At 49.6% G+C, this 57,671-nt stretch carries 41 protein-coding genes (2 of these 41 cut by a window edge); 17 read left to right on the top strand and 24 right to left on the bottom strand.

Going from position 1 to position 57,671, the window contains the following annotated elements; all coding sequences use genetic code 11:
• On the bottom strand, positions 1–1,271 hold the start of the coding sequence (locus GWG06_RS00925) for a hypothetical protein (RefSeq protein WP_160710848.1). It extends 2,101 nt beyond the left edge of the window; only the first 1,271 of its 3,372 coding nucleotides appear in the window; it begins with the start codon at positions 1,269–1,271; its stop codon lies off the left edge, out of view.
• Positions 1,272–2,072: 801 nt separating this feature from the next.
• Here GWG06_RS00925 and GWG06_RS00930 point away from each other — a divergent pair.
• Entirely contained in the window at positions 2,073–6,524 is a 4,452-nt protein-coding gene (locus tag GWG06_RS00930) for a DUF6443 domain-containing protein (RefSeq protein WP_202182917.1), read from the top strand.
• Positions 6,525–6,750: 226 nt separating this feature from the next.
• A complete protein-coding gene (locus tag GWG06_RS00935) occupies positions 6,751–7,146 on the top strand; it encodes a hypothetical protein (RefSeq protein ID WP_160710849.1) in 396 nt (131 codons plus the stop codon).
• A 44-nt stretch (positions 7,147–7,190) separates the two neighbouring features.
• On the opposite strand, the gene GWG06_RS00940 is transcribed toward GWG06_RS00935, so the two are convergent.
• Entirely contained in the window at positions 7,191–7,826 is a 636-nt protein-coding gene (locus tag GWG06_RS00940) for a hypothetical protein (protein ID WP_160710850.1), read from the bottom strand.
• Positions 7,827–8,006: 180 nt separating this feature from the next.
• On the opposite strand from GWG06_RS00940, the gene GWG06_RS00945 reads away from it, so the two are divergent.
• A complete protein-coding gene (locus GWG06_RS00945; RefSeq protein WP_160710851.1) occupies positions 8,007–8,549 on the top strand; it encodes a prolyl-tRNA synthetase associated domain-containing protein in 543 nt (180 codons plus the stop codon).
• 62 nt (positions 8,550–8,611) lie between these two features.
• Here the strand turns inward: GWG06_RS00945 and pafA are convergent, their stop codons facing one another.
• The 6 genes from pafA to GWG06_RS00975 all read right to left on the bottom strand — a co-directional run bounded on the left by pafA (position 8,612) and on the right by GWG06_RS00975 (position 18,010).
• Positions 8,612–10,228, bottom strand: coding sequence for an alkaline phosphatase PafA (gene pafA, locus GWG06_RS00950; RefSeq protein ID WP_160710852.1), 1,617 nt, complete (start codon positions 10,226–10,228; stop codon positions 8,612–8,614).
• The gene (locus tag GWG06_RS00955) at positions 10,225–11,529 is read right to left on the bottom strand and encodes a purple acid phosphatase family protein (RefSeq protein WP_160710853.1); all 1,305 of its coding nucleotides are present in this window, start codon (positions 11,527–11,529) and stop codon (positions 10,225–10,227) included. The genes pafA and GWG06_RS00955 overlap by 4 nt, the downstream gene beginning before the upstream one ends.
• Before the next feature lie 12 nt (positions 11,530–11,541).
• Complete coding sequence (locus tag GWG06_RS00960; protein ID WP_160710854.1) at positions 11,542–13,011, bottom strand: SusD/RagB family nutrient-binding outer membrane lipoprotein; 1,470 nt, start codon at positions 13,009–13,011, stop codon at positions 11,542–11,544.
• 12 nt (positions 13,012–13,023) lie between these two features.
• The gene (locus GWG06_RS00965; protein WP_235938071.1) at positions 13,024–16,263 is read right to left on the bottom strand and encodes a SusC/RagA family TonB-linked outer membrane protein; all 3,240 of its coding nucleotides are present in this window, start codon (positions 16,261–16,263) and stop codon (positions 13,024–13,026) included.
• A 112-nt stretch (positions 16,264–16,375) separates the two neighbouring features.
• Positions 16,376–17,353 carry a FecR family protein gene (locus GWG06_RS00970; protein WP_160710855.1) on the bottom strand — a complete coding sequence of 326 codons (978 nt, stop codon included), beginning with the start codon at positions 17,351–17,353 and terminating at the stop codon, positions 16,376–16,378.
• A 63-nt stretch (positions 17,354–17,416) separates the two neighbouring features.
• Positions 17,417–18,010, bottom strand: coding sequence for an RNA polymerase sigma-70 factor (locus GWG06_RS00975; RefSeq protein WP_160710856.1), 594 nt, complete (start codon positions 18,008–18,010; stop codon positions 17,417–17,419).
• Between the two features lie 188 nt (positions 18,011–18,198).
• Between GWG06_RS00975 and GWG06_RS00980 the strand changes: the two genes are divergently transcribed.
• On the top strand, positions 18,199–18,561 hold the full coding sequence (locus GWG06_RS00980; protein ID WP_160710857.1) for a VOC family protein: 363 nt from the start codon (positions 18,199–18,201) through the stop codon (positions 18,559–18,561).
• 137 nt (positions 18,562–18,698) lie between these two features.
• Here GWG06_RS00980 and GWG06_RS00985 read toward each other — a convergent pair whose 3' ends face one another.
• The 7 genes from GWG06_RS00985 to GWG06_RS01015 all read right to left on the bottom strand — a co-directional run bounded on the left by GWG06_RS00985 (position 18,699) and on the right by GWG06_RS01015 (position 25,561).
• Entirely contained in the window at positions 18,699–19,358 is a 660-nt protein-coding gene (locus tag GWG06_RS00985; RefSeq protein ID WP_160710858.1) for a hypothetical protein, read from the bottom strand.
• A gap of 160 nt (positions 19,359–19,518) precedes the next feature.
• Positions 19,519–21,879, bottom strand: a complete 2,361-nt coding sequence (locus tag GWG06_RS00990; RefSeq protein ID WP_160710859.1) for a prefoldin subunit — start codon at positions 21,877–21,879, stop codon at positions 19,519–19,521.
• A 10-nt stretch (positions 21,880–21,889) separates the two neighbouring features.
• A complete protein-coding gene (locus GWG06_RS00995; RefSeq protein ID WP_160710860.1) occupies positions 21,890–22,396 on the bottom strand; it encodes a hypothetical protein in 507 nt (168 codons plus the stop codon).
• A gap of 4 nt (positions 22,397–22,400) precedes the next feature.
• A complete protein-coding gene (locus tag GWG06_RS01000; RefSeq protein WP_160710861.1) occupies positions 22,401–22,967 on the bottom strand; it encodes a papain-like cysteine protease family protein in 567 nt (188 codons plus the stop codon).
• A 33-nt stretch (positions 22,968–23,000) separates the two neighbouring features.
• On the bottom strand, positions 23,001–23,471 hold the full coding sequence (locus GWG06_RS01005; protein WP_160710862.1) for a hypothetical protein: 471 nt from the start codon (positions 23,469–23,471) through the stop codon (positions 23,001–23,003).
• Positions 23,472–23,618: 147 nt separating this feature from the next.
• The gene (locus GWG06_RS01010; protein ID WP_160710863.1) at positions 23,619–24,479 is read right to left on the bottom strand and encodes a PhzF family phenazine biosynthesis protein; all 861 of its coding nucleotides are present in this window, start codon (positions 24,477–24,479) and stop codon (positions 23,619–23,621) included.
• 5 nt (positions 24,480–24,484) lie between these two features.
• Entirely contained in the window at positions 24,485–25,561 is a 1,077-nt protein-coding gene (locus GWG06_RS01015; protein ID WP_160710864.1) for a hypothetical protein, read from the bottom strand.
• Between the two features lie 114 nt (positions 25,562–25,675).
• Between GWG06_RS01015 and GWG06_RS30660 the strand changes: the two genes are divergently transcribed.
• From GWG06_RS30660 to GWG06_RS01030, 4 genes are all read left to right on the top strand, one after another.
• Complete coding sequence (locus GWG06_RS30660; RefSeq protein ID WP_262888645.1) at positions 25,676–25,798, top strand: hypothetical protein; 123 nt, start codon at positions 25,676–25,678, stop codon at positions 25,796–25,798.
• Positions 25,799–26,226: 428 nt separating this feature from the next.
• A complete protein-coding gene (locus GWG06_RS01020) occupies positions 26,227–27,705 on the top strand; it encodes a hypothetical protein (protein ID WP_160710865.1) in 1,479 nt (492 codons plus the stop codon).
• A gap of 52 nt (positions 27,706–27,757) precedes the next feature.
• A complete protein-coding gene (locus GWG06_RS01025; RefSeq protein ID WP_160710866.1) occupies positions 27,758–31,759 on the top strand; it encodes a DUF5977 domain-containing protein in 4,002 nt (1,333 codons plus the stop codon).
• Positions 31,760–31,828: 69 nt separating this feature from the next.
• Positions 31,829–36,385, top strand: coding sequence for a DUF6443 domain-containing protein (locus tag GWG06_RS01030; RefSeq protein ID WP_160710867.1), 4,557 nt, complete (start codon positions 31,829–31,831; stop codon positions 36,383–36,385).
• A gap of 116 nt (positions 36,386–36,501) precedes the next feature.
• Here GWG06_RS01030 and GWG06_RS01035 read toward each other — a convergent pair whose 3' ends face one another.
• The 3 genes from GWG06_RS01035 to pdxR all read right to left on the bottom strand — a co-directional run bounded on the left by GWG06_RS01035 (position 36,502) and on the right by pdxR (position 40,488).
• The gene (locus GWG06_RS01035) at positions 36,502–37,815 is read right to left on the bottom strand and encodes an SMI1/KNR4 family protein (protein WP_160710868.1); all 1,314 of its coding nucleotides are present in this window, start codon (positions 37,813–37,815) and stop codon (positions 36,502–36,504) included.
• A gap of 243 nt (positions 37,816–38,058) precedes the next feature.
• Positions 38,059–38,952 (bottom strand): haloalkane dehalogenase, encoded by an 894-nt coding sequence (locus tag GWG06_RS01040; protein ID WP_127042182.1) that lies wholly within the window; start codon positions 38,950–38,952, stop codon positions 38,059–38,061.
• A gap of 81 nt (positions 38,953–39,033) precedes the next feature.
• Positions 39,034–40,488 (bottom strand): MocR-like pyridoxine biosynthesis transcription factor PdxR, encoded by a 1,455-nt coding sequence (gene pdxR, locus GWG06_RS01045; RefSeq protein WP_160710869.1) that lies wholly within the window; start codon positions 40,486–40,488, stop codon positions 39,034–39,036.
• A gap of 271 nt (positions 40,489–40,759) precedes the next feature.
• Between pdxR and GWG06_RS01050 the strand changes: the two genes are divergently transcribed.
• From GWG06_RS01050 to GWG06_RS01065, 4 genes are all read left to right on the top strand, one after another.
• Entirely contained in the window at positions 40,760–41,797 is a 1,038-nt protein-coding gene (locus GWG06_RS01050; RefSeq protein WP_235938073.1) for a sensor histidine kinase, read from the top strand.
• A 45-nt stretch (positions 41,798–41,842) separates the two neighbouring features.
• Positions 41,843–42,544: a LytR/AlgR family response regulator transcription factor gene (locus tag GWG06_RS01055; RefSeq protein WP_160710871.1), complete on the top strand. Its 702-nt coding sequence runs from the start codon at positions 41,843–41,845 to the stop codon at positions 42,542–42,544.
• Between the two features lie 88 nt (positions 42,545–42,632).
• Positions 42,633–43,346 carry a dioxygenase family protein gene (locus GWG06_RS01060; RefSeq protein WP_160710872.1) on the top strand — a complete coding sequence of 238 codons (714 nt, stop codon included), beginning with the start codon at positions 42,633–42,635 and terminating at the stop codon, positions 43,344–43,346.
• Positions 43,347–43,394: 48 nt separating this feature from the next.
• Positions 43,395–43,943: a hypothetical protein gene (locus tag GWG06_RS01065; protein WP_127042192.1), complete on the top strand. Its 549-nt coding sequence runs from the start codon at positions 43,395–43,397 to the stop codon at positions 43,941–43,943.
• Positions 43,944–44,027: 84 nt separating this feature from the next.
• Here the strand turns inward: GWG06_RS01065 and GWG06_RS01070 are convergent, their stop codons facing one another.
• Positions 44,028–45,674, bottom strand: a complete 1,647-nt coding sequence (locus GWG06_RS01070) for a DUF6138 family protein (protein WP_160710873.1) — start codon at positions 45,672–45,674, stop codon at positions 44,028–44,030.
• A 150-nt stretch (positions 45,675–45,824) separates the two neighbouring features.
• On the opposite strand from GWG06_RS01070, the gene GWG06_RS01075 reads away from it, so the two are divergent.
• Positions 45,825–46,784 (top strand): DUF5996 family protein, encoded by a 960-nt coding sequence (locus GWG06_RS01075; RefSeq protein WP_160710874.1) that lies wholly within the window; start codon positions 45,825–45,827, stop codon positions 46,782–46,784.
• Here GWG06_RS01075 and GWG06_RS01080 read toward each other — a convergent pair.
• From GWG06_RS01080 to GWG06_RS01090, 3 genes are all read right to left on the bottom strand, one after another.
• Positions 46,777–48,414 carry an acyl-CoA dehydrogenase family protein gene (locus GWG06_RS01080; RefSeq protein WP_160710875.1) on the bottom strand — a complete coding sequence of 546 codons (1,638 nt, stop codon included), beginning with the start codon at positions 48,412–48,414 and terminating at the stop codon, positions 46,777–46,779. The two genes, GWG06_RS01075 and GWG06_RS01080, sit on opposite strands and share 8 nt — an antisense overlap.
• 257 nt (positions 48,415–48,671) lie before the next feature.
• The gene (locus GWG06_RS01085) at positions 48,672–49,547 is read right to left on the bottom strand and encodes a universal stress protein (RefSeq protein ID WP_160710876.1); all 876 of its coding nucleotides are present in this window, start codon (positions 49,545–49,547) and stop codon (positions 48,672–48,674) included.
• Between the two features lie 12 nt (positions 49,548–49,559).
• Positions 49,560–51,143 (bottom strand): BCCT family transporter, encoded by a 1,584-nt coding sequence (locus GWG06_RS01090; protein WP_127042202.1) that lies wholly within the window; start codon positions 51,141–51,143, stop codon positions 49,560–49,562.
• Between the two features lie 190 nt (positions 51,144–51,333).
• Between GWG06_RS01090 and GWG06_RS01095 the strand changes: the two genes are divergently transcribed.
• Together GWG06_RS01095 and GWG06_RS01100 are read left to right on the top strand one after the other, a co-directional pair.
• Positions 51,334–52,128 carry a helix-turn-helix transcriptional regulator gene (locus tag GWG06_RS01095; protein ID WP_127042204.1) on the top strand — a complete coding sequence of 265 codons (795 nt, stop codon included), beginning with the start codon at positions 51,334–51,336 and terminating at the stop codon, positions 52,126–52,128.
• Positions 52,129–52,183: 55 nt separating this feature from the next.
• The gene (locus tag GWG06_RS01100) at positions 52,184–54,178 is read left to right on the top strand and encodes a M1 family aminopeptidase (protein WP_160710877.1); all 1,995 of its coding nucleotides are present in this window, start codon (positions 52,184–52,186) and stop codon (positions 54,176–54,178) included.
• Positions 54,179–54,236: 58 nt separating this feature from the next.
• Here GWG06_RS01100 and GWG06_RS01105 read toward each other — a convergent pair whose 3' ends face one another.
• Positions 54,237–54,950 carry a LytR/AlgR family response regulator transcription factor gene (locus tag GWG06_RS01105; RefSeq protein ID WP_127042208.1) on the bottom strand — a complete coding sequence of 238 codons (714 nt, stop codon included), beginning with the start codon at positions 54,948–54,950 and terminating at the stop codon, positions 54,237–54,239.
• Entirely contained in the window at positions 54,947–55,966 is a 1,020-nt protein-coding gene (locus GWG06_RS01110; protein WP_160710878.1) for a sensor histidine kinase, read from the bottom strand. The genes GWG06_RS01105 and GWG06_RS01110 overlap by 4 nt, the downstream gene beginning before the upstream one ends.
• Before the next feature lie 253 nt (positions 55,967–56,219).
• Between GWG06_RS01110 and GWG06_RS01115 the strand changes: the two genes are divergently transcribed.
• Both GWG06_RS01115 and GWG06_RS01120 read left to right on the top strand, forming a co-directional pair.
• Positions 56,220–57,035 carry a DUF3108 domain-containing protein gene (locus tag GWG06_RS01115; protein ID WP_160710879.1) on the top strand — a complete coding sequence of 272 codons (816 nt, stop codon included), beginning with the start codon at positions 56,220–56,222 and terminating at the stop codon, positions 57,033–57,035.
• Between the two features lie 260 nt (positions 57,036–57,295).
• Positions 57,296–57,671 carry the 5' portion of a TonB-dependent receptor gene (locus GWG06_RS01120; protein ID WP_160710880.1) on the top strand. 2,015 nt of this gene lie beyond the right edge of the window, so 376 of the gene's 2,391 nt are visible here — the first part of the coding sequence; its start codon is at positions 57,296–57,298; its stop codon lies beyond the right edge, outside the window.

The raw sequence follows: 57,671 nt of genomic DNA on the forward strand, positions 1-57,671 counted from the left end.
AAATCGTACTGAGGTTGCAAATCAGTATTGCCATCTTCCCCGTTATAATATCCCCATAAATCTACGCCTTTGCTATCGATCCGCGGCAGTGTTTTACCCCACTGGTCCTCCTTATAATTGAATTTATACGTCTGATCATTTACCTGCAATGATTTCAGCATTAATCTTCTGCTGAGTACATCTGCAGATACTTTGTTGAAGTAATCGTAGTTAAAAACAGTTCTCTGAACAACTTCGCTTTTGTTTTTTATCACTATACTGTCCAGCTTATTCTTATACTGATCTGTTCTGCTGAAGCTGCTATAGAATATTACTTCTCCCTGTCCGTTCAGTAATATCTTATCCAGTACCGGAATCTCTGACCTGTCTTTGGTGGTTGCTTTAAATTGTAATGTCGGCGGCAGTGTATAGGGCCGGGTCCCTGCACCCAGGTGGAAGGAGAAGTCCCCGATAAATACCTTTGATCCTATAATATCCGGATTTTGTTTAAAAAGATAAGCAGAGTCATACAGCTGCGTATCACGGTAGCGCTTATAGACAAAATCCAGCTGCGTACGTGTGAACGGGTGATACACCTTTGTAAGATACCAGTTGTCATAGGTATTTACAATCGGCATTCCATTCGGAGAAGGCTCTCCCGGTCTGTTTATATGAAACGTGGTTTCCGGCTCTGTAAACGAATAACTGATACCCTTTGTATCAGTAATGATGAAGGCCCTGTTTTTGAATTCAATTTTGAGGTCTGTGTAGGGCACAGGCAGTATGCTGCCATCGTTGGTAAAAATGAACCTGCCGCTTTGGCCCATGAAGTTATAATAGTAAACGTCATACTCTGTATCTCTCAGCCAGGACTTATTGACAGTGGTATATTCTGATTGCAGGGCGGGGGAGGTGTGTTGTAACAGAGAATATTCCGAGCTGCTGAATTCCTGTTTGGCACCGATCTGGCTTGCCCGTACCAACCTGCTTCTCAATAAGGAATCACTGTACACCGTGTTTTGAAAGAAATCTGGGTATCCGCGGGTTACTCGTGTAATAGATCCTCCTGCTGAAAGTGTCCAGCCCAGGCCAGTCCATCCGGCTACTTCCCTTGCCGGAATTCCTCCGGCATGATAGTTTAACTGAATCGGGAGGGTTAAGTCCCTCAGCTTTAATTCATTTATAGGAACGTTGATATCAGGTACGCCGGTATAATAGCTTACAGGAACTTCTGAATACCGGAAAAGTGAATTTACATCGGGTGATTTCGTCTGTGCTCCAATCTGATTCATAAATCCAACCTGGGCGCTCAAATGTAAATGACATGTCAGTCCGCAAATCAGGAGGAACAGGTGTAAAGGGAAAATATTTCTTTTCATGTTTTTCGGGATAATTATAAAGAGCAAGCTCCTTCCTGGAACTTCGGAAATAGCATTAATCATACCTGACAGCTGTCAGCATTGTATTGGTCATGCATGATAAATGGCGGGAGGCATGTATCATATATATACCGGAATAACAGGTGTCGTGACAGGATCAGTGTTACAGTTGCTGATAAATATTTCATGTTGTTAGTCAAGGTATAGCATAATTAATCAGCTGGTTTGCTGGAAACAAAAATATGATGGTGTGAAAAATCGTAACAGATTTGAACAGTAACAGTATTAACAGGTGGAAGTGCCCGGCTAAAGATGTATGCATCAAAAGTTAGTATCGTTTCAGTGATTACTTTTGGGGCTAAAGTACATCCTTAAAATCATATTTTCAAATAGCTTACCGGCATCTGTCCTGATGTGACACCTGAAAGGTTTGCTGTTTTCTGCAAATGAAAAGTTTCGGGCAGAATAAAAAAAATGATACTGGTTTTTTGTTTGTATCTTAACGAAATTTGAAATAACACTGGCTATACCTGGTATGAAACGTTTGTTAGTATGGCAGGTGCTCTGTATAAACGTTGTATTTACAGCCACCGGCATTCATTTCTCCCAGATCAATCCTGTTTTGTGTTGCCTTAATTTATCATGCTGGGAGTAAACCGGGAGTGAGAGATGATTGCATGACAAGTTTGGAAAATATTTTGTAATTACCACAGCATGCATATCCATACCTATATAAAAAAAGGAGTATTATTCACGTGCAGTACTTTTACCGTGTTGTATATTTCAGCACAGATCAAACCAGATGGAAGTACTGTTCCTGCAGCGGCAGCTGCTCCGTTACCGGCAGGCTACAATACCCAGCAGATAAATTATATCCGAACCTATATACCATCTGTACCTGCTGCTGATCCGGCGGTGATTTCCACGACTACAGATGTGAAGGCTGTGAAGCAAACCACACAGTATTTTGATGGACTGGGTCGTCTGATACAGACGGTGAACAAGGGCGCCAGTGGCGGCAGTACACCGCGTGACCTGGTGACACCGGTCGTCTATGATAGCCTGGGGAGGGAACGATATAAATACCTGCCTTATGTTTCTTCTGCTGCAGATGGAAAGTTTAAACAACAGCCTTTTACCGAACTGAATACTTTTGCCGGCAATCTGTATCCCGGAGAGAAAATATTTTACTCAGAAACAGTATTTGAGGCTTCCCCGCTGAACAGGGTGGTGAAAACCATGGCTCCGGGTAACAGCTGGGCCGGCGCAGGACGCGGCGTTTCCAGCGACTATCAGATTAATACAACGACAGATGCAGTGGTCATCTGGTCAGTGCCCGCCAACGGTATTATTCCTGTTAAATCAGGCGTGTATGCAGCAGGACAACTGTTTAAAAATATCACGACAGATGAAACCGGCAACCGGGTAGTTGAGTTCAAGGATAAAGAAGGACAGGTAATACTGAAGAAGGTGGAACTCCTGTCCGGCTCCGCGGATGGGCATAATGGCTGGCTCTGTACCTATTATGTATATGACGATTTAAACCTGCTGCGTTTTGTGATTCCACCTAAAGCCGTGGAGCTGATAAAGACGACCTGGGTTGTTTCCCAGCAGATCGCTGATGAACTGTGTTTTCAGTATCAGTATGACGGTCGCAGGAGAATGATTACCAAAAGCGTTCCCGGCACCCGTTACGCCACAGAGATGGTATACGACCTGCGTGACCGCCTGGTATTTACCCGTGATGCCAATCTGCGGACGCAGCAGCAACCACAATGGCTGGCTACTTTCTATGATAACCTGAACCGGCCGGTAATGACTGCGCTGTATAACTCCGCAGCTACCCGCGATGCGCTGCAGACCAGCATGAACAGCAGCACCGGCACACAGCAGGTGGCATATACTTTTCCCGGTACTGCAGATTTATATCTGAATCAGCATGATGGCAGCCCGGAATACAAGGCCACCAACAGCGTAAATCTGGAAGATGGCTTTGATACCGGTGCTTCCGGAACTACCGATGTGTTTACGGCGCCTGCGGCCAATGCCGGCAGTACTACTATTGCCGCTACCAATGCACTGCCAGGCATTACCCCTTCCCAACTTACGCCGCTGACCTATACTTTTTACGACAAGTATAATTATACGGGGGCCCTTCCTGCGGTGACAGCTGATTTTTCAAAGCTGCAGGCAGGGAATAATCCGTATGCAGAACCGGTAAGCGCGGTGAGCAGCGCCACTACAGGACTGGTTACCGGCAATAAGGTACGTGTGCTGAATACAGACATCTGGCTGACGACCAGTATTTATTACGATGATAAAGGCCGCACTATACAGCTTGTCTCCGACAAAATGAATACTGGTAAGGAAGTTGTTTCCACGCTGTATGATTTTAATGGAAAGGCGCTTAGCACCTATCAGTACGTCAATAACCCGAAAAGCAAGGTGGCAGCTGTCACCAGCCTGCTGACCGTAACGGACTACGATGCGATGGGCAGGGTGACTGGTATCCGCAAATCCCTGAATGGTACCCCGCTGAAGGACATGGTGCAGAACAGTTACGATGACCTGGGACAACTGAAGACAAAGACACTGAGCAATATAGAATCGCTGGATTATGATTATAATATCCGCGGGTGGCTGAAAGGCATCAACAAGGAGTTTGCAAAGGCCGGCGGACAGGGGCATTTCTTCGGTACGGAACTGCATTACGATTACGGCTATACGCAATCGCAGTTCAACGGCAACATCTCCGGCATTACCTGGCGGAGCAAAAGCGATCAGCAGTGGCGTTCCTATGGCTACCGTTACGATGCTGCCAATCGTTTATTGAAAGCCGACTTTACCCAGAACAACAGTGGCTGGAACACCAGCGCCGGCTATGATTTTACCGTTATAATGGGAGATGGCGCAACTGCAACATCTGCCTATGATGCCAATGGTAACATTCTTGCCATGGCGCAGAAGGGGAGAAAAGGCGCAGGCAGCGCAGATATAGACAGATTGAGTTATACCTATCTGCCCAACAGCAACAAACTACAGGGCGTTATTGATAATGTAAATGATCCTTCCTCCACATTAGGAGATTTTAAAGAGATCAATGGTCAGGGTAGCAATGACTACAATTACGACGACAACGGCAACCTCACGCAGGATGATAATAAAAACATCAAAGCAGGCGGGATTAGTTACAACCACCTGAATCTGCCTCGGCAAGTAGCTATCAGGGGAAAAGGAACTATCGCCTATCAGTATGATGCTGCCGGTAACAAGTTGCGCAAAACAGTTACAGACAGTACTGCTTCCACACCCAAAGTGACGGTAACAGATTACATCAGCGGGCTGGTATATCAGAATGATACATTGCAATTCATTCCGCATGAAGAGGGCCGTATCCGGGCTTTTGCGAAAGCAAATCAGCCGGTGGCCTACTTCTATGATTACTTCGTGAAAGATCACCTGGGTAACGTTCGGATGGTGTTAACCGAACAGCAGGATACGAGTATTTACAGGGCTTCCATGGAAACCGCTGCTGCACGTGTAGAAAATGCATTGTTCAGCAATGTAGACAACACCCGTTTCAACAAACCGGTAGGCTACCCCGCAGATCAGTCATCAGAACCTAATGAATTTGTAGCTAAGCTCAACGCAAAATCCGGTGGTCAGAAAATAGGTCCCTCTCTGGTACTCCGCGTAATGGCAGGGGATACCGTCTCTATCAACACGCAGGCGTTTTACAAATCCACCAGCCCTCAGCAGAACAACAAGTCCCCGCTGGCAGAAGATATGGTCGCTGACCTGGCGCGGGCATTCAGCAGCCCCGGCACTGAAAACAGCGCCCACGGTATTACAGATGCAACCGGAACAACACCTTTCAACACCAACTTCTATAACAATGATTACCGGAAATTACAGGAGAAAAACCAGGACCAGCCCCAGGCAGATAAACCGAAGGCGTACCTGAATTTTGTTTTATTCGACGATCAGTTTAAATTAGTAGAAGAGAATAGCGGTGTGAAACAGGTGAAAGCCACTCCTGATGAACTGCAACAGTTAGGCACAGAGAAGATGATGGTGGCGAAGAGCGGCTTCCTGTATGTATACACCAGCAATGAGACCCCGCAGGATGTATACTTTGATAACCTGGTAGTGGTGCAGAACGCAGGGAGGATGCTGGAAGAGACGCATTATTATCCGTTTGGGCTGACGATGGCGGGAATAAGTTCCAACGCGTTAAAGGGGAGTAACTATCTGGAAAATAAAATGAAATATAACGGGAAAGAGTTGCAGAGTAAGGAGTTTAGAGATGGCTCAGGGCTGGAATTATACGATTATGGCGCAAGAATGCAGGATCCTCAGACCGGAAGATGGAACACACAGGATAAATTCTCAGAAGTATATGTTGCTTTAAGCCCATATCAATACGCTGCAAATAATCCGGTTAAACTTATTGATCAGGCAGGTAAATTATTAAAAGATAAGGAAGGCAATATTATTGCCACATCTACCGGTAATATCATCAGCAGAAACTCTTTTACCACAGTGGGAAATACAGAATACAACTATAAGTCAACGTTTGAGGTGGTTACCATATACACGGATAAGGGCACCCCGATTAATGCCCTGCGGGAACTTAGTACAGAAGTATTCAAGAGTGACGGAAAGGGAGGATCGGTAAAGGTTACAGGTGCAGATAACCCGATAAGTACCTGTTCTAATTGCCATGGTTATGCTTTTGCCGGAGGAAAGGTCGTGATTGAAGATATTACACCCGGAAGTAAAGTAATCAATACAATACTTGCTGATGATGGATATGTTGTGGATGGGATAAAAGGACAGGTGGTAAAAGACGCGGAGGCGACCGGGTTTGTTGAAGCAAATGAGAGTATGTCTAATATATTTCACAGCGCAGTAGCAAATAAAGATGGATCCTGGTCAGCGGATCAGGGAATTTTTAAGGCAGAGGAAAGGACATCGAAAGCCGGGGCGGCCAGTCCGGCTGCAAAAAACTCTTTTGTCAGAACCAGGAATATCAGGCACAGTGATCCCGATAAAGGAAAAGCAAATGGCATAACAATTGTCAATCCAAAAGAGATCAAGGCATTGTTAGACGAATTAAAGTTACCCCAAAAGCAAGTATTGGATGGAACGGATTATAATTACTAGAAGATTTTTTTTCGCCCTATGTGGCATGCTGTGCGCATGCCTGATGTTATCTGAAAGAATGGCAGCGCAGGTAACGCGTATTGCTGTGGAAAAGGTCAGCTGCCGGCATTTTGCGGATCAGATAGACGGATATAAGTTAGTGATAGCTGTTAGCCAGGGGGATACAATTATAAAAACACCGGCCGATTTTTATAATCTAAATGAAATCATTAAACTTTCTGATAGTGTGAAACTTGTGATTGTTGAGAAACTATTGAAGTTTAAAGGGGATACGTCGTTATGCTGCAGGAAAGTCAACAGATTTTTCTACGAAGGAATTGAGCGGACATGCGTAGGACGACCGAAAACGCAATACTATAATATGCAGGTGGATGCCCTGTATATGATAAATAAAATTGTACGGCCGGAAGGTATCAGTATGTATTCCTGCTTTCCTGTTGTAATTGACTGGAAGACGAAAACGGAGATTAATAATCGCAGGGAGCTGATAATGGACTATTATAAAGTGTATGAGAAATGCCTGAAAGTTGCCAGGAAAACCGGCCGTATCACGGACTCCTTTCGTTTTAATACTAAAAAATATGCCTGGTACGGAGCGATCGAGGAAACATTGTCAAATTAACCGGCCCCCGGCTACCTAAGTAGCCGGGAACACAGCGAAACATCTTAATTACCGGTGGTATTCCTCTCAACCTTCATCTTCTCCACTTCCTTCAGCATCTCCATACTCCATTCAAAGTCAGGCGCCTGGTACAACGTCACTATTTCATTGATTGCCTGCAGCGAGCGGGTGGTATACATCAGTGCATTCCTGGCATTGAAATCCTTTATCAGCGTATTGTATCCGTCGTAAATGGTCAGGTCGCCGCCAGGCAACAGGGTATCGTCGGTGGGGTTTATCAGCACTTCACCCTGGTCACCTACCAGGATAATGCCTCCGCCGTTATTTTTCAGTTTCGGATGGGCGATGTAGTTTCTGAGCTTCATCACTTCAATGATGGTCTGGATAGGTCTTTCATGGACCGGGTAGTTTTTCTTTGCACCCAGTATCACCTTCCATTTCAGCGGTGTAGTACTTTTCTCCAGTTCATTCCAGGTCCAGTTATCCAGTGTGTTCTCCCCCAGTTCGTTGACTACGCCTTCCAGTGAGATGCCCAGCAGCAGCATTACATTGACGGATAATCTCACTTCTACACTAAATTGGTTTTTCTCTCTTGCGGTGATGGCATTTGTAAGTGAATCATATGCCTGCTCCATCAGTATCTTCGAGATGGTCGCCTTCCGGGATGCGCCTAGTTCCATTGTATCAGGATTTTAATCAGTAAGCCCGTAATTTAGCAGGAAATTTATTCAGCAGAAAATATTAATGTCGTGCAGAATGGCTGTCTGTACAGCTGTGGCGGCGTTCAGGCCATACATTTGAGATTATACTTTTATGGACTTATATTGTGTGTTGTCATAAATAAAGAAATTAAATTTATCATGTTTTATGTAAGTGAAGTGAAGGACACTGCTCCGGCGGTATATAAAACAGCTCTGCAGGAAATGGTATACCAGACATTGCAAAAGCTGGAAGTACCTATTGCACGGGTGGATACTGATGATGCGGTTACCATGGAAGATTGTATACTGATTAATGAGCGGCTGGAAGTAAAGACCGTGAAAACGCTGTTTCTCTGTAACCGCCAGCAGACCCGCTTTTACCTGTTTGTGACGATGGCCGGCAAACCTTTTGTAACCAGAGATTTCAGCAATGTGATGGGCATTTCCCGCCTGTCATTTGCCCCGGTAGAGCTGCTGGACAAAATGCTGGGTGTTCCGGTAGGAGGTACTACCATCTTCGGTGTAATGCTGGATAAAGCCAATGAGATACAGGTGATCATTGATCAGGATGTGCTGGCGGAAGAGTGGTATGGCTGCAGCGATGGTACCACCACAGGGTACATGAAGGTCCGCACTGCCTGGATTGTAAATGATTTCCTGACCTATGCCGGGCATAAGCCGGAGATCATTCAGTATAACTGATGTAAATAAAGAAGCATTCTCCGGAGAGAATGCTTCTTGTTGTATAGGGAACATGAGGACAATTACCTGTTCATGATTTCAGTGATAACATGTCCGGTAGTGCCGCCCGGCATCTGGATATGCAGCAGAGCGCTCAGCGTAGGCGCAATATCCGTAATGCTTATCTGCCGGTAACTCTTGCCCGGCGCTATTTTCCAGCCAAACCAGATCAGGGGGATGTGGGTATCATACGCATACATGGTGCCATGCGTGGTACCCATGATACTGCCGTTTTTAACGCCCGGCCCGGGTATCACCATAATATCCCCGCTACGCCTGGGATGCCAACCGTTTATATACATACTGTTAAAGGGAGCGGGCAGGTAGCCGTTACGTATATCCGTTACCGGTACAGCATCCGCTATTCCGGGAAATGCTTTCAGTTCTGCCTGAATGAACTGTTGCAGAACAGGCAGCGGTACTGCTGCTTTACGAATGGCGGCGGTATCCAGGTACAGCTGCGACCCCGCATCGGATAAGATGGCACGGGGAATGCCCAGCTGTCTGCTGATACGTTCATTCAGCGCGGCGCCTCTGCCCAGCTTTTCCGGCATGCCCGGCAGCCGGTGCGCCTGTAGAAAGCCCGGCGAATTGATGGCGCCATGATCAGCGGTGAGCATCACGAGGTAATTGTTCTTTCCGTATTGCTGATCCAGCCATTGCAGAAAGCTCCCCAGCTCGCGGTCAAAGCGAAGGTACATGTCTTCCATTTCGATGGCGTCAGGGCCAAAGCTGTGACCCGCAATATCCGGTGTGGAAAAGCTGACTGCCAGCAGATCCGTGGTGTTTTTTCCCAGCTGGTAACCCTGAATGGCGGCCTTGGCAAAATCAAAGGTAAGGGTGTTTCCCGCCGGAGAATATTTCAGCAGATCATATCCCTGGCCGCCGGTAAAGCGGTGTGTGAAGACAGGCTTTTCTTCTCCCGGCAATGGTACTTCATAATGATTATCATCTGCAGTACTGGCGGTATAGGTCTCCGGCGGATATAATGTCTGCCACGGCTCTCTGATATACCTGGCGGCGCGCTGTTCCCGGTTGAAAGCAGCGGCCCACGCCGGTAAGCTATCCATATACCAGCTGCTGCTGATAAAATTGCCGGTGGCATCGTCGAACCAGAAAGCGGCATTGGCGCCTTGTCCGGCGGGTAGTATGGCAGCCCTGTCTTTCAGTGCTATACCTACCACCCGGCTTTTAAATCCGGTGCCTGACCGCAGCTCGTCGCCAACGGTGGAGCTGAGCAGGTTACGCGGCGACATGCCGCCTATGGCCGGGCTGCCGGCTCCGATAGTATTGACGGTACTGTCATACACGCAGTATACGGATTTGCCGCTGCTACGGTCATACCAGTCGTTGCCGGTAATACCATTCACTGCCGGTCCTGTGCCGGTATATACGGCGGCATGCCCGGAGGCGGTAACGGAGGGCACGTAATCGATCATCGTCTGCTCGCAGCTGAAACCCTCCCGCAGCAAGCGTTTGAAGCCGGTGTTACTGTAGCGGTCATAGTAGCGGTACAGGTAATCCCACCGCATCTGATCTACCATAATGCCTATGACCAGCTTAGGCCTGTTCAGCGGTTGTGCGCAAAGAGTGTTGCCGGCAGCCATGACTGCCAGCAACAGATATTTACGGATACTCATAGGTGCGGATGATGTTTGCTGTCTGTAATCCGGTTGCGTCTGCCGGGATGCTTCTCCAGGGTGAAGGTGTCGAACAGTTCACCTGTGGCCAGGTACGACGAAAATACCAGCTGTTTCCGGTCGATGGTAACCAGGTGATATAACTGCTGATGACCAGCCACTATATCAGCCCATTCCATCTGTTCGTGCTCATACATTTTGGAGCCGCTGACAGATACCACATACATGGTGCCGTAGGGCGCTATCCGCTGCATGCCGCGTCCATAGGCATGATCGTGGCCCTGCAGTACTATATCCACCTTGTATTTGTCAAAGAGGGGTTTGCACCAGGTGCGTACTTTTTCATTATACCTTCCCTTTTTGGTGGAGAATACCGGATGATGCATGGTGACTACGGTCCACGGATGCGGATTTTTGGAGAGTGCATCTTCCAGCCACTGTTGCTGTGCAGTCAGCAATGCCGTGGAGGTGGCCTCTTCCATCATCATTGTATTCAGACTGATAAAACGCACTCCCTGTATATCGGTATAGAAGACGGTGCCTTCCAGTGCATCGTGGCCGGTGTTACCTTCCGGGAGGGTGAATTGTTTCTTCCAGAAAACAGACAGATGGGGCAGTCCGTCATCATGGGTATATTCATGATTTCCCGGCGTCACCAGGGAAGGCACGCTGCTGTGAATATATCCGCCTGCTTCAAACCATTGGCCCCATTCGTCGTCGTTGTTGGCGCGGTTAACCAGGTCGCCCGCATGGATGATGAGCTGTGCTTCCGGCAGCCGGGAATAGGCTTTCCGGATCACCCGGCTCCAGAACGGTCGGATGCCTGTCTGCGCATCCCCCAGGTAGATGAAGGACAGTTTGCCGCTGGCGGCAGCTGTGCGGAACTGGAACCATTCGCTCCAGCCGTTTTCACTGCCGGCACGGTAAGCGTAAAGTGTGTCTGGCTGCAGTCCGGTGAGCGTTATGCTATGATACTGCACCTGCAGCGTATTATGTTGCAATGCGTCTGTCTTTGCGGCTACCCTGACCGCTTTGGCGGTAAACTCCGGGTGTGCGTCAGCGATGGCATATTCTACGTATGCGGGAGCGGTAGTATTGCTGCGCCAGGTGATGGCCGCCATGGTAGACGGGTCTTTGGTAATATTCAGTATCACGCGATCCGGAATAGCGGATGCGGTATAGTCATGCTCCGGGCGCGGCGCAGCAGCTGCCAGTGCGGCGGTACCGGTAAGCGGCAGCAGCGCTCCGGCTTTCAGCAGCCCGCCCAGAAAATTTCTTCTTGCTATTGTTTTCTTCTCCATACTACTTTATCATTATCTCAGGTACCACATTTTTGTATTGATATCATCCGCACCAAACGCTTTGATGGCGGCATTGTAATTGTCAATATTCACATCTTGCTCGGTGGTAGGCCAGGCATACCTTACGGGGAAGGTTTTCTGAAAAGCCATAGGACCGGCTACGAAGGCAGGATAACCGGTACGGCGGAAATCAAACCAACCCTCCGCGCCGCGAAAGGTCATCGCAATCCACTTCTGCGTTATCAGCTGTTCAAGGGTGCCATTGTATTTCACTGCCGGCTGCTCATAATAGCTGCGTTTGGCAGCTTCGGCTGTCAGCCCGTAATATTCCATAGAGGAGCTGATACCACTGAGATACATGTTTTCTGCTGTTTGTCCGCTCAACGTTACCTTTCCGCGCTGTATCGCTTCTGCTGCGATGAAGCATACTTCTGACCAGAGCATCAGGCTTGCTTTGAAGGTGGCAGGTTTGTTCTGTCTGAAATAGGAGGAGAGGGTGGACTGATGTGATTCTCCTCCGTTGTAGTCGCCCGGATTCGTATAGGCGTGCGGGATACCTACAAACAGGTTTTTATCAATGGTGGCGCCTTCCCGGCTGCTTACAGGGGCGATCCATAATTCCAGGCGCGGGTCGTTGCGGTTAATCAGGACATCTACCAGTTCCTTGCTGGCTTTGGTTTTCTGGAAATCGTTGTCGATCATGTTCAATGGTCCGCCGGCCCAGCTGTCATCTTTCTTAACACCCTGGTAAGGTACTTCTGCATTGTCTGCATTGCTGCCCATGATAGGATATTCCGTGCTGTTGCTTAGTATTTCCTGCATTTCTGTCCACGCGGCGGGATAATTTTTTGCGCAGCGCAGCAACATGCGTAAACGCAGGGAATTGGCCAGCTTGCGCCATTTGAGCGCGCTGCCGGCGAACATGGCATCTGCTTTGGCATCTATACCGGCGCCATTGTTTTTCAGTTCGGTATTGGCTTCTTTCAGCAGGGACAGCAGGCTGCGGTAAATATCTTCCTGACTGTCGTATACTGGCTTGATATTACCGTTTTCTACGGACTGCAGGGCTTTTGACCACGGAGCATCCCCGTAGAGATCTGTGAGATAAGCCATGTTAAACGCCATCAGCACCTTACCGGCAGCAGTATATGCCGGCTGCCCGGTTACGGCAGCTTCCTGCTGCATGGTCTTAACAATCATGGCACGCTGGTAAATATCAGACCAGTCTACTGCTGTCCACCGGAACAATTCATAATCATTGTTCCGGATAAGCGTGATGTACCGGCCCAGTGCAGCGGGCCTCCGGGCGAAACCATTTTCTGCATAGGCATAGGCGGTCTGGGTGATAGCTTGTGTGAGGTGGTATTCCGGGCGCGTAACAGCCGGACTGTTCGGGTTGGTATTGATGCTTTCAAAGTCTTTTGTACAGCCGGAAAACGTAAATGCTGCCGCCAGACCTGCTATGATGATAGATGCTTTCATGATGTGTATGGATTAAAAATTGCAACTGAGTTTAGCGCCGTATGATCTTGTACCGGGCAGCGTCCAGTGGCCTACGCCCTGGTAGCGCTGGTTGGAAAGGCTCATCGTAATTTCAGGATCATAACCGTTTCCGGCTGCCGTCCAGGTATACAGGTTGTTGCCGATCAGCGAGAGCGACAGCTGGGAGAGGAAAGGAATATGCTGCATCACCTTACCACCGAAGGCATAGGTGATGGCCACTTCTTTCAGCTTCACATAGGTGGCGCTGTAGGTTTCGTTTTCGTAGTACTTCCAGTATTTGTTGTCGTAGTAGTCCGCTGCTGCAATGATGATGTCATTCGGTTTGTAGGTGCCGTCGCCTTTGGCGATCACGCCTTCCATAATCATCCCATCGTTGCGCACGGCGCCGTTGGCATCTTTCCAGGTAAGACCGCCGTTTGCGGCGTCTCTTCCTCTCAGCGTGTTGGTGGTACGTCCGTCCTGGATCAGGCTTTTGGCAACATATGAATAATAGGAGCCGCCCTGACGCCAGTCGATCAGAAAGTTGCAGGTCAGGTTGCGGTAGTGCAGGCTGTTGCTGAATCCTACGGTGAAGTCAGGATTGTAGTTACCTATTTTCACAAATTCGCCATCCTGCTGCTGCAGCCCGTTGCTGTTCAGCAGCGCCTGACCGGCATAGGGGCCGTCTTTTACTTTTACCCAGCTTCTGCTGTAGAAATCGCCCATCCGGGTGCCTTCCCTGATCAGGTAAACCAGGTTACTGCCGTCTGTACTGCCCAGCATGTAACTGGTTACAGCAGGAGTGAGGGAAATAACCTTGTTCTGGTTATGGGTGAAGTTGATGTCAGATTTCCAGGTGAACTTCCCTTTCACCGGTACCAGATTAAGGCCTATCTCCCAGCCGCTGTTCTGGATATTGCCGGCATTGATGAGCATACTGCTGGCGCCGGAAGCGATAGTGGTAGGCACCTGTATGATCTGGTTGCGGTTATTGGTTTTATACCAGGTAACGTTGAAGCCTGCACGATCTTTGAAAAAACTTGCCTCGATACCGCCTTCGTAAGACGTGGAGATCTCCGGTTTCAGTAGGCTGTTCTTCTGGTTAAAGCTGATAGTAGCTCTTTTCACGCTTCCCCAGTCTGTATCAAACGGTACGGTATTATACAGCTGGTAAGGGTCTGTATCTGAGCCTACCTGCGACCAGTTGGCTCTTACTTTCAGATAAGAAAGCTGCGGCCATTGTATATGCAGCATATCAGATACAATAGCGCTTACGGATACGGAAGGGTAGAAATAGGAGTTGTTTGCTTTAGGCAGGGTGCTGCTCCAGTCATTACGTGCTGTCAGTTGCAGGAATAAATAATCCCGGAAGCTGATTTCACTCATGCCGTAAAGACTGTTGATGCGTTTACGTGTGCCCGTCTGCGTATTGATAACTGAGCCGGCGCTTGCATTGGAGAGATTAAAAACATCGGGGAGCGTAAGGCTGCCGGCAGATTGCTGAATAGACTGTAGCTGCTGGTCCATGCGGTTGCCGCCGACTGCCACCGATACCTTGAAATCATTGTTCACCTCTGGTTTATAGGTCAGGAGGAAATCGCTGTTCTGTTCCCTGAACTGATCGTTTTCCAGTACGTAGGCGCCTTTGGGATTTCTTTTTGCACTGAAGGGCCTTTTCTGTTCTTCAGAAACGGAATAATAATCCAGACCGGTACGCAGCATCAGCGTCAGGTCTTTCCTGATATCCAGCTGTACCTGCACGTTGCCGGTAATACGGTTCCGGTTGTAGCTGTTGGTTTCTTCGTAGGCGATCAGGTAGGGATTATCGTCGGTGCTGTAGGGGTTATATTGCTGCAATCCTTCCTTACCGGGTATCCAGTAGTTGCGCAGTGCATTAATATCCACGTTGGGCGCAAGTTTATACACCTGCATGGTCACGCTCTCCGTATAGGCGGAAGGGCGGTTGTTGCTGGCGCTGTTGGTATAGGCCAGGTTACTGCTGACGTGTATGGATTTATTGAGATGATAGGTGCCGGAGAAGGTAAGGTTATTGCGCTTCATATCCGTATTGGGAACGATACCCTGGTTCTGCATATTGGCATAGGAAATACGGAAGTTGCCGGCATCTCCGCTTTTAGATACAGCGATGTTATTGGTGAGGGTGCGGCCGGTACGGAAAAAATCCTTTACCCGGTTGGGGTGGGACTGCCATTCAACCGGTATGGGCTTGCCGTTTTCATCGAGAGGACTGTTCCACTGTACCAGCTTACGGCCGGTATTCAGTTTAGGACCCCATGCCGAAGTGCTGAGGGTATTGGTAGTTCCTTCCCAGTCGCCACTTCCGAATTCATGCTGAAAATGCGGGAACATCCATGCCTTGTCAAACATGGCTGTAGTATTAAAGCTGATGCCCAGTCCTTTTTTTGCAGCGCCCGATTTGGTGGTAATCAGGATGACGCCGGAGCCGGCGCGGCTACCATATAAAGCTGCAGCGCTTGCGCCTTTCAGCACGGTGATGCTGGCAATATCATCTGCGCTGATATCGCTGATAGGGCTGCCATAGTCAATCGTCTGCTTGCCATCCACCGCCTGGGCCGGATTCTGTAATGCCGGAGCCACCGGTACGCCGTCGATCACATATAACGGCTGGTTATCTTTACTGATGGAAGACTGTCCGCGTATAGTCACCATTACACTGGATCCGGGATCTGAACCGGTGCTGCGGATATTTACGCCGGGCACGCGCGCTGCCAGGCTGTTCATGACGTTGGGTTGTGGTACATCGTTTACATCTTTGGAAGATAACTGTGATATAGCATATCCGAGGTTACGACCAGATTTTTTGATGCCCAGCGCGGTAACCACCACTTCTCCCAGGGCTTTGGTAGAAGGCGGCGGTATGTCTGCTGCCGGGGCAGGAGCCGGTTTTGCTGCCGGTGCTGATACACTGAGAATTGCATAGTTGTTGATGATGCGGCATTGAACAGATACGTCTGCTGCCAGCCAGGAGAGCGCTTCGTTCAGCGGCGCGGTATGTTTCCTGACATGAACGGTACGGGATAACCGGGCATTCACTTCCTCATCGAATGTTACCTGCAGTTGCTGCTGTTCTTTCATCAGCCGGATCAACTCCCTTACGGTAACGGTATTGCCGGTGAAAGTCAGCATACGTTGCTGTTGGGCAGACAACCGGCCGTAGACGGTCAGCAGAAAAATAAGCATCAGCATCCGATGCATTAGAAATGTTTTCATTACTTTACAATTGATTTAGCTGCAGGTGGTTCACGCCTGCACATACAGTTACTTGGCTGATAAACCAGTCAGCTGCTGTTAAAGCGCCCCGCTGCAACGGGGCGTTTTGTATTTAATAAATGACGATGGTGTCTTTGTCTTTCCGGTATTTAAAGCCGGCCGTGCGGGACAGGATGTCCATCACCTCTGCCAGCGGGATGTGCCGGAATTCAGCTGTGATACGTTTCTGCAGCAGTTCTTTCCGCTCTACCCTGAAACCTGCCTTGTACCAGTCTTCCAGGTCGGTGCATACTTCTTTTAACGTAGCCTGGTCATAGGAGAGATGACCGGTAGTCCATGCTGTAACAGTTTCCGGATTGACAGCAGCGATCTGATATTTCGCGGACCTGGTATGGATGACTGCCTGCTGACGGGGCTGCAGATCGGCCATAGTACGGCCATCCGGGGCCAGCAGCCTTACCTTTCCGGAAACAAGCGTAATAGATAAGGCGGCCTCCTGCGGTTGGTCATTCACTTCAAAAGAGGTACCCAGTACCTGTGTGGTGTATTGGCCCGTGGTAACCAGGAAAGGTCGTTCAGCCGCCGATGTTACGTTGAAGAAGGCGCGGCCGGAGAGCCTTACCTCCCTGACGGCGGTATTGAATGCCCTGTTGTACCGGATAGAGGCGCCGGGAAACAATGTAATATCAGAACCATCGGGAAGCTGCAGGGAGTGCGGGTGTCCGGGGGAGGCGGTAACTACCTGCCAGGTGACGATGTCTGCATCATGCGCCGGTTTGAAATGCATCCAGGCGGTATAGCTGATCAGCAGCAGGAGGGAGGCCGCCGCCGCGATGAATGGACGCAGCAGTTTCCGCCTGTTGCTACGGATGCCGGCCATCATACGGAACCGGCGCCAGTCCTGCGCAGCCGCATTTTCATACAGTTGCGGGGGAGTGTTGTTCCAGGCTTTTGCCATGCACGCCTCTACCAGCGCGGGATCTGCATCGTCTGCGATATAGGCTTCTATCGCCGCTTTCAGGGCGGCATCTGTTATGTTGCCTTCAAAATAGGCCGTCAGTAAATTGCTGTCAGGTTGAAAAGCTGCCATAGTTATCTGTTCATCCAAAAGGACGCAGGTACTGCTATGGTCAAACTATCCGGAAGGGTTGAATTAATATACAGTTAACATTGGAATGGAAACCAGGACAACCAGCGCGAGGAAGTCGGCATAGTCCTGCAGCTCGCTACGGAGATATTTCAGGGAAGACGCAATATGATTCTGCACCGTAAAAACGGAGACATTCAGCAACGCGGCAATTTCTGCGTAACTCATACCGCGCTCACGGTTAAGGATAAACGCTTCCCGCCGGCGCGGCGGCAGCTTGTCCAGGCAGTGATGGTAACGTACCATCAGCTCCCGGTAGCTGATGGTGTCGCTGATATTTTCAGTTGCCGGTGTATTATCATCGGCCGTCCGGAGGGTATCGGTGGTTTTTCTGCGGCGCAGCATGCTCACGGTTTCATGTCTCATCATCGTAAAGAGGTAGCTGTTGAAATCCTGCACGTCCGCTACCCTCGATTTCTGCTGCCAGACTTTCAGCAACACATTCATGGCAAGCTCTTCACTGATGGCAGGATCCCCGGTAAACGCCGCTGTATAGCGTTTGAGCCGGGGAAAATAATATTCGAAAAGCGGTTTGAAATGCGTGTCATCACCGGCCAGCCAGTCATGCAGTAATGTCGGAATCAGCGTGGAGGCTTCCATCAGGCAACTCTGTTTTGATGGAGGCAAATATAAAAGCGGAATGTTAAGACAGTATTAAATCCTGCTGAACCGATGGTGGAAGTGAACCGCATGACATCCTCATCTCCCGGAAGAATACCACAGTTTGTCGTTTTTTTCCAAATGTGAAACTCTTCCTATGTTCTACCTTTGTAAAAAATATCAGACCTATGGCAGATAAACACTCCGACAGCAAGTTGAAACATGAGCAGGTACAGTATCTCGAATTCCTGTCTAAAGATCTTGCCCGCGCCAAAGCATTTTACACGAAGAGTTTTGGATGGAAGTTTACAGATTACGGTCCAGACTATACGGCGTTTGAAGGCGATTATGTAGATGGCGGCTTCACTACCGGAAAACCCGTGAAAGGTACGGTGCTGGTAATCCTTTACTCGGATGATATTAAAGCAACACAGCAGAAGGTGGTGACGGCAGGAGGAGTTATTGTGAAAGATATCTTCGAATTCCCCGGCGGCAGGCGTTTTCACTTTACAGACCCTGACGGATATGAATTAGCGGTGTGGTCACTGTAAGGATAGGATGAAGATTTGGGGATTTTGGAATTTTTTGATTTTGAGATTTTAAATGCAGCAAATATTTTCGCAAAAATCTCCGCTGCATTTAAAATCTCAAAATCAAAAAATTCCAAAATCCGTAAATCTTCATCCTGTTATTTCTTCCTGCGGTATTTAACGATGAAAGTGACTTCCGATTTCATGGTGACCGTCATCCCCTGCATGTTGTTGGTGGTTATTTTTGTTCCCTGGCCTTTCATGACAAGCGTATCGCCGGAGAAACTATACCGGGTACCGGAAGGTTCCGAAGCAACACTGCCGGTGGTATTGTTGTCGGCAGGTGTCAGGAGGCCCTTTTCAAAGTAGATGGAATCAGTACCCACCAGCCGGAAGGGCGATTCACTCTTCATTTTAGGCATGTTAAATTGCCAGGGCATTTCCAGCATATCGCCGTCTGCTACTCCGTTGATATAGCTGTAATTCTCCACTTTCGTATCTATCGCATAAGAGAGATCAGACAAGGTACATTTACCCGGTACAATGGTCAGCAGCCCCGTATTGTTGAATGAGGTATACTTACTGGTGGTAATGTTGGTATAAAGGTCGCCGGACTCTCTGTAGGAGCTGGTTGATTTCGTAGCGGCACTCATCGCTACAAAGTCATATACACCATAAATTTTATGGTCATTGTTACCGCCGGGTGTGGGCGTAGTACCGGTATTATCCCGGTAAGGTTCAACACTCATTTCCTTTGAACAGGAAAACAATGTGGCAGATAAGACAGCCGTCAGTAACAGGCGGGTATAGGTATTCATGGTAAGCGGATTAAAATTATACGCCTGCGAAGATAAATATCATTTTGGGATTTACGGATTTTGGGATTTTGAGATTTAAAATGCAGCGGAGATTTTTGCGAATGTATTTGCTGCATTTCAAATCTCAAAATCTCAAAATTCCAAAATCCGTAAATAATATTTATCTGTTTTTTTGATACCCCGCGTATTGCAGTTTCTTTCTGGAAGCAAGGTTATAAAGCGGAATGTCTACGGCAATGAACAGGTTGAAATGGGGCTTCAGTTCAATTTTATTCATGGCTACTTCCGCCGGCGTACTCCACTGGCAGCCCAGTCCGAGGGAAAAGGGCAGGTACCACGGAAATCCGTATACCAGTTGTACAGAAGGAGACAGGATATTACCGATGCTGACGTTCTGCTGGTATTTCCCCTGTTCATCCAGCTTGTAGCGTACCACGGCGCCCACGTCGATGATGCCGGTAAAAAGACTGGCGCTGCCGGCTTTACCAAAACCGGTGCTGAGGGAGAGCCCTACCGGAGCGGTAATACCATAGGTATTGGTGAAACCGTCGCCGCCTGTATTGTCTTCACTGCGCATGAACCAGCCTACATAACCATTCACAGCAAGATTGTATATTGTTTTCTTTTTGATACGGGAGCTGCCGGAAGGCAGGGCAGTAGCATTCAGCAGCTGTTTTACCTGTTCTGCGTTTTCAGCCTCTCCCAGAGAAACCAGGAGGTTGGTGTATTCTATGAGTACGGGTAACTGATAGAGAATATTTTTGGCTTTCGGCAGCTGTGCCGTGATTTTCTCTTTTTGTGCAGACAGCTCTTTCAGCTGTGCTTCCAGCAAAATGATCCTGCTTTGCACGTGCTGTCTGACGCCGTTAGCGTCCTTAGACTCCAGCGTTTTTTTCAGGATATTAATCTCTTTCTGTTTCTGTACGATGACATTTTCTGCAAGGGTAGCTACCGCTTTGCCGGTACTGTCCAGTTCCTTTTGCAGGTTTTCCCTGTATCCCGCTAATTCCATTTTAGCCTCCAGGTAGTTGTTTACAAGTTTGAACAGTTCGGCCAGCTGATATACCGCCAGGTTATATTGTTTCTGTTCTATCTGCGAAATAATGTTTAACGTGCTGGTGGCGGTAGGCAGGTAAAAGACCCTGATTTCTTTCATGATGGCGACAAACTGCTGGCAGGCTGCTGATGCGTTGTCCGGCGGCAGGGATATGAATGGTGATGCCAGCTCCAGCCACTGTTGCAGTACAATGCCATATTGTTTGATGCGGTCCAGGTCCTTGTTGGGGTTCATGAAGCGGTACTGGTTTTCATCTGTTCTGATCTTCTCCAGTGCAGCATTGGCCGCATCCAGGGCGGTAACAGCTGTTAACAGGTTATTGACCACTAATGAGGTCTGATTCGCATACGGAGTCAGGACATCTTTCACCTGGTACGCCTGGCCGTTGCCGTAAAAACTAAGTTCTCCCAGTTGCTGGTATATCAGTCCCATGAATATTTTGGAGATGCCCGCCATCACGGTAGGCTTATTTTTGGAATAATACGCCAGGTCATCCGGGGTGAAGTATTTGTAATTCTTATCATCCGGTTGTCCCAGCCGTTGTTTGAGGAAGCCGTCAGACAATTTACCGGCTAACTGCATGAAGGCAGCATAGTTGTTATGCGGCTCCTGTACGTATGCGGCGCTGCTGATCCTGCTGATAACCTGGGAGGGGCCTGCATCGTTGTTCAGCTCCGCTACCAGCTGCGTCAGGGCAAATATGGGTGTCAGTTCCGGTACTTCATTGTTCAGTACTTTATATTTCGGTAAGGCGTACAATGACGCCACATGTCCCATCAGTCCTTTTACATCGTTATGCACGGCGTCTTTAAGGGCTTTCAGTGTGGCGGCATAGTTATAGGCTTCAATAGGGCCAATGAGTTTATAGGTTTCAGGGAACAGAATATTGAACTCCGGGTATTTGTCGAGTATCTTTTTTATCCGCTGGAATACCGCAACATTGATTTCTTCCTGTGCGCGCTGGATCAGGAAATCGGCCACACCGTTGGCAATATTGGCCGTGAGGTTAGCGCCCCATGCGCCGGATTTGGTGGACAGCTCATTCGGGACGGGGTAGGCGCCTGCAAAATCGTCATGGATGTTTTTATCACAGTTATTCTCTCCAATCTGACATAGTTCGTGTTCCAGGAAAGGGTTATCCTTATAGGCAAGTAAGATGTCAGTGTTGGTGGCATTGGGAGGGAGGCCCGCATTTCTGATGAGAATAGCTCTGATGATGCTGACGGAAGAAGAATCTTTTTGTTTCAATAAGGCGTCTCTTTCTTCTGTCGTCACTTCTTTACCGGTCAGCGGATTAATATTTAAAATGACATTTGCTGAAACGGGAACGGGCATTTCCAGCTGCTGGTGCCGCGCATTATAAAACTGGATGGCATCATAGATAGCAGATTGTTTTTTCTGCGCCATGATGCAAACAGGCAGAAATAGGAGCAGGCATAGCAACACTACGATACTTGTTTTCATGGGTAGTACTTTATAAGTCGTTTTTTAAATTTGCTTTCAGTTCTTTTTTGGACAATCGTTCCAGCTGGTTGTTTTCATATCTGTAATAGCGGTTTTGCTGCCGGCATTGCAGCAGCAGGAACCAGCTGCCCCTGATCGGGACTTTGATAACAGTTGCCGTCCAGTTGCCTGTAACAGCGGCGTATTCCTCTTCCAGGAGTGTAATAGCTGCTGTAAATGCTGCTATCTGGGGGCCTGTGGTAGTATGGGAGAATTTCAGTCTTCGTTTCGGGGTATAGTAAAAATCGGCAAAGGCAATGGCGTTACCCTGGGAAAGTAATACGCAACGCAGTCCTTCCGGCAGTTCCAGGTTATCTCTTTTCAGTTCTCCAGGATGTACAATATGTACATCATGCAGAAAGGTAAAGGACTGTATTTCGTCCGTTATCCCGAATGCCAGCAGTGGCTGCATCTTCTTTAACTTCTCTTTGACCTTCTTCCACAACTGGGGAGAATAGGATTGTATAACTAGGGCCATAATATCAGCTTCTGGTTAAATAGGTTCTGATCCATCTGCCGCCGGCTCTGCGGTAGTTGGTTTTAAACTGGGAGTATTCCATTCTCCGGTCGCAGCCATCTGCCGGATCGGCAATCAGCAGGAATAATTCCCCGTTGTCCTGCAGCTGATAGCTGTGAATGACTACAATATGCCCGCCAATATCTTCCAGCCATATCTGGCAGCAGACCGGCTGCTGCCGGTCCAGCTCCTGTATGAGCTGTTCCTTACTGAGTACTTCGCCAGGATCTCCTGCCAGGCAGTTTATCTGTCGCAGGGAATCTGCCATATCTGCTTTCTGGTTGCAGGGCAGCAGTAGCGGCAGTGGCGCATTGGTATTGCAGACAGGCATATTCAGCACGGCGGCGGCCAGTTTTTTCTGGGTCCATGCCTGGTCGCTGTGGTACCAGGCGTATACGGCGCAGGAGGCTGCGGACCAGCACCAGAATGACATCTGCTGCTGCTCGATTTTAAATTCCCGTTGTGCGCGCATGGCCACCACCGGAATATTCAGTTCAACTGAGTTGGATGTAAATAGGGCTGATACCGGCATGAGTTAAAATAATATTTCCCAGGACAATTTTTATCAGCTGCCTTTGGCGAAAAACAATCCCAGCGTGGATGTTACCAGGCCCTGGAAGATAGCCAGGTAAGTAACTGAATTACCAAACAGGGTGATTGCTGCATCAGCAAAGGGCGTATATAGTACAATAATCAATAAAATAAGCAAATAAAACAGGGAGAAAAAAAAGGAAAGATAAAAATAGAATTTATCAATCTGCGGCAAGACGATCGTATTTTGCCTGCCTGCGATGAAAGTTGTGAGCACAGGCGTCAGGGAAGAGAGGATCGGAATCACCAGCCGGAACCGCTCCTGCGCACTGGTTACCGTACCTGTAGCAGTACCTTTTATGCTGATGGACAGGCCGGCCTGCTCCTTGTTCACTTTACCTGTAATGCGCTCATTGCTGATAGTGCCTGCTGTATGGGAGACTTCCTGTGACTTCAGCAGGGAAGGAATAAGCATCGATAGTATGCTGATTACATGGTACTTCATAGAGGGCATTTTTGGGGGGCGATAACAGTATTAAGTTAAGCAATATTTCTGTCTGTGACAAATGAAATACGGGTCAGGAACAAGGAGGCGGAGAAAGGTATTCGCCCGCTGCCGCTGCTGACCGGGAACAGTTAACACGGGATACTGCTATAGTAGTATTTCTCCCGTAATGGCGGCAGTACCACCAATCAGCGTATTGTAAGCTGCACCGTTTTTCCTTACCTGTACATTTACCACGCCAGGGCAGTGCTGCGGCTCTCCCTGATACACCGCGAGGTCCAGCTGCTCAAGGCCCTGCCGTTGCAGCAGGTAAGCGCCCAGGCAGCCGCTGCTGTTACCATTGATGATGTCTTCATTTACCCCGATGGATGGCGCAAACATCCTGGCGCTGGCATCGTTGCCGGAAAGATGCCACACAAAACAGCCGAGGGCCTGGTTTTCATCGCACAGCTGCCGCAGCTGGCTGAAGTCAGGATTTATGTCGTATAACCGTTCCCGTGAATGCAACCCGGCCAGAAACCGGTTAGCCCCCGGCGATGCCATCACCACCGGGAAACCTGCTGCCAGATCTGTTTCGAGAAGCCCTGTAACTGCCAGCAGCCGGTCTTTTACCACAGGCGGTACATCCGTGAACTGAATCTGATTTTGCCGCAGGTAGATGAACAGCTGTGTTCCCTGCTGCCTGATGATGACCTGCTGCAGACCAGCTTTTGCCTGCTGATAAATGATATGGTCACCCTGCAGCTGTAGCTGCACGGCCCTGACATAATGCGCCGCAATGGTGCCATGCCCGCAGTTGAGTATTTCTTCGCCGGGCGTAAAGAAACGTATGCTGACGGTGGCTTCAGGCGACGAATCTGCCGTTACAAAGGCGGTATGGGAAACACCGGTCTGCCGTGCAATGGCCTGCATCTCCGCCCCGCTGAGGCCCGATGCATCCGCCACTACGCCGGTCGGACTACCGCCGGCGTTATCCCTGGTAAATGCGTTGACGATATATACTTTCATATGAATCAGATGGTGAGCTGCCAGATTTTAATTGTATTGCCGGCAGTATGCCATAGCATATCACTGCCGGTATGGTAACCATGTACTTTCAGCGTTTCATCCCTGTACAATACTTCTCCGCCGGGAGTAATCACTACTACGCCTGTACGCTCGCTGTGCAGTACCAATGCCTGCAGCATGGGGCTGTAATACATGGCTGCACCGATAACCGGCGGACCGGGTACGGATATCTTCCGCACGGGTCCGTCTGCTTCCTGCCGCAGGTCATAAAAATGTATTTCTCCTGGCGCATCTTTTAAAGCGCCTTCTTCTTCATCTGCATACGGATCATAAGTGACGGCAATGGTATGATTATCTGTCCAGCAGTAGTTACGGTTGTTATGCTCCCAGGCGCCCAGGCTCCGGTCTGCTATGCGGGGATGACTGATAAAATGTGCCACATCATAAACCCGGCACTGATCGCAGGAACCCCAGGCCCAGCCCGCGCTGAGAAACCGGCTATTGTCCGGCGACAGCTGCAGCTGTCCGAAAAAATAATCATATGCCCGCGGCCAGGGCAGCATATTGCTTTCTTCGTAGTTGGCATAAAATGCCAGGTGTCTTTCTTCTGCTCCTTCCTCTATCAGCGATTTGGCGGCGGTCATCACCTGCCTGGTATCCAGGTTCATGATCTGCAGATGGTTCCAGGCCACTGCATATATGATGTAGGGCGTCTGTTGCTGATCGCGGAACAAGGCGATAGGGTAACGGGAAATATCTGCATGATAATCTTCCCGCCAGAGATGAATCCGGTACTTCCCGGGATAATAAAGATAGCCGTGTGTTTTAAAATCATTCACTACTACGGTAATCCCATCCATGGTATAAATGCTGGAAGGCGCGCCGGCATCAAAACTACCGTCTTTATAACTGAAGTGGGTCGCTGTGGTAAACAAGGGCCGGCAGCCGGGCGTATGCAGCTGATGCTGCACCACATCGCCGGTATCCAGCAGCAGCGTCAGCGTATCTGCGGCAGACATACAGGCGCTGTTGATATTGCCCGGTAAGTCCACCGGTGTATCGTGCATCAGGTTTAATTTCATAAAGGAATGCCAACAATTTATGCTGCTAATTTAAGTAAGTTTATCCGGGAGAAATCAGCTGGCTGCCAATGACATCATGTATGCCAGGGGAATCAAAGGTGGAAGCGGACGGTATTGCCTGGGGAGGCTGGACATTTTATCCGCAACCAGGATAATGTATCACAGGCACAGATTCTCCGGAATGTCAGCCTGATGGCCATCCGCTTCTTCGATAAAACATTTCCTGCACAACGGTAACTGTAACAGCTTAACTATCATTCCTGTAATCACGTTTCCTATCAAGCAAATAAATTTTCTGAAAGAAATCTTTTTTATTTATACTTTTATTTCCGTTATCACGATGGAAGATTTATGTAAGCCCTTAAAACCAAAATGAACCTTTAGCATCATCCTGAACCAATACTATCAGTTTTGAAAGTTGTGTCATAGAAATTGTGTAACCCGAACGTTAGCAGTATTTTTTTGTCTTTAACGGTAAGTGTAGCAATACCGGTCATCCCTGGCATTGATATGCTGTGCATCATCATCTATTTACTGTTTACCGGATGTCGTCACCATCCCGGGAGCAGCATGCAGTAAAGTTTTTCCAGTTTATGTAATCGTCGTAGTCATTGAATTGAAATACCCTTGAAATTGTAATCCAGTACCCTAATATCTATCTATAGATGAAATCTCTATACAAACTGTCGCGTCTGCAGTTTACGTGTGGTAGTCTTTGTGTGCTGCTGGCGCTGTTTATCCCGTCGTTACCCACCCTGGCCGCAACTGCCGGGGACAGCATCCTGACGGCTCCTCCGCCTTCCCGCCTTACTGCACAGGCATCCAGGAAATGGTCTGCCTGCAAAAACCAGCTCTTACGCAGATCAGAGAAGCAATTGAAGGCTATCCGCAAAACCGATATGGACATATACCGGCAGCTGTTCAAACTGGACAGCAATGCGGCCAAAGGTCTGTACCCGCAGGGCGTGGAACAGATGTATGATGCAGGCATAGCGGGTATCAAAAAACGTACTGCCGCTGTTGCCGGCGCGGTACGGGGAGAATATCAGCCGTATGTGGACAGTCTGCGTGGGATCCTTTCCTTCGCAGAAAAACTCAGTCCCGGGGCTGCCGGCGGCAAAATTAAATCCTCACTGGAAGGGCTGAACGAATTGCAGGGAAAGCTCCAGGAAGCCGATCAGGTAAAGGAGTTTATACAGCAGCGGAAAGCGCTTATCAAAGAGTACCTGTCGCAATACAAAGTGTTGCCCGGCGGCCTCAAAGACTCCTATGATAAACTCAATAAAGAACTGTATTACTATTCCGCGCAGCTGAGAGAATACCGGGAGGCGCTGAATGATCCGGACAAGATGCTGAAGAAAACGCTGGCTGTTATGAATAAGGTGCCCGCCTTCAAAAGCTTTATGGAAAAGCATTCCATGCTGTCTGAAATTTTCGGCGGATCATCGGCAGCGGAGAGCGTACTCCGGGGAAGTGCAGATCTGATTACGCGGGAACAGATACAATCCCGTATACAGACCCAGGTGAGCACAGGTGGCGCAGGCGCTGCCGGGGTATTGACACAGCAGCTCCGCAATGCCCGTCAGCAGATAGGCGAAGTACAATCCAAAATGCTGGCCAACGGTAATGATGCCGGCAACCTGGACCTCCCCGAGGGCTATCAGCCGGATAAACTGAAGAAGAAAACCCTGTGGCAGCGTATTGAATACAGCTGGAACCTGCAGAATCAGCCGGCTACAAATGTACTGCCTGTCATCTCTGCGCTGGGCCTGTCCGCCGGATATAAATTTTCAGACGATATAGTGGCAGGTATTGGCGCCGCCTATCAGCTGGGGCTGGGGAAAAATATCAGTGAACTGAAACTTAGTAACCAGGGAATCAGCCTGCGTACTTTCTTCGATCTGAAGCTGAGAAAATCTTTCTGGCTCACTGCCGCTGCAGAAGAAAATTATATGCATGAATTTTCGAAGATTGACGAAATCAGCCACCTGCGCTACTGGCAGCCGGGCGCATTAATCGGCGTGATGAAGAAAACCAAAATAGGAAAGCAGACCAACAGCATCCAGGTGCTGTTTGATATACTCGCTGCCCGCCAGGTACCCAGAGGACAACCTATTAAAATCCGTCTTGCACATAAATTATAAACTCCCACTTTCTTAAACATTTATCATAATGCCCTATTCAGTAAAACTACTCATGAAGTTATGGGTCCTGGCATGCCTGTGTTTATTCCTGACGCCTACTTACGCGCAGATAAACAGTAGCCTGGTGCTGCCATCGCCCAATAACCGTTTCCTGGGAAATACAGTAGCCATGGCCGCTACCTCCGACGTAGGAGTGGACCTCTATACCGGGTCCCTGTATGCCAACGTTCCCATCTGCCAGCTCACGGCCAAAGACATCAACATTCCTGTAACGCTGACATATGTTGGCGGCAAGGGAATCAAAGTGCAGGATTATGCCAGCCAGGCCGGACTGGGCTGGATTGTAAATGCCGGCGGCAGCGTTACCAGGGTGGTGCGCGCCTTCCCCGACGACCAGTATAACGGCTTCCTCGGTACAGGTCGCGCCGGACAACAGGTAGCCGCCTGGAAACAAAGCGGCGCCGCACTGCCCGGAGGCTTTACCTCTTTGCCGCCTACCATCGACGGAGAACCGGACATCTACTTCATTAAAACCCCGTTCTTCAGCTTCCAGTTTACGTTTGATGAAAATGGTAATGTGGTAACCTCCAACAATACCGGTGTTAAAATTATTGCCAACAACTTCTATAATACCAGTAACAGCTACAACAGCTCCTTTGAAGCGATCGACGAAAACGGTACGCACTACTATTTCGGCAGCACCTCCGCTTCCAAGGAAAATACCAGCACAACCATTTTTGGTACCTCTACCGGTGGTACCACCACGTGGCACCTGGATAAAATTGTTACCTTCAACAATAAGGATATCGCTACGTTCGAATACATCTCGTCTCCCGGCTCTACTACACTCAACCACTACGTAGGCGTTGTTACCTGGGATATGTACGGCAACCAGAACTGGGATACCACACATCCTGCTACAGCTACGGTGTCTCCGAGATATATCTCAAAAATTACTGCCGGTAACGGCACCGTGAATTTCAATTATGCGTTTGACCGCGCCGATGACCCCGGTGCAGGAAGACTGACCAGCATCGTGCAGTCGCGCTTCACCCGCTACTCACAGCCGGTAACACTCAGTACCTATACGCTGAACCAAAGCTATTTCGGCGGCTCCTCCTCCGATGGAGGGCTGCTGCGCCTGCGGCTGGACGGTATCAAAGTTACCGGCAACACTACCACCACCAGTTCGCCCATCACCCTGCGCACCTTCACCTATAATGAAGCGCATGCAATTGCGAACCGCAAGGCATATGCACAGGTAGATCTGTGGGGATATCAGAACTATTATCCCCCCAAGGCCTACAACGCTTTTCCGAATAATGACAGGAATCCTGACCTGGCAGGTACGCTGCTGGGCGTGCTCACCGGCGTGACAGAGCTTAACGGCGGCAGCTGGAATGTTACCTACGAACTGAATGAATATAACAACAGCGGCGCTAACAAAACAGTAGGCGGATTAAGAGTGAAGAGACTGGCAAAGACATTGCCTACCGGCGAAAGCGTCTACCAGGACTATTCCTACCGCGATAATAATAATTTATCTACCGGACAGATATTCAGTCCTTCCTATTCTATCATAGGATACAACTGGGGCGGGGCTATCTTTCAGGTATTATCTGAATGCCCTTCACTGGTATATGACCTCAACGGAAACTTTGTAGGGTATTCTGCTGTAAAGGTAACAGAGAAGAACGGTGGTTATGCTGTCAGCACTTACTCCAACTTCAGCGATTTTCCGGATATCCTGAACTACCTCAACTCCGGTGTACAGGGCTCTGTTCCTGATGTAACCTCTTCCACCAGCTATGCTTTCAAAAGAGGGATGCCACTCAGCGTAACCGTGTATGATGCCGCCGGTAATAAGCTCACCGAAGATCTTACACCGCTTACCGCTTACCAGTCGCTTACCAGTCCGGGCGGACAGAAAGCCTGGGGATACAAATGGAATACTGTTTCCTTTGCAGTAGGAGGTACTTCGGGTTCCAACTCCTACAACTCAATTTACTTTACGCCGTACGAAAACTATCAGCTGACCAGAGTAATACACCGGGAGTACGATCAGCTGCGCCCTGGGTCCTATATAGAAACCACCACCAGCTTCACTTTCAGCCCGGCTAACCTGCGTCAGATCAAAACCATTACCAGCACAGATTCCAAAGGGAAGTCGCTGGTAAAGACCCTCTATCATCCGCAGGATACAGATATTCCACGGCTTGCGGCAGGGGAGCAGACGGTTGTCACTGCGCTGGCCAATGCCAACAACCTCAGTGCGGTAGTGCATGAAACCGAGAGCAGGAACGGTATTTCCCGTGAAATACATAACACGTTTTCTCCCATGCAGGTAGGTATTGATCAGTACATCTATCTGACTAAATCAGACCTGTACATGGGCAATAAGGCTGTTAAAAAGAAACTCTATACCTACGATCCTTCCACCTCCAATGTTTCCGGGGAAAAAGTGGAAGGAGGGAAGGCCACCTCCTATCAGTATGCTTATGGGGGTAACCTGCCGGTAGCGGTAATAGATAATGCGGAAGATAATTTCACCGTATCAACACAGCAGACGGCGGCCTACGGATCGCTGTGGCTCAATACAGGTCCTACTACCGCCACTTTCAGAAATGAAGCGGCGGGGAACATCGTTATCTCGGCTATGTCTTCACCCGGCGAAACAGTGTCGGTTTATTACTCTGTGTCCGGCCCTTCCAACGCCTCCGGAACCGTTTGTGCGAGCAGGTCCAGTGTTACCTGTTCCTATCCCGAATCCGTAACGCTGCCTAATATGCCGGCAGGCACCTATATCATTTCTATTTCCAGCGGTGGTGGCTCGGCTACCTACAGAGGTCTGAGTTACAGCTATAACATTATAAAACCCATATTCACTGCCACCCGCGGGTTTTATTTTGAGGGATTTGAAGATAATCCCAATTTCAGTGCAACTGCCGGCAGCGCCCACAGCGGCAGCTATTACTATAACTTTTCCACGCCGTTTAACGTGAACTTCCCGCTGCCGGATGCCCGGAAATATATCCTGCAGTACTGGTCATGGGAGAATGGCAAATGGGTGATGAAGCAGCAGAATTATACCGGTCCGCTGAATCTCTCCGGCATCATCGACGATGTACGTGTATTCCCTGCAGACGCCCTGCTGAGTACATTCAGCCATCATTCACAGGTAGGCAGAACCGCAGAAACAGATCCTTCCGGTAAAACTACCACCTATGAATATGATGGATTAGGCCGATTGAGTATTGTGCGGGATGATGATAATAATATTGTGAGCAAGACATGCGTGAATTATTACGGCGGACCAACCGGCTGCCCTGATAACCAGGAATACAGCAATGCCGCATATACGCAGACTTTCACCAGAAATAACTGCCCGGCAGGATATGCACCTGGCAGCGTAGCCTACACAGTTAACGCAGGTACCTATACTTCCACTATCAGCCAGGAAGATGCCAACCAGCTGGCCGTGAACGACGCCATGCTGAAGGGGCAGGCTTATGCCAATGCCAACGGGACCTGTACGCTGATTTATTACAGCGTGGCGAAGAGCGGCACCTATACCCGGAATAACTGCCAGCCCGGATTTACCGGTTCCTCCGTTACCTATACGGTTCCTGCCGGCAGGTACCAGTCGCTCACCAGCCAGGCAGATGCCGATCAGCAGGCGGTAAACGACGTGAATAACAACGGGCAGACCTATGCCAATAATAACGGGCAGTGTACGACCTCTCAGGTGATTAAATACGGTTCCATGAATGCGTCGTCCTCTAACTCCGTTACTATTACCACTACGCTGGCAGGAGATATTAACCTCAGCGTGTATGGTGAACCGGGATATTACTATTCCGTTTACTATACAGTAAGCGGTGCAGCTTCCCGGAACGGTTCCCTTTGTGCATCGCGTACCAGCACTACCTGCTCCAGCCCGTCCAGCATTACGCTCAGCAATATGCCGGCCGGTACCTACACCATCAGCATATCGCCTACCGGAGGCAATTCTCCGTACAGAACCTTCGGATACAGCTATTGGGGAGCGCCATGAGAACGGGAAATACTGACTTAATAACGGTTATGGATATACGATATGTTCCAAACAAATAATATAATGAAAATGAATTTCATCCCACATAAACTACCGGCTGCAGCACTCACGCTGCTGGGGATACTGCTGTTTCCCTTCCTGGCGATGGCCCAGCAGACGCCGCCAGCGCCCTACACATCTTCGTTTCCGGTGAACAGCGTACGCACCTGGAAACCTAAAATGCCTATATCAAAGGCCACACAGATTGCTACCAGAACAAAGGCAGAAGTACAGCAGGTAACGGATTATACCGACGGCTTCGGCAGAAAGCTGCAGCGCGTGGTTAAGCAGGGTACACCCGCCGGCTTCGACCTGGTACAGCCCAGTGTATATGATGCCTACGGCAGGGAGCAGCTGGAGTATCTGCCCTTTGCCTCCTATGCCAATAACGGCGATTTTAAATCAGATCCTATTCAGCAGCAGGTAGCCTTCTATAATACCTACCTGGCCGGACAGGCCGGAGAAACCAATCTCGGTACCGGCACACTGAACTGGGCTTACCACGAAAATAGCTTTGAAGCATCGCCGCTGAACAGAACACTTTCCAGCCTGGCTCCCGGCGCCAGCTGGGTAGGTACACCCACGCACGGCGTTACTTCCCGCAGCGCCACCAACACCGCCGCGGATGCTGTCAGGAAATGGAACATCGCCGCCGCCCGCGGCAGCCTGCCCGTTACCGATGGCATCTATGATGCAGGTACGCTCTACAAAAGCATCGTGACGGATGAACAAGGTAACCAGAGCATCGAATTCAGAGATAACTACAACCAGCTGATCCTGCGGAAGGCACAGCTCACCGCTGCGGCCGACAATGGCGCCGGCAGCGCACATACCGGCTGGCTGTCTACCTATTATGTATACGACGACTATGGCATGTCCCGCTTCATCATTCCGCCGGCAGCCGTTAAACAGATAGACGGAACCTGGACCATTTCCCAGACCCTGGCAGATGACCTGTGCTATCGCTTTGAATTTGATGAAGCCGGACATATGATCGTGAAGAAAATACCCGGCGCAGCAGAGGCCAGAATGGTATATGACCAGCTGGACCGCCTCGTGATGCAGCAGGATGGCAACCAGCGCAATCAGCAGAAATGGGAATACTTTAAGTACGATGCACTGGACAGACCCATAGAAGCCGGTCTGCTCACAGACCCGGCAAACTATAATAACCTTGATTTCCACCGCACCGCAGCAGAAACAAGTACCGCCTACCCGGCAGTAGCCTCCTATACGTCAGAGATGCTGCGGCAGACATTTTACGACGATTACTCCTGGATGAGCGCCGCCAACTCATCAACACTGCCCGCTACCATCAACACCGGTACAGGCGGAACAGGCAACAGCAACTTCCTCACTGCCTATAATACTGCGCCGGAATATGCACAACAGCTTATCCAGAGCAGCAAAACAGCCGGTATGCAAACCGGCAGCAAAGTAAAAATCATCGGTACAGCTAACCAGTACGAATACACGGTGAAGTTCTACGATGACCGTGGTAATAATATCCAGGTACAGAAAATCAATGTTACCGGCGGTACAGATATTGCCACGCGGCAATACAACTGGGAAGGAAAAGTGATCGGCGACCTCGCCACGCAAAATAAGGCAGGCGGCAACCCGCAGACACACTACCTGTTTTCGAAACATACCTACGATGCAGACGGAAGGCCGGAGACGATCACCAAACGTATTACCACCGGCAGTATTAACGCTTCCGCAGTTATTGTCTCCCATACTTACAATGAACTCGGATTCCCTAAAAAGAAACAGCTGGCCCCCGCCTACAATGGCAACGCCGGACTGGAAAGCCTGAACTATGACTATAACGTGCGCGGATGGCTGCTGGGCGCTAACAGAACCTATCTGGCCGGTAGCAGTCAGAATTACTTCGGATACGAAGTAGGTTATGATAAACCTGCTTCTTCCGCACCTGGAAACGCCTACGCCACCCCGCGGTTCAACGGCAGCTCCGGCGGCGTCACCTGGAAGAGTAAAGGCGACGGCGTCAACAGAAAGCTGGAATTTACCTATGACAAAGGTAACAGACTGCTCTCTGCGCCATTCCTGCAGAATTCCAGCGCCTCCACCTGGGATAAAAGCTACATCGACTTCTCTACCGGCAACATTGGGTACGATGTGAACGGTAATATCACGGCACTCAGCAGAAACGGATTTAAACTGGGTGGCTCAGGTACTGTCGATAACCTGACCTATTCCTACCAGAGCAACAACCTGAGTAACCAGCTGCGTAATGTGATGGACGTGGCCAATGACCCGCAGAGCAAACTGGGCGACTTTCATTATCCCGCCGGCAAAACAGCTGCGCAGGATGATTATACCTATGATGCCAACGGCAATGTGCTGACGGATTACAACAGGGGTATCACCAGCAGTATCGCCTATAATTCCATCGACCTGCCGCAGACCTTCTCCATCGGTACCAAAGGCGCGCTGACATTCCTGTATAATGCGCTGGGAGAAAAGCTGCAGAAAACCGTAACAGAGAATAACGTTACCATCAAATTCAACAATGTCAGCTATGTCACCAATGTAACCACCACCACAAAGTATATCAACGGATTTACCTACGGGTCGCTGGCATACAGCAATGCATCGCTGGCATCCCTGCAGTTTACTGACAAGCTGCTGTATATAAGTCATGAAGAAGGACGTATCCGGGCAGTGTACAATAATGCTGCGGCACCCGCTACGCTGACAGGTTACGTGTTTGATTACTTCCTGAAAGACCAGCTGGAAAATAACCGCATGGTGCTGACAGATGAAGCGCAGTCAGATATCTATCCTGCAGCCACGCTGGAAAATGCTACCTATAACGGAGGTACCGCACAGGCATTTGAATCACAGTTCTATGATATCAAACCAGCCAATATCAGGTCTGCTTCCACGCAGCTGCCATGGCTGGCCAGCGCTAACGGCGGCGTATATCAGAACCAGAACAACAATGGTACGCCGACTAATGGTGTTAACCCTTACAGCAATGTTACCGCCAACAGCGACAAGTTATACCTGCTGAATGGTCAGTCAGGAGATAAGACCGGCCTGGGTATCACCATCAAGGTGATGGCGGGAGATAAGATATCTCTGTTGTGCAACAGCGTGTGGCATGCTACCGGTACCGCGCCGGTGTCTTACCCCATTACTTCAACGCTGGCATCTTTTGTGAATGCCTTTGCCGGCACATCCGTTGCTGCCGCAGGGTTACACGGCGGCGGCGCCAATCTCAGCAGCGTTGCTGCCACCACTACGCCGTTGAATACCATGCTGGGAAGCACGCCCAATCAGCCCAATCCTACCGTAGCACCCAAGGCGGCAATGAACTGGATATTGTTCGATAACCAGTTCCGGCCGGTGGCCAATGGTGTAGACCTCGTCAGCAGTACGGCAGATGTGGTGAAACGTCATTCCCTGCTCAGCCAGGCGATGACCAAGAGCGGTTATCTCTACATCTATTGCAGTAATGAAAGTAACATCGATGTATATTTTGATAACCTGCAGATTGTCAATAACCGCGGACCACTGCTGGAAGAAACGCATTTTTATCCGGATGGCCTGACGATGGCCGGAATCAGCGACCGTGCCTGGAATAAGCTGCCTAACCGCTATGGTTACCAGGGCAAAGAAGCGCAGCAGGAAGAATTCAGTGATGGCTCCGGTCTGGAGATGTATGATTTCGGCGCGAGGTTCTATGATCCGCAGCTCGGACGGTGGCATAGCCCGGATGCGGTGGAACAGTATGCCAGCCCCTATATGGCAATGGGTAACAATCCGGCCATGTTCGTAGATCCGAACGGCGACGACCTCATTACCATTATTGCGGTGATAGGCTTTGCAGCATTGTCTTCCGGTTTACAGAAAGGTTTTGCCTATGAATTTGACAATAAGTCGTTCTTCGATGGATTTTGGCGGGGGGCATTAAGTGGCGCAGCTACAGGAGCATTATCCTTTATCCCCGGCGGCGGTAGTTTTGCCGCACAGGTAGCCATCGCTACCGCGAAAGGCGCAGTATCCGGTGCTATCAACGGAGCGCTCAGCGGATCGCCCGATACCTGGAAGAGCGTATGGAAAGGACTTAAAACCGGTGCGTTGAATGGCGCTATTTCTTCCACTGCAGCAGCCTCGCTGGAATCATTCAAGAATATGAAGGCAGGCTACGGATGGGGCACTGATGCCGGCAGAATGAATCATATGATGAAGGAGGTTAACAAAGCTGTCGGCGCTGAAGCGAAGACATTAGCAGGAAATAAACTCGCCGCCTATGCAGAAGATAAACTGAAGATAGGGAAGGCAGATGTGAAGTTTTCCCTGGAACAGAATACCGTTGGCAGCAGCAATGTGGGGCAACGCACTATTACCCTGGGACCAGATGCATTCAAACATCATGGCGCCTATCTGCGTAAACTGCTAAAGGCCGAATTCAAATCCTTTATGAAAGATTTCAAAAACGGATCCAGGCTTACCTCAGAGAAGTCCTTGTTTAATAAAGTCTTTGACAACGTTTTTGAGCATGTTGTAGAGCATCGTACGGACTTCGGCAGAGAGGCACTAGGTATCTGGACGCAGTAATTTCATTTGATTATTTGAGATTTAATTATTTAAAAAAATGCAGCGAAGATATACGTATATCTTCGCTGCATTTTTTTAAATAACCAAATCTCAAATAATCAAATAATCAAATGAAATCACATTTCTTTAAGGCGCTGGCGCAAATTAGACAGCACATAGTCCTGTTCTTCCGGGAACCTGGCGGCCAGTTCATGATAGGCGGGCAGGAGGCGTTTGTCAGTAATGCCAGCGAGGGCCTGCAGGGTATTTCTGATAACATCATTCGAGGAATCCTTTAAGCCGGCAATAAAAGCATCCAGGTAATCAGCTTTGTTCGGGAGTTTGCCTAAAGTATAAAAAGAAGTGGATCTGATCTCGGCTTCCGGGTGTTGTGTCATGGGAAGCAGGAGCGGGCCGTAGTCGGTGGCAGTGGCAGATAGCAGGTAGGTGCAGAAGCGGAATGTTTCTGCATCATGGACCTGTGGCAGCTGCCGGCTGATCGTTTCCAGCCAGTCTGCGCTATTATCTTTTGCATACCACCATACATTCTGTACTACCTCCAGCAGATGGGAGTCACTCATAGATAAAAGAAAAGGCCGGGCCTGTGTATAGCTGCATTTCGTTAACAGCTGCAGTAACACAAGACGATGGGCTGTTTCGGCTTGCCGGAAAGCAGTTTCCAGTTCCGGGAAATATGGTGGCGGAATTGTTTTTTTAACGAGTATGCCCCGGAGACACGCCTTTTTTACAACTGGATCGCTGTCCGCATGATACTGTGCCAGCAGGGAATCGATGCTGCCGCCCATGGAATAACCGAACCAGGTGGCGTTATCGCTCACCAGGTCGCCGGAAATTATTTCATCGAGCCAGCGTTCGTACCAGTCGAGGAAATTATTTTCGTAGCAGAACTGAGGCAGATACAGTTCCGGGTTGATATTAATAACACGGCCTGCATGCGGGCCGTTTAAAGCCAGTGCATGCACAATACCGCATCCCTGAGTGCCTATGGGCAGAATACCTGCATAGATAACAGACATCTCCCGGTAATAATCTTCATCAGAAATATCATCCTGCATGACAGTGGTGGTGAGTTGTTTCCATTCCTCTGAACTCATCTCCGGATAAATTTTTATGCCGTCCCGCATAGCATCCTCATCGCTCCCCAGTTCACCCACACCGTCTCCCAGCGGATAGATACCATAATAAGGTCCTGCTGCTGACCGGTTAAAGGATTCGCCACCGTTGCCTATATGTAGCAGAAAGGATTTATAGTCTGCAGGCAGACTGATCTGATGCTTTTGCTCAAACTCCTGTATTTCCTCCGGGGTAAGCGGACTATCAATAACATAATGATGACTGGTTGCACCAAATACCTTACAGTCCGTATCCGCTGCTTTCGCCTGCACTAACTTCTCCTTTATGCGCGCTATCTGCGTATCATAATTCCTCATTTTTTTCCTGAGATTTATTATTTAAGATTTTCCGCCGCCTCCTGATTTTCCTCCTGATGGAGCGGTCGTACGCAAAGTAAGATCATTTGAGATTTTTTTATTTGAGATTTTCTATCTACTCAGGATTTTCCTCCTGACGGACAGTAGTCTGTTAAATGAGATATATTTTATACACCATCTGTCCGTCAGGAGGAAAATCCTGAGTAGATAGAAAATCTCAAATAAAAAAATCTCAAATGAATATTAAATAGAGAGGATAAACCGCCTCAGAGCTTCACCTATTTCAGCGGGAGAGTCTTCCTGGATATAGTGGATGCCGTTTACGTTGACTTCCTGCTGATGGGGCCAGGTGCGGCAGAAATCCAGTGCGCGGCCAACGAGCAGGGCGCCGGGAGTAGCGGTAATCAGGAGTTTGGGGATGTTGCTGGCTGCCAGCCATTCACCGTAAGCCTGAACGATGGCGGCTATTTCAGGAGGATCATTTTCGATGGGCAGCGACCGCGGAAAAAGGAGTGTAGGGAGTCTGTCTGCTTCCTCCCGGAAAGGTGCGCGGTAGGCATCCATCTCTTCAGGGGAGAGAGGGCGGATGATACTTTTGGGCAATACCGTTTCTATGAAGAAGTTATCTTTCATAATCATCTCTTCGCCTTTCGGGGAGCGTAAAGCGCGGAATATGCCATCACGGCCGGCGGGGAAATCGCTCCACAGGCGGGGTTGTACGATCGCCTCCATATAGGCGATAGCTTTGATCTGCTGCGGGAACCGGAAGGCGCGGTAAAACCCGAGTGCGCTGCCCCAGTCATGCAGCACAAGGGTGATGTTTTCTTTCAGGCCGACGGCTTCAAACCAGGTGTCCAGGTAGGCGGCATGGTCCGTGAATTCATATTTCTTTTCCGGCGATTTACCGGAGCGGCCCATCCCTGCGAGGTCCGGAGCCAGGCATCTGCGGTGGCTGCTGAGCCAGGGAATGATATTGCGCCACAGGTAAGAGGAGGTAGGGTTACCGTGAAGAAACACGACCGGGTCGCCATGGCCGGTATCTACATAACTGATTTCGGTATCGATACATGTCACTGTTTTCCGGGGCAGCAGATCCACATGACTGATAACAGCAGATGTTGCGGTAGTTGTTTGCATGTTCATAAATGTTTATGCAGCAAAGCTAACAGGAAGATACCGGTGCGATTATATCCACTTACCGCGAATCAATAAGACCACTTATGCAGTGGCATACTCCAGGCAGGCCGCCAGTTTTTCCGCCGCTGTTTTAAGACGGTAGGCGGTAAATGCCGTGAATCCCAGCAGCAGTGCCGGCGGGTGGTGATGCTGCAGGGTAAATACCTCCACAAAGGTAACCTTGACCCGGTGTTGCCGTAGTGCTTTTTTGAGCCGCTGCACATCAACGGACGGATGCAGCCGGCAGAGGAGATGCATGCCTGCCGGCAGAGAATCGGCCTGCAGCCAGGGATGCAGCCGCTCCTGTATGAGCGCTGCGAGTAGCCGTTGACGTTCGGCATACAACAGCCGAATTTTATGAATATGCCGGACGAAATGTCCCTGCTCCATAAAGTAATGCAGGATGAACTGTTCCAGGGCAGGAGACTGCCTGTCAACGCTCTCTTTCACCTGCCGGAAGGCCTCCGCCATTTCCGGTGTGGGCAGTACGATGTAAGCCAGCCGCAGCGCAGGAAACAATACCTTGCTGAAAGTACCGGAATAGATTACCCTGCCCTGTGTATCCTGGCTTTGCAGGCAGGGAGTGGGAGGGCCTTCATAGCGGTATTCACTGTCGTAATCATCTTCGAGTATCCAGCCGTTATTGTCAGCTGCCCAGTCCAGCAGTTGCCGGCGTTTGGCGGCGGACATACAGCAGCCCAGCGGAAACTGGTGGGTAGGTGTTACATAGGCCAGCCGGGCCGCCGGATAGTGCTGCATGGCATAGTTGATATCCATGCCATCCGCCTGCACGGGAACGGGGCAGATCTTCAGTCCGGCATGACGGAACGCCAGCCGGGCTCCATAGTAGCCGGGATCTTCCATCCACACGTCATCGCCGGGTTGCAGCAGCGTTTGCAGGATAAGGTTCAGCCCCTGCTGTGATCCGGTGACTACCACCACACGGGAAGCGTCGCAATCCACGCCCCTGGCCAGCCGCAGATAGTCCGCAATAGCTTTGCGCAGTGGTCCGTATCCCAGCGTATCTTCATATCCGAGATGAAAATGTTTCAGCGTCTTTAATACCTGCGCGCCCACCCGTTGCCATATACCGTAAGGAAATTTATCGAGGGATGGCAACCCCATCTGAAAAGGTACATCTTCAATGCGGTTACCATTGATGGGATCTGTAACCGTTTCCTGTGGCGGCTCCGCTACTGCCGTTCGCACCTGCAGCAACTGTTCCGGCAATACTGCCGCAATGTAAGTGCCGCTTCCCGTCCTGCTCTCAAAATATCCTTCCATTATCAGCTGCTCAAAGCACTGACTCACAATAATCCTGGAAACTCCCAACTCCTGCGCCAGCGCCCTGCTGGAGGGAACCCTGTCGCCCGGCTGCAGCTGCCCCCTGACCATCTTCTCCCTGAACTGCTGATACAACTGCATATACAATGGCGCCTCTGCTTCCTTACTAAGCTGAATCCCGGCAGGAACAAAACCAGACGTTTCTTTTGACATAACCTCCTTTGTGAGGGGCTAAATTACGAATTGCGAATGAGGATTAATTATGAATTACGAATGATGAATGGCGAGTGATAAGCGAAGATACAGGCGGATAAAGATTTGTATTATTCGCTATGTTCTTCGCTTATCACTCGCCATTCATCATTCGTAATTCGCCATTCCGACTGCTGTATTTCTTCAGTCCCTGCATCTACCTTTATCGGTACAATTCTCTGTTTCATCGGTACACATGGAAAATAACCCGGCAGCCTCCATTAATTTGTATATGTTATCCTGGAGAGCCCCTCAGATCAGCATTCATATTGTATGTTGCATACTCTTTATGATATTTCCGCTGTTGTTTATGCATAACGGCAACGGGTATACTGAGCTGACTGCTCCGGCCAGGCATTATAGTTATTGGTTATTCTGTAGCTGTTATATCAGTCTGTTTTATTTTAACCGTTACCTGCTCATACCATGGTTATTTCTGCCTGGCCGTTACTGGAGTTACGTGATGATGGCAGGAATATTATGCATGGGAATATTTTTGCTGCAGCCATTTGACCGTTTATTACAGCAGAAGTGGGCCACGCCTCCGCCGGGTGTGGCCAAATGGGTGTATGAGCCGCCGGTGATAGATATTACCAGCCTGTTTATTTTTTTTATGATGATGGCATTGGGGATTGCCATCACTGCCACGCGGCGCTGGCAGCAGACAGAGCAAAGGGCCATACGGGCAGAGCGGGAGAAAATCAGGGCGGAGTTGTCTTTTCTGAAGGCGCAGGTTCATCCGCATTTCCTTTTTAATACGCTGAACAATATTTACTCGCTGGCAGTGGCCCGGCATCAGTATACGGCAGAGAGCATACTGAAGTTATCCAATATCATGCGCTATATCACCGATGATGTATGTGCGGATTATGTGCCGCTGCCTCATGAAGAGGCCTGTATCCGCGATTATATAGCTCTGCAGCAGCTAAGGCTGCAGCCGGGGCAGGTAGAGTATAAGGTAACCGGAGATCTGGAAAAGAAAAAAATATCACCACTGGTACTGATGACGTTTGTGGAGAATGTGTTTAAATACGGGGTGAGCAAACATATGCCTGCACCTATTTTTATTCACCTGCATGCCCGCCGGCATTGTATCATGTTTTTCTGCAGCAACCGCATTTATAAGGAACAGCCCCGCACCCACAGTTGCGGCGTAGGTATTGCCAACACCCGCCAACGGCTGGAACTGCTGTATCCGCAGCGGCATATGCTGGAGATCAATACTGATAATAACCTGTATACTGTCAGATTAACATTGCTGATGGATTAACCCATACTGACTTACATCTGTTAACCTTTTACCTTCATCACCTATATGAAGATCAAAGCCATAGCTATCGATGATGAACCCCTGGCGCTGGAGCTGATTAAGAGCTATACTGCCCAGTTTCCCGCTTTGCAGCTGCTGCAGACTTTCGACGATGCGCTTTCCGGTGCGGAGTTCCTGCGCAGCCGGCCGGTGGATCTGTTGTTCATCGATATTAATATGCCGGATATAACCGGTATCGACCTTGTCCGCTCGCTGCCGGAAAAGCCCATGATCATTTTTATGACAGCGCACAAACGCTTTGCCTACGAAGGTTTTGAGCTGGATGCACTGGATTACCTGCTGAAGCCAATCAGCCTGGAACGCTTTGCCAGAACCATGCATAAAACTATCGGGCAGTACCGCCACCTGCATAGTACGGCCGCTGCAAAAGAACCGGAGTCGCTCTTTGTGTATGCGGAATACAAGCTGGTAAGAATCTGGCTGGATGATATAGATTATATCGAAAGCCTGGAAGATTATATCCGTATTCACCTGCATAATGCCCGGCCGGTACTCACGCTGATGCCGCTGAAGAAAATTCTGGAGAAGCTGCCGCAAGACCGCTTTCAGCGTATTCACCGGAGTTATATCGTAGCCGTGCGCAGCATCTGTTCTATCGCCTGGCGTAAGGTACTGCTGTATTCAGGTACAGCGCTGCCCGTGAGCGATACGTATGCAGATGTTATCCGCGGGTGGACCGGCAAATAATATATCGGTACATCTCTCCGCTTTACCGATACTCACTTGATAAAAGGATGCTGATAACTGAACTTTAAGCAAAACAACTTTTTATCTTATGGAAAGGAAAAATTTTCTCAGATCTCTGGCTGTAACAGCCATCTCTGCCCCGGTGCTGCTGGAAGCCTGTAAAAAGGATGCCACCACACCTGGCGCAACTGCTGCGGGTACTGCTGCCGCTGAAGCCGCTTGCGTATTGACCGATCCGGATATGGACGGCCCATACCCATTGTATAACAGCCGTGGTTCCGCTATCAACCGTGTAAATATCACGGATGGCAAACCCGGTGTTCCGCTGAATATCGATATCAAGGTACAGAGCGTAAGCAGAGGTTGTGCGCCTGTTACCAACGCCCGCGTAGACATCTGGCAATGCGATAAGGATGGCTACTATTCCGGTTACGTGAACAATGGCTACCTGGGTGTACAGAATAATGTAGGCCGACTTTTCGGTAGAGGGTTACAATACACAAACAGCGCCGGACAGGTGCATTTCGCTTCTATTTACCCAGGCTGGTATCCCGGTCGTTGTGCGCACCTGCATGTGCAGATCTTCATCGGCACCAGCCTGGTTCTTACTTCGCAGATAGCTTTCCCTGATGCTATCAATGCGGCCGTTTACAGAACACCGCTGTATGCTGCGCATGGTCAGAACCCAACCACCAATTACCTGGATTCCATCATCCGCGACTCCCTCGCTACAGAGCTGGCAACTGTAACCCGTAACACTTCCGGCGGTTATGACCTCACGCATGTTATCAACATCAGGTAACAACCGCTTCAACCAAATTCTTATCAGTCGATCTAATTAATTATTCCTATGATGTATCCGGCACAGATTACATTATCTTTCAAACAGCTCATTAACGCTGCTTCTACAGGAGATTTTGAAACAAAGGTATTTGAAGATTCCTACATTGAATTCCTCATGCAGTCGCAGGTTTATAATCCGGACAGGCAATACCGTACTTTCAGTGAACTGAAAGTGGCCGCGCCTAAATCCAATTCCCTCCATTATAAGGTAGGCTTTGCAGTCGGCCTCCATGTACAGGAGCTGGGAAACCGTATTCCGGGCGTAAAGGATTGCCTGAACCGGATGCCGCTGCCGTTTGAGATATATCAGCTGGAGCTCATCGAATCTGATATTCAGGACCGGCAGCAGCACGAGGTAGCGATCATATATACCACCCCGGCACTCACCCTGCTGGGATTAACCGGCGACCGGCTGCTGCTGGCCGCTCCTGAGCAAACTTCCAATTCCGGTGCGTACGACACTTTTATGCTTTCCCTGCAACCTCAGCTGTCTGTCAGCAGCTACAAGGCACTGCAACATGAGCCTGCGTTAAATGGGGTGGCTCAGTTGCACTAAAGTGAAAGCAGTTAAAGCAGTATGCAGTGATGATTGCTTAGGAGGTAACGGGTTGTAAACCGGATGATTTACAACCCGTTTTTTTTATGTTCTTGCTGTCAGTGCCAGTACTTCCTGTAAGGCAGCATGTTTCTTCGCTCTGGCAGCCAGTTTTTCTTTCCCGCCCCAGATAAAGTAAGCGACATGTTCCGCTTCATATCCCTGCAGCGGCTGCAGGCATTGCACCAGCAACGGCAGCAGCTCCGCCGATTCCATTCCGCCCAGTTCCTTCATCGGTTTATGATCCTGGCAGGCCAGCAGGCATTTCACCAATACCGGAACAGTACCGGCATGTACGCCGTATTGCACGGCCAGCTGCCGCGTGAATACATTTTGTACGGACTGATGCTCCGTATCTACCCGCTGCATATAATCGCTTACCAGCGGGAAATAGCGGTCACCGGCCAATCCCAGCCCGAATACCGCATAGGTTCCCGGCATGGCGCATAACTCCGCTTCTGCATCATTATACCACTCATACTCCCGCTGTATAACAGTCGCCGCATATGTTTCCAGTACCGGAAAAAGTTCCGGATACTGCAGGGCATTGGCAAAAAAACGGTGGGTGGCGGTTTTTCCAAGACCCTTGAGCGGAAGGAATTGTTTTACGGATGATTTCAACCTGATTTCATAACTATACGGGAACTCCTGCTGCAGCATGCGCAGTATGAATTGCAGCGCGTTCCCATAGGCGGTGGCGCCTTCTTTTTTTATCTGTATGCTGATGGTGGCAAAAACATCGTTGGCGGAACAGGCTACCTGTTCATCGGCATAAACGGCATCCGCAGCACCGCTGCCGGTTTTCAGCAGCTGTCCGGCGCGGGCGCTGCCCAGCTCTCCGGCTCTTTCCACAAAACCCGTTCCCGTTGCCCTGGCATAGTTTGGCTCATATTTAATAATCATGACGGCTGCATATAACAGCAGCTCCAGCTGCTGCGGATCTGCTGCCGGTCCGCCGGGCCTGCGCGTATAAATGGCAGGCTGGTAAGCATTCTGCTCCACATCATAGAATTGTGGCAGAAAATCTTCTTCCGCCCAATGACGCAGCGCAGTTATGATGTAGTAACGATGTTGCCGCTGCTGCTCTTTATGCTGTTTATTCAGCTGCAGTATTTTTTCAAAGACAGCGATGATCTCCGGTATATCCGGCGAAGGAAAAAGCCGGTTGTCCAGCAGGTGCCGGGACAGGAAGAAGGTCTGCAGATCTTTGGTAGGGTATTGCCCGCCGGTAATTTTCTGCTGCAGGTATATGGTAATATTCTCCAGCAGCCTGGTTTTTTTCTGTTGGCTGATATACGTCAGCGGCACCATGTTGATTTTACCGGCAGGAGTGAGGAAGCCGCCTGCTATGGTAAAGTGATAATCGATAATAGGCGCGTCGTCATATGTTGCCAATATCTGTTGTAATGCTTCATCCAGCAAGGGCTGCAGCGCTGTTATGTCTTCTGTTGTCTGCGGATAATCAGGGATGGCGGCGCCTTCGTATCTCAAACTTACTTCTTTGTTGTCCGTATCGGTGTACAGCAATATCTCCCCCTGTTTATATGAAAAACGGACATAATCGTGTATACCTGCCTGCAGGGTAGTACGTTTTACTATATCTGCCGCATGCTTACGCTGGTCAAGTCTTTCCAGTAATTGCGCGATGGCCTGTTTAATATCTGCTATAACAGTCTGTTGGCGGCTATCCATGAACAATCTTTTAATGGGTTATACAATGCCGGCAAAATAAATCAAAAAAAAGGAAACGGATGAGTTTATTGTTTCGTATAACCGTTTACGTTATACTTCCAACATTCTTTTCAGTTTTTTGTTAAAGAGATGTACCACCAAATATATTGTATGAGTAACAACGATAACAATCCGGAAAAATGGCCGGAGCTGCATTTCAGCGAATGGAAGGATACATTGGCTACCGTTCACCTGTGGACGCAGATAGTAGGAAAGATACGGCTGCGGACAATGCCCTGGCTGAATCATTCCTGGCATGTAACCCTGTATGTGCATCCGTATGGGCTAGGAACAGGAAGCATGCCTTACCGGCACGGTATCTTTGAAATAAATTTTGATTTTATTCATCATCATCTGGACATCATAACGAGTACCGGAAAGTCTGAAAGGATGTCCCTGAAAGCGTTTCCTGTGGCTGATTTCTACCGCGATCTGTTCCGGAAGCTGGCAGCGCTGGATATAGATGTAACCATTCACACCACGCCCAGCGAGCTGGAAAATGCGATTCCTTTTGAGATAGACAAGGTGCATGCTTCCTACGATAAGGAGCAGATGCAACGTTTCTGGCAGGCGCTGGTGAAAATACATACGGTGTTTACCCGTTTCCGCGCGGGGTATACGGGCAAGGTCAGCCCGGTACATTTTTTCTGGGGTGCATTTGACCTGGCAGTCACCCGCTTCTCAGGCAGGGATGCGCCGGTACATCAGGGGGCTGCACCCAATATGCCGGCCCGCGTTATGCAGGAGGCATATTCCAAAGAAGTAAGCTCCTGCGGCTTCTGGCCAGGCAGTGAACAATATCCGCATGCAGCATTTTATGCGTATTGTTACCCGTCTGTGCCGGGGTTTGCGGAACAGCCGGTAAAACCTGCGGATGCTTTTTTCAGTCAGGAGCTGGGAGAATTTCTGTTGAATTATGAAGTGGTGCAGCAATCGGAAGATCCGGAGCAAGCCCTGCTGGATTTCCTGCAATCTACCTATGTGGCGGCCGCCACCACCGGGCATTGGGACCGCAAGGCGCTGGAGTGTGATCTGTCTTCCTTTGAAACAGCCTACGGCTGCTTCAGGTAGCATGGGTATAGTCTATAATGGTTTCCAGGGCATGCTTATCTTCCAGGGTACCCCAGGTGAGGTGCCTGTCTGCTGTTAACCGGGCCTGGCAAAACTGTTGCGCAATGGCAGGCGGCGCGGTACGGATCAGTTCTGCAGCCTGGATGGCGAGTGCCGCCTTTTCCACAACGATGCGGGCTTTGAACTCCAGCATATCCTTATCATCCAGCAGGGAGGCCAGTTGCTGCAGTTGCTTGTCCAGCGCAGGGTCCAGCCCGCGGGCCTGATTAAAATACTGCAGCAGTGCTTCCATGCTTTCCGGATCTTTCTGCATGGCGCGCAGCACATCCAGGGCCTGTATATTGCCGGAGCCTTCCCAGATGGCATTTACGGGCACATCGCGGTACAGGCGGGGCATAACAGATGTTTCCACATAGCCGTTGCCGCCAATACATTCCAGGGCTTCGCCCAGCACCAGTACGGCTCTTTTGGTATTCCAGAATTTCCCGATGGCGGTAGCGATCCGGGTAAAATGCATTTCAGCGGGATCATGCAGTGCGCTGTCGAAACCTTTCGCCAGCCGCATCGCGAAGGTGGTGGCGGCAATGGATTCGAGACTCAGGTCCGCCAGCACATTCTGCATCAGGGGGTGCGCTGCCAGCCGCTTCCCGAAAGTATTCCGGTGCCGGCAATGATGAATGGCTTCCGCTACGGCGCGCTGCATCGTGGCTGCTGAGCCGGTGGCACAGTCCAGCCGCGTATGCCGTACCATTTCCATAATGGCGGGCACGCCGCGGCCTTCTTCGCCAATCAGCTGCGCCCATGCTTCATGGAATTCAACTTCTCCCGAAGCGTTGGACTTATTGCCCAGCTTATCTTTCAACCGCTGAAAGTACAGCCTGTTTTTAGTGCCGTCCGGCAGGAAGCGGGGAACCAGGAAGCAGCTCAGCCCTTTACCTGTCTGCGCCAGTACCAGGAAGGCATCGCTCATCGGCGCACTGCAGAACCATTTCCTGCCGGTGATATGGTATACATCACCACCCGCGGGAATGGCAAAGGTGATATTGGCCCGCACATCGCTGCCTCCCTGCGGTTCTGTCATGGCCATACCGAAAGTGACGCCTTTCTTTTCATACCAGGGAATATGCCGGGGATCGTATTCCCTGGAAAGTACCAGTGGCAGCCATTCCTGTGCTATGCCCGCCGCTATCCGCAGGGAGGGCACTACGGCAAAAGTCATCGTCAGCGGACAACTGCTGCCTTCGTCAATCTGCTGCTTGAGATAGGAAAGCACACTATGCGCCACATAGGCGCCATCTCTCCCTGCCGTCCACGACACCGCATGTACTCCCTGCCGTATCGCGGCATCCATCATCTGATGATATGCGGGATGATAGTTCACTACATCCAGCCGGTTACCAAACCGGTCATGCGTCTGTAATACCGGTATCTCTCTGTTGGCTATCGTGCCCGCTTCCTGCATCTCCCTGCTCCCCATCAACCTGCCAAAGGCAGTTGCCTCTTCTTCCATCCACCCGCCGCCATAAGCCTGCACCGCCTGCCTCAGCGCGGCATGAGACGTATAGGTATTATAATTTTCCAGGACCGGAACCTGGTTGAGCGAAACGGAGAAGTTGAATGGATGAGACATATGGAGCAGGAATTACGAATTACAAATTACGAATTACGAATGTAGAAGCCATACTTATCAGGCAGGAATCTGGAATTAATTATGAATTACGAATGATGAATGGCGAGTGATACCCGAAGATATAAGCGAAGATCATCTTCGCTTCTCACTCGCCATTCATCATTCGTAATTCATAATTAATTCCAGATTCCTGCCTGATAAGTATGGCTTCTACATTCGTAATTCGTAATTCGTAATTTGTAATTCGTAATTCCCGCTCATTTGTGTTTGACCAGCAACAGACACACATCCGTTTCCCGTTGTACCATTTCATTTGCTACGCTGCCCATAAACAGGTTGGTCAGCGAGGAGGCGCCTTTTACGCCCATCAGAATGATATGGATGTTGTTGTGGCGGGCGTAGCTGAGAAGTGTGGAGGCAATGTTTTTTTCATGTGCATGGATAATGTGCAGGGGGGATTGTGCGGCGTAAAGGGTGCGCCATTTTTTTGACTTTTCGGCTTCATCTTTTTTCAGGGAGGCTTCCAGCTCATGGTCTGAGAGGATAGGGAAGAAGTGATAGCTCATTTTAGACACGTATACAGGGGTAAAGGTGATGTCTTCACTGCCGGGTTTGCTGCGGGCGATAAATTGCTGCCACTGTACGATGGCGGGCGTATAACGTGAAAAATCAATGGCCATGGCTATCCGGTGGGGGAAGCCGCGGAAGGTCTCCGGTACCAGCAGTACGGCCGCAGGGAGCATCCGGATGAGCTTCTGACCTAGTCCGCCGCTGCCTTCCAGCTGTTGCTTGTTACCTAACAGCACGAGGTCGGTCTTTTGCTGCTGACAGGCCTGGGTGAAGGCGATCTCAGAAAATGGCTCAAAGGTGACGCGGACATCAAATGAAGCCCGGGGCGTATAGATGGCGCGGATGGTTTCCGAGATTTTTTTACGGATACGTTGCGCGATGGTGGTCAGCATGGAGGACGACCGCATTTCTTCAGGCAGTTCGTTTATTTTGATGTTATGCAGGAAGATAAACTGATGTACCGGCAGCCATTGTTCCAGTACTTCAAGATAGCGGACCAGCGCAGGGTCCATATCGGATAAGTCAAATCCTGCCAGTACTTTTATATCGTTATTAACGGTCATGGGTATACGCTTTTAGTCGTTGGAGTTATTTTGTTCCTGGATAATATCCGAGATAATATTCCGGTAGCTCTTTTCCTGCTTCTGTCGCAGCTTTTTATGCATGCCTGTCAGCTCTTCCTGCAATCCTTTCTGCAAACTGTAACACATGAGCAGGATGATGACGGCAAAGGGTAGTCCGGCGATGATGACGGCCGTTTGCAGTGCCTGCAGACCGCCGCCCCAGAGCAGTACAATGGCGATGATACCCTGTACAAACGCCCACAGGATACGTTGCAGAACGGGTGTATGAGGGGAGCCGCCGGAGGTGATGTTGTCTACCACCAGCGAGCCGGAATCGGAAGAGGTGATAAAGAAAAAAGATACCAGCAGCACTGCCAGCAGGGAGAGTACCTGCGTAAGCGGAAACTGCCGCAGGAAAACAAACAGGGCAGTGGAGATATTCTCTTTTACGGCAGCTATCATGGTATCGTCGCCATGCAGGATGAAAGACAGCGCTGTGCTGCCGAAGATGGTCATCCATAGCAGGGTGAGCAGCGCCGGCACTATCAGCACCCCCAGTATAAATTCCCTGACGGTGCGTCCTTTGGAAATGCGGGCAATAAAGCTGCCCACAAAGGGCGACCAGGCTATCCACCAGGCCCAGTAGAAGACCGTCCAGCTGTTTTGCCAGCCGGACTGCCGGTAGCTGTCGTTCCAGGTGCTGATCTGGATGAAATCCGCCAGGTAGGTGCCTATATTCTGTATGTAACTTTTAAGCAGGTAAATGGTAGGCCCCAGCAGAAATATCAGCAGCATCAGTGTCAGTGCCATAACCATATTGGCGTTGCTCAGGATTTTTACACCCTTGTCCAGCCCGGAGAAGACGGACAGCGTGGCAATACAGGTTACCACGATAATCAGGATGGACTGTAAACCTACTGATACCGGCCATCCGAAGAGAAAATTCATGCCGGCATTCATCTGTTGTACCCCCAGCCCCAGCGAGGTAGATAACCCGAACAGTGTTGCCAGCACAGATAATATATCGATGCTGTGGCCCCACCAGCCATGAATGCGCTCTCCGAGAAAAGGATAGAAGAGTGAACGGAAAGTAAGCGGCAGCTTTTTGTTGAAGGAGAAGAAGGCGAGCGACAGCCCCACCAGGGCGTATATTCCCCAGGCATGCAGTCCCCAGTGCAGGAAAGTAAAATCCATCGCCTGCCGGGCGGCTTCTATCGGTGTGGCAACAGGGCGTGGCGGCTTCGCAAAATGAGAAACGGGCTCGGCTACACTGAAAAACATAATGCCTATACCCATACCGGCACTGAATAACATGGCAAACCAGGAGCCTTTGCTGAACTCAGGTTCCGCATGTTCGCCCCCCAGGCGGATACGCCCGTATTTTCCAAAGGCCAGCGCGAGGCAGAAGATCAGAACAAAGTTGACCGTCAGAATAAAAAACCAGCCCATGTTTTCCGTTACCAGGTACTGGGTGCGCGCAAACCATTCATCCACGGATTGCCGGAACAATAAACAGAGTAACAGGCTAAACAATACCAGCAGACCGGAAACATAAAACACCGGTTTATTAATGACGAAAGCAGTTCGTTTGGGCATACCATCCAGGATTTTGTCAATAGAATAATACCTGCGGGCCACAAATTGTTGTATGCCGGCATAATTAAAAAAAATAACAGAACGCCGGGAAGAAGTAACAAATGTTACCAAATCAGGGAAGACGCGGTATTATTGAGGGAAGAACGTATATTTGATACAGGAACTGCCAACAGGAAACCGACGTTAGTTTATGAGCATTATTTTGTCTCCTGGTAATTATTTTGGAAACGAACAACAGTTTAATGAGGATGATTCGTTTAAACTGAATATTACCATATATCAGCCAGAAACCCATATTCATGAACATTATCACGAAAATGCCTATCTCAGTCTGCTTATCAACGGAAGCTATGAAGAAGTAAGCAAAGGAAGGGATACCGAGATCGCGCCGGGAGAAATATTATTCCGCCCGGCGGGGTACAGCCATGCCAACAACTTTCACCACACCGGCGGCAAATGCCTGAACATAGAATTTAAGGAAGAATGGCTGCGGCGTGCGGAAGTATTCCGAATATTGCCTGATAAGGCAGCTGTCTACAAGGCAGGTACCTTTGATTACCTGTACCGCTTACTGTACGCCTTTTCAAATAATAATATTGTCAATTCAGAAGAATACATGCTGCTATGGCTGTCTGAATTCAATACAGAAAAAATTCCGGAGCGGCTGCCCTGGCTGCCGCAGGTGAAAGCTATCCTGGAGAATGAATTCGAGGTGCACCATACCATCAAATCTATTGCGGCCAGGGTATTTGTACACCCGGTATATCTGGCCCGCGCCTTTAAGGAAAGGGAAGGGATTACTATCGGCGACTACCAGCTGAAGATGCGGTTGAGAAAAGCGGCGGCCCTGTTGTTTACTACTACACTTCCTGTTACTGACATTGCATTTACGGCCGGGTTCTCTGATGCGCCGCACCTGGTGCGTGCTTTCCGGGCCAATTACCATACCACCCCTCATAAATTCCGCTCGCTGCTGAAAAGTTAATCTGATGCAATTTTAATTTTTGCTGCTGCTGTTTCTTTGTGAAAAATAAATAAGTATGCATCGTCTCGTCGCACTTTTATGTTTACTGCTTCCTCTTTCATTAGTTGCCCAGCATAAGCTGGATTATCAGCTGCAGGTCCGTGCTGATCTGTCACAGAAATCTTTTAATGTACAGGGGCACCTTACCTTTTTAACGGATGCCGCCTGCGCTGACTCGGTAGATATTGTCATCAGCCGTGGTGTTGGCGCCGCTACACTTCGCCTGGAAGGCGCGCAGGCTAAAATGGATACCAGTGTTAACCACGCAGGTGATATTGTGTACCGCTGGCATTTTGTCAAAACCTTACCCGCCGCTACACCGCTGCGTTTCACCTATGCATATGAGCGCGGCAGCGCGCCTACCTTCCAGTTTTACCTGGATACTGCCTACTGTATGGCCGGCGGTTATGGTTCTGCGTGGTATCCGCAGGTCATCGCGCAGGCTCCGGATGGCACCGGCGATTATCTCCGCGGTACCGGTGTTATCACCGTTACCACTCCGCTGAACATTATGCCGGTGATGGCTGCCTGTACGGTAGTAACTACTACGGCTACACGTAATCATACCTATGAGTTCCGTTACGCACAACCGGATATTTTCTCTTTATATATCGGAAATTATTCCCGTCAGGAGTATAAGGGCAACCGCGCCTTTAACACCTACAGCCTGAGCAAGGCGGTGGATGGCAACGACATCTCCCGCAAAGCGGCGGCTGTACTGGATTACCTGGCAACACAATTTGGTCCGCTGACCATTCCTAACTTTTCCATCATAGAATATCCTGAGTATGTAGCGGAGCAGACAGGTATCGGCGGAGCCAGCATTCTCGGTGGCGTGGCTATGCCTTCCGGGGCGCTCCGCCAGTTTAACTACGCACTCTTTGGTCATGAAATAGGCCACCAGTGGTGGGGTAACAAGGTAATGGTGAAAGGCAGTAAGGGAAAATCCATGGTGTCTGAATGCATGGCGCAATACGGATCATTGCAGGTGGTGAGTCACTTCGATGGCGCGCATGCTATGGAATACCGTAAAACCGGCTACCCTGGCTATATTAAAGACCAATGTGGCCTGGGATACCTTAAAAATGCCGCTGCCGGAAATGATGAGCCGATGGCAACACTGTCAGATAAAAACGGGCATATTCTCGGCGACAGCAAAGGCTTCATGACGTTGGAACTGCTATCCAATACCATAGGGAAACCGGCATTCAATAAAGCGTTGCAGACCATCGGTGAGAAATACAGCAAGGATGGCGTGACCTGGGAAAACTTCCTGGATGAGATGGAGAAAGCACACGGCGGCAGCCTGCAGGTATTTTATCAGCAGTGGTTTAACCGTACCGGGGCGCCCTCCTGGGAAAGCAGCTGGACACAGCAGCAGCGCAAACTGCAACTGAAGGTTACGCAAAAGGACAGCCTTTATCAGCTGCCGCTGGAAGTGCTGATTACCTATACCAACGGCACCACATCCCTGCAGAAAATTGCGGTGAAAGACCGCAGTCAGCAGATACAGCTGCCGGTAACCGGTACGGTGAAAACAGTGCAGCTGGATCCATATTTCAAGGTACTCCACTGGGATGAAGAGCTGACGCCGCTGGCCTACTCACAGGCGAAAGTGGTGAAGGTACTTAACCTGCGTATGCAGCGGAAAAATGACGAAGCGGTAAAACTGGCAGAATCTTATATACGTGAAGGCTTACCGGAAGATAACTCAGGGGTGGAATTCTCCCTGTTGTATCAGCTGGGCCGCATTGCAGCAGTGCAGCAACGCCCGGAAGCAGCCATCGCCTATTACCAGCGTTCTTTACAATGCGTGTCCCGCCCGGCGGATCTGCTGGCTATGACGTACTATCGCATTGCACAACTGGCTGCAGGCAGGCATGATGTGGCATTGGTAGAATGGGCTTGTGCCAATGCGCTGAAGGCAGATGCGGCCAATAACAACAGCGATGGTATAGAAGCTAAAGTAGCTCCGCTGCTGGAGACGCTCGGAAAACGTACTTCCTCCTGAACGAGACGAGGGGAGGTGTTCACGGTTGCAGGCATATGGCCTGCAACCTTTTTTATTTTCAGAGAAACCGCTGCCGGATAAGGTCCATGAAAGCTGTTCTGAATTTATCGCTCAGCGGTATTCGTTTATTGCCGATGAAAATATGATTGTCCTGAATCTTATCTATCCTGCTGGTATTAACGATGTAGGAGTTATGCACCCGGATGAAGGGGGCCTGCAGCTGGTCTGCCACATCTTTCAGGCGTTTGTATACCAGTACTTCTTCTTTGGTGGTGACCAGGCGCACATATTCTTTTTCTCCTTCAAAATATAAAAGGTCCTGCAGGTGTATCTGCTGTAAGGTCTTTCCTGATTTGACAAAGAAGTAATCCTTATTGGCTGCGGGTTTAGGGATGTCCTGCAGTGCCGCCTGCGATGCAAAAGCGGCTTCCGTTTTCTGGCGTGCCGCCAGGAAACGGCGCAGGGTAATAGGTTTCAGCAGATAGTCTATGGTCTGGAAGTTATAGCTGGCCGCAGCATATTCAGCATATGCCGTGGTGAAAATGATTTTTATATCCGGCGGCAGGAGGGCAGCCAGTTCCATGCCGTCGAGGCGGGGCATGTTAATGTCCAGGAAGATAATGTCAGCCCGGTTATTTTTCAGGAATGCCAGCGCTTCCAGCGCGTCGTAGCATTTCGCCAGCAGCTGCCAGTCTGTGGTTTGCTGGATATGCAGTTCCAGCAGGTTCACCCCGTTGGGTTCATCATCAACAATAATGCAGGTCAGGTTCATAACGGAAAGGATAAGAAGGCGGTAAAGCTATCGGCAGATTTAGCTGTTGTCAGCAAATAATCTTCGCCGTATAATAAAGTTAGTCTTTTCCGGAGGTTCCAGATGCCGGAGCCGGGACCGGCGGTTGCCGCAGGGTGTTCCGGAAGGGTATTGCAGGTGCTGAATTCCAGACGCCCGTCCCTGCTTAGCAGGATGATACTGATTTCATTCTGTTGGCTCTTCTTATCGATACCGTGTTTGAAGATGTTCTCCACAAATGTCATCAGCAGCATAGGAGGGATGCTCAGGTGCTCCGGGGCCTGATTGTCGAAGGTGAGTGTTACCTCATGCCGGATACGTATTTTCTCCAGCGCAATATAATGTTCCAGGAAGCTGACTTCTGTAGCAAGCGATACCTGATCTTTCGGACTCTCATCCACAAAGTAGCGCATGATTTCCGACAGCCTTTCTATCAGCAGTGCCGTCCGCGGCGCTTCGCGGTAGGCTTCGTAATAGATGTTGTTGAGGGTGTTGAACAGAAAATGCGGCTGCACCTGCGATTTCAGAAGATTCAGTGCTGCCTGTGTATTCTGCAGGGTCAGTGCCGCCGCCTGCTGCTTTACTGAAAAGTAGGCGATGGCAATACGGAATACAAAGCTGAGCATGAATAACAGCGGCACGCCCGCCAGGTAGCGGAAGATGACAAGACCAGTTACCGGCACCGGATGATCCGTGAACCACCTGTTGTATATCCATGGCATAAAATAGGCCCGTCCCAGGCTGACGGCTGCTAGGTATATTATGACTGCTGTTACATACAGCACCACGCGCTGCCGCAGGTACAGCCGGGGAAACAGCCAGCTAATATTACCATAAATTACGGCCATATAAAACAGCGTGTTGAGCAGCGAGAAGACAAAAGCCTGTCCCGGACTGTCTTCCGGCAGCAGGGAGAAAAACATCAGCAGGAAAACCACCGGCCACAGCATCCATTGTATCCTGGTCACCATGGAATAACGCTCGAAAAATTGCATCATCCAATTTACGAATGATTTAGACTTTTTATTGCCTGCCTGCTGCCGGTTCATCTTCTTTGACATTTTTTTCAATCATTACAGCGATGTATTCAGCCATTGCTGTTTTTTTTTCAATATTAAATCCTCCGGATGAAGCGTAGATGAAAATCAGGGCCGCCGTTTAAATTTTTTTACCAACCGTTGATTATTTTTTTCCTGCCGGGAAAAAACAGGAAATATTGGATGAAAATTAAGCAACTTAAATCTTGCACAAATGTTTCTTTCTGTAACACGTTATTGCCTGCATCAGATAAGCCTGCCGCTGATAGCCCTGCTGATGCTGGCATCCGCGGCAACTGCCCAGGTAGATACCATCGATCAGCAACATGTAAAGCTGAATACCGCCTATCTCAGACCCGGTATACGTCAGTACCTGGTATATTTCCAGATTCCCCGGCAGCCGCAACTGCTTTACCTGAGCCTCTGGGTCAGACAAATAGAGAAAACGACCCTGCACAATCAGCCGGCTTTCCGCATTTCCCAACAGTGGTACAGTCAGGACAGTACCCGTTATGCTTCCTTTACTTCCTATAACAGCGTGAAGGACTTCTCTCCGCTGTATCATGCTGCCGTCAGAGGTAAAGAACTCACCGCCTATAACTGGTCAGCTACCAGCCTGTCCGGCGATACCACCGCCGGCAACAAGGCTGCCGGCTTCAGGCTGGACTTCAGCCAGCCCAACTACAACTGGCACCTGGACATAGAAACGTTTGAAATGCTGCCGCTGGCCGCAGGCAAAACTTTTGTAATCCGCTTCTATGACGCCGGCCTGGAACCCCCTAAATATGTTACCTATAAGGTAACAGGCAGCGAAGTCCTGCAAACACTCGATAACAAAAATGTAGACTGCTGGAAACTGTTCATTGAAGGCGAATCCCCACAGGCTGGCCATTATGAACAAACTTTCTGGATCAGTAAATCTAATCATGAATTGCTTAAGGAAGAGGATAGCTATGGAGGAATGTTTCGTTACAAGATAAAATTACCGGGATTTACGCAGGAGCTGGGAAAGCGGTTTAAAACGGAGTAATTACGAATTACGAATTGCGAATTACGAATGTAGAAGCGAAGATTAGAGCGAAGATCAAAGGTGATACTTAATACTTATCACTTTTAATCTTCGCTCTAATCTTCGCTTCTACATTCGTAATTCGCAATTCGTAATTCGCAATTGGAACAAATTTCCGTTTCCCGTAAATCATTTTCCCGATCAGACACCAACCCCATCCTTCCCGATACTACTTTTGCGGCCGTGATTTTTTATGCTGACTCATTTAAACCTACTTCTGTATGCGTAGATTGATACACGTGTTGTGCTGCATGGCCGCTCTGGTTTGTTCTGGCACCTCGCTGTCCTATGCCGGATCCCTGGGGGAAAGTATCCGGGGAAATATTGTTACTGCTGATAAACAGCCGGCGGTGGCGGTGTCGGTATTGCTGAAAGAAGCAAACCGCGTGGCCCTGTCTGATGATAACGGGAATTTCATTTTCAATAAAGTTAAAGCCGGCGACTATACGCTGGAAATATCCCTGATAGGGCATGCAGCAGTAACCAGGAAAGTGACTGTGCACGAAAATCAGGCTACTGTAGTAGCTATCACGCTGGAGAAGACCTCTCAGCAGCTCAGCGAATTTATAGTTACTTCCGGCGCTACCAGATTCGCCA

The organism is Chitinophaga solisilvae, from assembly GCF_009928525.1.
Lineage (GTDB): Bacteria > Bacteroidota > Bacteroidia > Chitinophagales > Chitinophagaceae > Chitinophaga > Chitinophaga solisilvae.

Bases quoted from the DNA above. Each gene is read 5' to 3' on its own strand.
- GWG06_RS01085 (WP_160710876.1), bottom strand. From the start codon at position 49,547: ATGACCGTTAATAACGATATAAAAGTACTGGCAGGATTTGACTTATCC.
- GWG06_RS00980 (WP_160710857.1), top strand. From the start codon at position 18,199: ATGGCAGATAAACACTCCGACAGCAAGTTGAAACATGAGCAGGTACAG.
- GWG06_RS01070 (WP_160710873.1), bottom strand. From the start codon at position 45,674: ATGGATAGCCGCCAACAGACTGTTATAGCAGATATTAAACAGGCCATC.
- GWG06_RS01015 (WP_160710864.1), bottom strand. From the start codon at position 25,561: ATGAAATTAAACCTGATGCACGATACACCGGTGGACTTACCGGGCAAT.
- GWG06_RS01050 (WP_235938073.1), top strand. From the start codon at position 40,760: ATGTTATCCTGGAGAGCCCCTCAGATCAGCATTCATATTGTATGTTGC.
- GWG06_RS00975 (WP_160710856.1), bottom strand. From the start codon at position 18,010: ATGGAAGCCTCCACGCTGATTCCGACATTACTGCATGACTGGCTGGCC.
- GWG06_RS00955 (WP_160710853.1), bottom strand. From the start codon at position 11,529: ATGGAGAAGAAAACAATAGCAAGAAGAAATTTTCTGGGCGGGCTGCTG.
- pdxR (WP_160710869.1), bottom strand. From the start codon at position 40,488: ATGTCAAAAGAAACGTCTGGTTTTGTTCCTGCCGGGATTCAGCTTAGT.
- GWG06_RS00965 (WP_235938071.1), bottom strand. From the start codon at position 16,263: ATGAAAACATTTCTAATGCATCGGATGCTGATGCTTATTTTTCTGCTG.
- GWG06_RS01005 (WP_160710862.1), bottom strand. From the start codon at position 23,471: ATGAAGTACCATGTAATCAGCATACTATCGATGCTTATTCCTTCCCTG.
- pafA (WP_160710852.1), bottom strand. From the start codon at position 10,228: ATGAGTATCCGTAAATATCTGTTGCTGGCAGTCATGGCTGCCGGCAAC.
- GWG06_RS00995 (WP_160710860.1), bottom strand. From the start codon at position 22,396: ATGGCCCTAGTTATACAATCCTATTCTCCCCAGTTGTGGAAGAAGGTC.
- GWG06_RS01110 (WP_160710878.1), bottom strand. From the start codon at position 55,966: ATGATGCAATTTTTCGAGCGTTATTCCATGGTGACCAGGATACAATGG.
- GWG06_RS01025 (WP_160710866.1), top strand. From the start codon at position 27,758: ATGAAGTTATGGGTCCTGGCATGCCTGTGTTTATTCCTGACGCCTACT.
- GWG06_RS01105 (WP_127042208.1), bottom strand. From the start codon at position 54,950: ATGAACCTGACCTGCATTATTGTTGATGATGAACCCAACGGGGTGAAC.
- GWG06_RS00990 (WP_160710859.1), bottom strand. From the start codon at position 21,879: ATGAAAACAAGTATCGTAGTGTTGCTATGCCTGCTCCTATTTCTGCCT.
- GWG06_RS01115 (WP_160710879.1), top strand. From the start codon at position 56,220: ATGTTTCTTTCTGTAACACGTTATTGCCTGCATCAGATAAGCCTGCCG.
- GWG06_RS01060 (WP_160710872.1), top strand. From the start codon at position 42,633: ATGGAAAGGAAAAATTTTCTCAGATCTCTGGCTGTAACAGCCATCTCT.
- GWG06_RS00940 (WP_160710850.1), bottom strand. From the start codon at position 7,826: ATGGAACTAGGCGCATCCCGGAAGGCGACCATCTCGAAGATACTGATG.
- GWG06_RS01090 (WP_127042202.1), bottom strand. From the start codon at position 51,143: ATGCCCAAACGAACTGCTTTCGTCATTAATAAACCGGTGTTTTATGTT.
- GWG06_RS00970 (WP_160710855.1), bottom strand. From the start codon at position 17,353: ATGGCAGCTTTTCAACCTGACAGCAATTTACTGACGGCCTATTTTGAA.
- GWG06_RS00960 (WP_160710854.1), bottom strand. From the start codon at position 13,011: ATGAAAGCATCTATCATCATAGCAGGTCTGGCGGCAGCATTTACGTTT.
- GWG06_RS00930 (WP_202182917.1), top strand. From the start codon at position 2,073: ATGCATATCCATACCTATATAAAAAAAGGAGTATTATTCACGTGCAGT.
- GWG06_RS01075 (WP_160710874.1), top strand. From the start codon at position 45,825: ATGAGTAACAACGATAACAATCCGGAAAAATGGCCGGAGCTGCATTTC.
- GWG06_RS01095 (WP_127042204.1), top strand. From the start codon at position 51,334: ATGAGCATTATTTTGTCTCCTGGTAATTATTTTGGAAACGAACAACAG.
- GWG06_RS01010 (WP_160710863.1), bottom strand. From the start codon at position 24,479: ATGAAAGTATATATCGTCAACGCATTTACCAGGGATAACGCCGGCGGT.
- GWG06_RS01000 (WP_160710861.1), bottom strand. From the start codon at position 22,967: ATGCCGGTATCAGCCCTATTTACATCCAACTCAGTTGAACTGAATATT.
- GWG06_RS01055 (WP_160710871.1), top strand. From the start codon at position 41,843: ATGAAGATCAAAGCCATAGCTATCGATGATGAACCCCTGGCGCTGGAG.
- GWG06_RS01080 (WP_160710875.1), bottom strand. From the start codon at position 48,414: ATGTCTCATCCATTCAACTTCTCCGTTTCGCTCAACCAGGTTCCGGTC.
- GWG06_RS00985 (WP_160710858.1), bottom strand. From the start codon at position 19,358: ATGAATACCTATACCCGCCTGTTACTGACGGCTGTCTTATCTGCCACA.
- GWG06_RS01030 (WP_160710867.1), top strand. From the start codon at position 31,829: ATGAATTTCATCCCACATAAACTACCGGCTGCAGCACTCACGCTGCTG.
- GWG06_RS01020 (WP_160710865.1), top strand. From the start codon at position 26,227: ATGAAATCTCTATACAAACTGTCGCGTCTGCAGTTTACGTGTGGTAGT.
- GWG06_RS01065 (WP_127042192.1), top strand. From the start codon at position 43,395: ATGATGTATCCGGCACAGATTACATTATCTTTCAAACAGCTCATTAAC.
- GWG06_RS01100 (WP_160710877.1), top strand. From the start codon at position 52,184: ATGCATCGTCTCGTCGCACTTTTATGTTTACTGCTTCCTCTTTCATTA.
- GWG06_RS00945 (WP_160710851.1), top strand. From the start codon at position 8,007: ATGTTTTATGTAAGTGAAGTGAAGGACACTGCTCCGGCGGTATATAAA.
- GWG06_RS01040 (WP_127042182.1), bottom strand. From the start codon at position 38,952: ATGCAAACAACTACCGCAACATCTGCTGTTATCAGTCATGTGGATCTG.
- GWG06_RS01035 (WP_160710868.1), bottom strand. From the start codon at position 37,815: ATGAGGAATTATGATACGCAGATAGCGCGCATAAAGGAGAAGTTAGTG.